The organism is Streptomyces sp. NPDC036984 (assembly GCF_055607665.1).
Genome location: NZ_JBVJRL010000009.1, coordinates 201370 through 259040 on the forward strand (window position 1 = coordinate 201370; position 57671 = coordinate 259040).

General features: G+C 71.4%; 41 protein-coding genes and 4 pseudogenes. 17 read left to right on the top strand and 28 right to left on the bottom strand.

All coding sequences use genetic code 11. The features are described from left to right. Positions 1-223: 223 nt before the first annotated feature. Both ACZ7DL_RS19155 and ACZ7DL_RS19160 read right to left on the bottom strand, forming a co-directional pair. The gene (locus ACZ7DL_RS19155) at positions 224-1318 is read right to left on the bottom strand and encodes an LLM class flavin-dependent oxidoreductase (RefSeq protein ID WP_470775337.1); all 1095 of its coding nucleotides are present in this window, start codon (positions 1316-1318) and stop codon (positions 224-226) included. Further along, positions 1318-1830: an SRPBCC family protein gene (locus tag ACZ7DL_RS19160; protein ID WP_470775338.1), complete on the bottom strand. Its 513-nt coding sequence runs from the start codon at positions 1828-1830 to the stop codon at positions 1318-1320. Before ACZ7DL_RS19160 ends, ACZ7DL_RS19155 begins: the two co-directional genes overlap by 1 nt. Positions 1831-1948: 118 nt before the next feature. Between ACZ7DL_RS19160 and ACZ7DL_RS19165 the strand changes: the two genes are divergently transcribed. Further along, the gene (locus ACZ7DL_RS19165; protein ID WP_470775339.1) at positions 1949-2467 is read left to right on the top strand and encodes a winged helix-turn-helix transcriptional regulator; all 519 of its coding nucleotides are present in this window, start codon (positions 1949-1951) and stop codon (positions 2465-2467) included. Here the strand turns inward: ACZ7DL_RS19165 and ACZ7DL_RS19170 are convergent. Both ACZ7DL_RS19170 and ACZ7DL_RS19175 read right to left on the bottom strand, forming a co-directional pair. Beyond that, positions 2455-6498, bottom strand: a complete 4044-nt coding sequence (locus ACZ7DL_RS19170) for a CHAT domain-containing protein (RefSeq protein WP_470775340.1) — start codon at positions 6496-6498, stop codon at positions 2455-2457. The genes ACZ7DL_RS19165 and ACZ7DL_RS19170 overlap by 13 nt on opposite strands. Beyond that, positions 6495-6935, bottom strand: coding sequence for a hypothetical protein (locus ACZ7DL_RS19175; RefSeq protein ID WP_470775341.1), 441 nt, complete (start codon positions 6933-6935; stop codon positions 6495-6497). The genes ACZ7DL_RS19170 and ACZ7DL_RS19175 overlap by 4 nt, the downstream gene beginning before the upstream one ends. A gap of 155 nt (positions 6936-7090) precedes the next feature. Between ACZ7DL_RS19175 and ACZ7DL_RS19180 the strand changes: the two genes are divergently transcribed. Continuing rightward, positions 7091-7267, top strand: coding sequence for a hypothetical protein (locus ACZ7DL_RS19180; RefSeq protein ID WP_470775342.1), 177 nt, complete (start codon positions 7091-7093; stop codon positions 7265-7267). A 96-nt stretch (positions 7268-7363) separates the two neighbouring features. Here the strand turns inward: ACZ7DL_RS19180 and ACZ7DL_RS19185 are convergent, their stop codons facing one another. Further along, the gene (locus tag ACZ7DL_RS19185) at positions 7364-8227 is read right to left on the bottom strand and encodes an alpha/beta fold hydrolase (RefSeq protein ID WP_470775343.1); all 864 of its coding nucleotides are present in this window, start codon (positions 8225-8227) and stop codon (positions 7364-7366) included. A gap of 470 nt (positions 8228-8697) precedes the next feature. Here ACZ7DL_RS19185 and ACZ7DL_RS19190 point away from each other — a divergent pair. Both ACZ7DL_RS19190 and ACZ7DL_RS19195 read left to right on the top strand, forming a co-directional pair. Next, a pseudogene (locus ACZ7DL_RS19190) lies at positions 8698-9228 on the top strand (B3/B4 domain-containing protein); the annotation flags it as partial. Between the two features lie 167 nt (positions 9229-9395). After that, positions 9396-9731, top strand: a complete 336-nt coding sequence (locus ACZ7DL_RS19195) for a hypothetical protein (protein ID WP_470775344.1) — start codon at positions 9396-9398, stop codon at positions 9729-9731. 18 nt (positions 9732-9749) lie between these two features. On the opposite strand, the gene ACZ7DL_RS19200 is transcribed toward ACZ7DL_RS19195, so the two are convergent. The 6 genes from ACZ7DL_RS19200 to ACZ7DL_RS19225 all read right to left on the bottom strand — a co-directional run bounded on the left by ACZ7DL_RS19200 (position 9750) and on the right by ACZ7DL_RS19225 (position 19411). Continuing rightward, a complete protein-coding gene (locus ACZ7DL_RS19200; protein WP_470775345.1) occupies positions 9750-10280 on the bottom strand; it encodes a DUF6174 domain-containing protein in 531 nt (176 codons plus the stop codon). Positions 10281-10372: 92 nt separating this feature from the next. Continuing rightward, positions 10373-11398 (bottom strand): 2,3-diaminopropionate biosynthesis protein SbnA, encoded by a 1026-nt coding sequence (gene sbnA / locus ACZ7DL_RS19205; RefSeq protein WP_470775346.1) that lies wholly within the window; start codon positions 11396-11398, stop codon positions 10373-10375. 37 nt (positions 11399-11435) lie between these two features. Continuing rightward, a complete protein-coding gene (gene sbnB, locus ACZ7DL_RS19210; RefSeq protein ID WP_470775347.1) occupies positions 11436-12506 on the bottom strand; it encodes a 2,3-diaminopropionate biosynthesis protein SbnB in 1071 nt (356 codons plus the stop codon). Further along, complete coding sequence (locus ACZ7DL_RS19215) at positions 12503-13507, bottom strand: TauD/TfdA family dioxygenase (RefSeq protein ID WP_470775348.1); 1005 nt, start codon at positions 13505-13507, stop codon at positions 12503-12505. Before ACZ7DL_RS19215 ends, sbnB begins: the two co-directional genes overlap by 4 nt. A gap of 41 nt (positions 13508-13548) precedes the next feature. Further along, complete coding sequence (locus ACZ7DL_RS19220) at positions 13549-16803, bottom strand: non-ribosomal peptide synthetase (RefSeq protein WP_470775349.1); 3255 nt, start codon at positions 16801-16803, stop codon at positions 13549-13551. Positions 16804-16816: 13 nt separating this feature from the next. Next, entirely contained in the window at positions 16817-19411 is a 2595-nt protein-coding gene (locus ACZ7DL_RS19225) for a Pls/PosA family non-ribosomal peptide synthetase (protein WP_470775350.1), read from the bottom strand. A 710-nt stretch (positions 19412-20121) separates the two neighbouring features. On the opposite strand from ACZ7DL_RS19225, the pseudogene ACZ7DL_RS19230 reads away from it, so the two are divergent. The 4 genes and pseudogenes from ACZ7DL_RS19230 to ACZ7DL_RS19245 all read left to right on the top strand — a co-directional run. Beyond that, positions 20122-20370: pseudogene (locus tag ACZ7DL_RS19230) on the top strand (protein kinase domain-containing protein); the annotation flags it as partial. Between the two features lie 457 nt (positions 20371-20827). Next, positions 20828-20872, top strand: a pseudogene (locus ACZ7DL_RS19235) (hypothetical protein); the annotation flags it as partial. A gap of 56 nt (positions 20873-20928) precedes the next feature. Further along, positions 20929-21342 (top strand): outer membrane protein assembly factor BamB family protein, encoded by a 414-nt coding sequence (locus tag ACZ7DL_RS19240; protein ID WP_470775398.1) that lies wholly within the window; start codon positions 20929-20931, stop codon positions 21340-21342. Positions 21343-21395: 53 nt separating this feature from the next. Continuing rightward, a complete protein-coding gene (locus tag ACZ7DL_RS19245) occupies positions 21396-22763 on the top strand; it encodes an alkaline phosphatase PhoX (RefSeq protein ID WP_470775351.1) in 1368 nt (455 codons plus the stop codon). An 84-nt stretch (positions 22764-22847) separates the two neighbouring features. Here the strand turns inward: ACZ7DL_RS19245 and ACZ7DL_RS19250 are convergent, their stop codons facing one another. From ACZ7DL_RS19250 to snpA, 3 genes are all read right to left on the bottom strand, one after another. Continuing rightward, positions 22848-27176, bottom strand: coding sequence for an nSTAND1 domain-containing NTPase (locus tag ACZ7DL_RS19250; protein ID WP_470775352.1), 4329 nt, complete (start codon positions 27174-27176; stop codon positions 22848-22850). Next, positions 27163-27594: a CU044_2847 family protein gene (locus ACZ7DL_RS19255; protein WP_470775353.1), complete on the bottom strand. Its 432-nt coding sequence runs from the start codon at positions 27592-27594 to the stop codon at positions 27163-27165. The genes ACZ7DL_RS19250 and ACZ7DL_RS19255 overlap by 14 nt, the downstream gene beginning before the upstream one ends. A gap of 211 nt (positions 27595-27805) precedes the next feature. Then, positions 27806-28492, bottom strand: a complete 687-nt coding sequence (gene snpA / locus ACZ7DL_RS19260) for a snapalysin (protein ID WP_470775354.1) — start codon at positions 28490-28492, stop codon at positions 27806-27808. 181 nt (positions 28493-28673) lie between these two features. Between snpA and ACZ7DL_RS19265 the strand changes: the two genes are divergently transcribed. Continuing rightward, positions 28674-29684, top strand: coding sequence for a LysR family transcriptional regulator (locus tag ACZ7DL_RS19265; protein WP_470775355.1), 1011 nt, complete (start codon positions 28674-28676; stop codon positions 29682-29684). On the opposite strand, the gene ACZ7DL_RS19270 is transcribed toward ACZ7DL_RS19265, so the two are convergent. From ACZ7DL_RS19270 to ACZ7DL_RS19285, 4 genes are all read right to left on the bottom strand, one after another. Beyond that, on the bottom strand, positions 29685-33890 hold the full coding sequence (locus tag ACZ7DL_RS19270) for an SAV_2336 N-terminal domain-related protein (RefSeq protein ID WP_470775356.1): 4206 nt from the start codon (positions 33888-33890) through the stop codon (positions 29685-29687). After that, complete coding sequence (locus tag ACZ7DL_RS19275; protein ID WP_470775357.1) at positions 33883-34824, bottom strand: AAA family ATPase; 942 nt, start codon at positions 34822-34824, stop codon at positions 33883-33885. Before ACZ7DL_RS19275 ends, ACZ7DL_RS19270 begins: the two co-directional genes overlap by 8 nt. Then, complete coding sequence (locus ACZ7DL_RS19280; protein ID WP_470775358.1) at positions 34821-36317, bottom strand: vWA-MoxR associated conflict system protein; 1497 nt, start codon at positions 36315-36317, stop codon at positions 34821-34823. Before ACZ7DL_RS19280 ends, ACZ7DL_RS19275 begins: the two co-directional genes overlap by 4 nt. A 360-nt stretch (positions 36318-36677) precedes the next feature. Beyond that, entirely contained in the window at positions 36678-37274 is a 597-nt protein-coding gene (locus ACZ7DL_RS19285; protein WP_470775359.1) for a TetR/AcrR family transcriptional regulator, read from the bottom strand. A gap of 71 nt (positions 37275-37345) precedes the next feature. On the opposite strand from ACZ7DL_RS19285, the gene ACZ7DL_RS19290 reads away from it, so the two are divergent. Further along, positions 37346-38965 (top strand): FAD-binding oxidoreductase, encoded by a 1620-nt coding sequence (locus tag ACZ7DL_RS19290; RefSeq protein ID WP_470775360.1) that lies wholly within the window; start codon positions 37346-37348, stop codon positions 38963-38965. 229 nt (positions 38966-39194) lie between these two features. Here ACZ7DL_RS19290 and ACZ7DL_RS19295 read toward each other — a convergent pair whose 3' ends face one another. Both ACZ7DL_RS19295 and ACZ7DL_RS19300 read right to left on the bottom strand, forming a co-directional pair. Beyond that, positions 39195-39941, bottom strand: coding sequence for a lanthionine synthetase LanC family protein (locus ACZ7DL_RS19295; protein ID WP_470775361.1), 747 nt, complete (start codon positions 39939-39941; stop codon positions 39195-39197). Between the two features lie 398 nt (positions 39942-40339). Next, entirely contained in the window at positions 40340-41101 is a 762-nt protein-coding gene (locus tag ACZ7DL_RS19300; protein ID WP_470775362.1) for a TetR/AcrR family transcriptional regulator, read from the bottom strand. A 127-nt stretch (positions 41102-41228) separates the two neighbouring features. Here ACZ7DL_RS19300 and ACZ7DL_RS19305 point away from each other — a divergent pair, with 127 nt between their 5' ends. The 3 genes from ACZ7DL_RS19305 to ACZ7DL_RS19315 all read left to right on the top strand — a co-directional run bounded on the left by ACZ7DL_RS19305 (position 41229) and on the right by ACZ7DL_RS19315 (position 44468). After that, positions 41229-42452: a saccharopine dehydrogenase family protein gene (locus ACZ7DL_RS19305; protein WP_470775363.1), complete on the top strand. Its 1224-nt coding sequence runs from the start codon at positions 41229-41231 to the stop codon at positions 42450-42452. A gap of 16 nt (positions 42453-42468) precedes the next feature. Continuing rightward, positions 42469-42747, top strand: coding sequence for a hypothetical protein (locus tag ACZ7DL_RS19310; RefSeq protein ID WP_470775364.1), 279 nt, complete (start codon positions 42469-42471; stop codon positions 42745-42747). An 89-nt stretch (positions 42748-42836) separates the two neighbouring features. Beyond that, positions 42837-44468, top strand: coding sequence for a phosphodiester glycosidase family protein (locus ACZ7DL_RS19315; protein WP_470775365.1), 1632 nt, complete (start codon positions 42837-42839; stop codon positions 44466-44468). Between the two features lie 749 nt (positions 44469-45217). Here ACZ7DL_RS19315 and ACZ7DL_RS19320 read toward each other — a convergent pair. The 3 genes and pseudogenes from ACZ7DL_RS19320 to ACZ7DL_RS19330 all read right to left on the bottom strand — a co-directional run bounded on the left by ACZ7DL_RS19320 (position 45218) and on the right by ACZ7DL_RS19330 (position 47800). Beyond that, positions 45218-46189 carry a GNAT family N-acetyltransferase gene (locus ACZ7DL_RS19320; protein ID WP_470775366.1) on the bottom strand — a complete coding sequence of 324 codons (972 nt, stop codon included), beginning with the start codon at positions 46187-46189 and terminating at the stop codon, positions 45218-45220. A 243-nt stretch (positions 46190-46432) separates the two neighbouring features. Continuing rightward, positions 46433-46900 (bottom strand): annotated as a pseudogene (locus ACZ7DL_RS19325) (IS5 family transposase); the annotation flags it as partial. A gap of 180 nt (positions 46901-47080) precedes the next feature. Then, positions 47081-47800: a DinB family protein gene (locus tag ACZ7DL_RS19330; RefSeq protein ID WP_470775367.1), complete on the bottom strand. Its 720-nt coding sequence runs from the start codon at positions 47798-47800 to the stop codon at positions 47081-47083. Between the two features lie 163 nt (positions 47801-47963). Between ACZ7DL_RS19330 and ACZ7DL_RS19335 the strand changes: the two genes are divergently transcribed. Beyond that, on the top strand, positions 47964-48455 hold the full coding sequence (locus ACZ7DL_RS19335) for a cupin domain-containing protein (RefSeq protein ID WP_470775368.1): 492 nt from the start codon (positions 47964-47966) through the stop codon (positions 48453-48455). A 507-nt stretch (positions 48456-48962) separates the two neighbouring features. Here ACZ7DL_RS19335 and ACZ7DL_RS19340 read toward each other — a convergent pair. From ACZ7DL_RS19340 to ACZ7DL_RS19350, 3 genes are all read right to left on the bottom strand, one after another. Beyond that, positions 48963-49727 (bottom strand): SDR family oxidoreductase, encoded by a 765-nt coding sequence (locus ACZ7DL_RS19340; protein ID WP_470775369.1) that lies wholly within the window; start codon positions 49725-49727, stop codon positions 48963-48965. Positions 49728-49855: 128 nt separating this feature from the next. Continuing rightward, entirely contained in the window at positions 49856-51154 is a 1299-nt protein-coding gene (locus tag ACZ7DL_RS19345) for an MFS transporter (protein WP_470775370.1), read from the bottom strand. Beyond that, on the bottom strand, positions 51151-51741 hold the full coding sequence (locus ACZ7DL_RS19350; protein WP_470775371.1) for a helix-turn-helix domain-containing protein: 591 nt from the start codon (positions 51739-51741) through the stop codon (positions 51151-51153). The genes ACZ7DL_RS19345 and ACZ7DL_RS19350 overlap by 4 nt, the downstream gene beginning before the upstream one ends. A 31-nt stretch (positions 51742-51772) precedes the next feature. Here ACZ7DL_RS19350 and ACZ7DL_RS19355 point away from each other — a divergent pair, with 31 nt between their 5' ends. Further along, a complete protein-coding gene (locus tag ACZ7DL_RS19355; RefSeq protein ID WP_470775372.1) occupies positions 51773-52261 on the top strand; it encodes a GNAT family N-acetyltransferase in 489 nt (162 codons plus the stop codon). A 189-nt stretch (positions 52262-52450) separates the two neighbouring features. After that, complete coding sequence (locus ACZ7DL_RS19360) at positions 52451-53701, top strand: cytochrome P450 family protein (protein ID WP_470775373.1); 1251 nt, start codon at positions 52451-52453, stop codon at positions 53699-53701. On the opposite strand, the gene ACZ7DL_RS19365 is transcribed toward ACZ7DL_RS19360, so the two are convergent. Continuing rightward, positions 53682-54860, bottom strand: a complete 1179-nt coding sequence (locus ACZ7DL_RS19365) for an anhydro-N-acetylmuramic acid kinase (protein WP_470775374.1) — start codon at positions 54858-54860, stop codon at positions 53682-53684. The genes ACZ7DL_RS19360 and ACZ7DL_RS19365 overlap by 20 nt on opposite strands. Before the next feature lie 185 nt (positions 54861-55045). Then, positions 55046-56617, bottom strand: coding sequence for a sodium:solute symporter (locus ACZ7DL_RS19370; protein WP_470775375.1), 1572 nt, complete (start codon positions 56615-56617; stop codon positions 55046-55048). 196 nt (positions 56618-56813) lie between these two features. On the opposite strand from ACZ7DL_RS19370, the gene ACZ7DL_RS19375 reads away from it, so the two are divergent. Then, entirely contained in the window at positions 56814-57668 is an 855-nt protein-coding gene (locus ACZ7DL_RS19375; RefSeq protein WP_470775376.1) for an alpha/beta hydrolase, read from the top strand. Positions 57669-57671 lie beyond the last annotated feature (3 nt).

The following is a 57671-nucleotide window of genomic DNA, read 5'->3' on the forward strand; positions in this document are numbered from 1 at the left end:
GGAGGGCAACCCGGTCCGGCTGATCCTGCGCCCGTGAGCGCACGGAGGAGAGACCACGCAGGCCTCACGTCGCCCGAGGCCTGCCGCGACGCGGACCGGCCGGTGTGCCCTCGGCCGCCGATGAGGGGGGACATGAGGAACGTCCGGAAGGTGCCGACGCCGTCGCGGCGTCCGGTTGGTCACCGCTTCCCCGGTGCCGACACCGTGGCGGCGGTCCCGCCGGTCACCGCTTTCTCGGCTCCTCCTCATCCGGGGCCGGTCCGGGGGCACCTCGGCGGCCGGTGACCGACCGGATCAGGTCGATGCCGCGGCCGAGATTGTCGATACGGGCCTTGAGTGTGTCGCCGGCCGGGTACAGGCGCACGGTGTCCACGCCCGCGTCCTGCCACACCCCGAGCCGTTCGCGGACCATGTCCTCGGTGCCGATGAGGGTAGTGGCCAGCACCATGTCGTCGGTGACCAGCGCGGCGGCGCCGTCGCGGTCACCCGCCTGCCAGCGTTCCCGCACCTGGGCGGCGACCTCCGCCCACCCCTGCCGGCTGTAGGCGTTGTTGTAGAAGTTGGTGGAGCCCGATCCCATGCCGCCGAGAGAGAAGGCGAGTTCTTTCTTGCGGCTGCCGACGATGCCGGCGAGGTCGCCTTCGTCGGCGACGATGTTGATCTCGCCTCCCTGGCAGACGTCGAGCTGTGCCCGGGTGCGGCCCGCGCGGGCGAGCCCCGTGTCGAGGTGGGTGAAGTAGGCGGCGGCTCCTTCGGGGACGAAGCTCGTGCCGAGCCAGCCGTCGGCGATCTCGCCGGTGAGCTCCAGCATCTTCGGGGAGAGGGCGGCGAGATACACGGGAACGGGCACCGCGGCGAGACTCAGGCGCATGGGGCGGCCTTCGCCGTCGGGCAGCGGGATGGTGAACTGGCGGCCCTGGTAGGCGATCTTCTCCCCGGTGAAGGCGCTGCGGACGATCTCGACCGTCTCCCGCATCCGGGTCAGCGGGCGGGTGAACGGGATGCCGTGCAGGCCCTCGATCACCTGAGGACCGGACGCGCCGAGCCCGAGCAGGAAGCGGCCCTCGGACAGCTGCGCGAGGGTCATCGCGGTCTGGGCGAGCGTCACGGGGGAGCGGGTGGCGAGCTGGATGACACCGGAGCCCAGGAGCATCCGGTCGGTGCGTGCGGCGAGATACCCCAGCGGCGAGGGAGCGTCGCTGCCCCAGGCCTCGGCGACCCAGCAGACGTCCAGCCCCAGTCTCTCGGCTTCGAGGACGAAGTCGACGGTCTCGCGCCAGGTGCCGCCCGAGGCCTCGATGGTGGTCGCGGTGCGCATCACTTCTCCCGTTCCGCGAGATCCTTGAGGGCGGCGAGGTTGGCCTTCATCCCGGTCTCGAACTCGCGGAGCCTGACGAAGACGATCTTCTGTTCCTTCTCGGGCATGGCCTCGATGGCATGGGTCAGCCCGGACGGAGCCGGCCCCATCTGCGCCCACTGCTCCAGGCCGGTCCCCGAACCCTCCCGGGTCAGCGTGAAGCGCCACACGCCGGCGGGATGGTCAGGATCGCCCACCGCCCAGCTGAAGCACCACGGGGCCCGGCACTCCACGACCGTACTGGTCGTCTCCCAGCTGCCCAGGTCGGGGTGGGTGCTGCGCCCGATGAAGCGCACGCCTCGCCGCGGGGCGGTCGCTCCGTCGAGCCACTCCACCTCCCGCAGCTCCGAACTCAGGCGCGGCATCAGGTGGATGTCGCTCACCAGCGCCCACACACGATCCACCGGCGCGTCGATGTAGGTGCTCACGGACACCGTCGGGGTGTCCGCGTAGACCTGTCCCGTCCATTCCATGGCGCGTGACTCCTCCTCGCGTATGACCTGCATAGTTGCGTATTAAGACTCACCCTCGCAAGGGTCGGGCCGGTCATTTGCCTGCTGAGTTTCAAAGAGAGACTCGTATCATCGGGTCATGAGGCGCACGACGTTCGCGAACTGGCCCTGCTCGGTGGCCAGGAGCATGGATCTGCTCGGAGACCGGTGGACCCCCCTGGTGCTGCGGGAGGCGTTCTACGGCATCCGCAGGTTCGACGACTTCCAGCAGGAACTCGGCATCGCCCGCAACACCCTCACCGAACGCCTGCGCCGACTGGTCGACGCGGGACTGCTGGAGAAACGCGTCTACGAGACCCAGCCGGTCCGGCACGAGTACCTGCTCACCGAGTCGGGCCGCGACTTCTACCCCGTGATCCTCGCCATCGGTGCCTGGGGCGACCGCTGGCTCGCCGACGAGGCGGGCGTACCGGTCACCACCCGCCATGACACGTGCGGCCACGACACTCGCGCCGAGGTCGTCTGCTCCCACTGCAAGGAGCCCCTCGCCTGGGAGGACGTCACCCCGCGGCCGGGCCCGGGATACCCGCCGAAACTGCTCGACCGCCCGGACGTCCGGCGGAGATTCCACCTCGACGCCGACCGTCAGGCTCCGTAGTGCACGTACGAGGACCACACGTCGGGGCGGCCGGGAACGCGGGCGCGTGCGCGGTGGATCGCCTCATGGAGTGCCCGGGCCGGTCCGTTCGCCGGGGTGAGGGCCCGGTAGAAGTCCTGGGCGACGTACGGGGCCTGCGTGTCGTAGATCGGCCACAAGGTGGCGACGACGTTGCGGTAGCCGGCCAGGAGGAACGCGGAGGCGATGGTGATCGCTTCGTCCGGCAGGGCGTAGCCGCCCTGCGCCGTGCTGCATGCTGACAGGAACGCCACATCGGCGTCGAGGTCGAGCCTGCTGACGTCGGTCACCCGCAGCTCCGAGCCGTCGTGCAGGATCAGACGGCTGGACGACGGGCTGTAGGGGTCGCTCATCCCATGGCAGGCGAAGTGCACCTGACGCGCCTCGGCCAACTGTCCGAGCACGAGCGGCGCGGCCGCGTCGGCGCCCGCGAGGAAGACACCCTCGGGGAAACGCGCCCGCAAGTACTCGGTCTCCGCCTCCACCCCGGCCAGGGGCGGCCAGTCGGCCGCGTCGGGTACGGCCACGCTCAGGAAGGAGCCGGTCGGAGCAGGCCGTGGCCGTCGTACATGGACGAGAGCCCGGAGCGTCGGAGTGAACGACGAGACCACGCGGTCGAGGACCGTGTCGGTGGAGGTGTGGTGCCCTGCTGCCGCCAGGGGCAGGAAGGTGAACAGCCCGGTCGGGCACCACCACAGGCGAGGCGCCTCGGCCGGGCTGCGCGGCCTGTCCAGCCCCAGGGCGTGCAGGACGGGCTGGGCGACCGTGTCCCACATCCGCTCCAGCAGCTCGGACACGGCACGGGCCGCACTCGGCTGCGTGCCGGCCTCCGGCTGTATGTGCAGCAGCCGGTCGACGGCTCGGCCGACGTCGTCTTCCGAGAGGGGGAGCCTGATCGCCTCGACGTCGCCCTCCGCGACGATGACCGCGTGGGTGCCTGACTCGTGGGTGGTGACGATGACGACGGGCCCGCCGTCGGTGGCGTCCGCGAGTGCCTGGTGGGGCAGCGGCGCCAGCATCTCCGCGACTGCGGGGAGTGAGCCGAGCTCCTTGCGCAGCGCCTGCCAGCGCGCGGCGCGCCGGTGGCGCTGCACCAGCGTCTCCGGGCCGATGGCCGACGACTCCTCCCGCAGCTGCTGCCACTGGGCCGCCAGATGAGGAGCGTGCTCCTGTACGGCCGACAGCGGGCCGCGCAGATCGAGCACCTGGGAGATCAGGGTCGCCCGGCCTGCTTCCAGCAGGCGCACCGCCCGCAGCGCGTCGCCGAGCTCCAGCGCGCACGACGCGGCCGCGATCGCGATCCCCGTCGTGTCCGGCAGGATGGACTCCTGGGCCTCGCGCATCAGGCGCGGGCCGATGGCCAGGGGCAGCTGTTCGATCGCCAGGGCGTAGGCGTCCGTCGCCGCCTCCCATTCGCCGCGGTCCGCGTGGAGCTCTCCGCTGCTGCGCGCGGCGGTCAGCCGCTGGAGCGGGGCCGCGTCCGGCAGGCGGGCCGCCTCGGTGAAGGCATCGATCGCCGCCCGCAGGTCTGCACGCCTACCCCTGGCCCGGTGCCGCTGGAGGTACAGACGCCCCAGCTGGAACAGGCGTCGGGAACGCTTCACGTCGTCGGTCTTCCGGTCCGCGGCGAGGTCCCGGAAGATCCGGACGGCTTCGTCGAGGTCCTTCGGGTCGCCGTCGAGCGAGGCGCGAATTTCGAGGCCCAGCCCCAGATCGAAGAGGTAGCTGCTGTGTGCGTCCGCGCCCCGCCGCGCCGCTTCTACGAGCCGACGGGAGATGCCCAGAGCCTCTTCCAGGTGGCGCCGGTTGCCCGTCCTGCGCGCGTGGTCCTGAAGTGCGCTGCTCAGAGCCGTCTGGGCGGAGCGCCATGGGGAGGTGCCGGAGGGGAAGAGCCCGACGGCTTCCCGTCCGAACCGGATGGCCTCCGTGAGCGCGGTCGGGCCGCGGAAGCCGGCGGCGGCGTCCAGCAGCACGCACAGGCTCTGCGCCACCTGCGCACGCTTGTGGTCGAACCCGTCGAGGAGGGTGTGCGCGCGCCGCAGAGCCCGGATCGCCTGGTCGAGGGCGACGGGGTCACTGGACCTCTCGTACAGCCGTAGGAAGGGTTCCGACTGAGCGATCAGGTACTCCGTCAGATGGAGGTGGTGGTCCTCGGTGCCGGCCTGGAGCCGGGAGGCGGCGTCGATGGTCTCGTCCAGCAGTTCGGGGCGCGGGTTAAGGCCGTAGAGGAAGATGAGCGCATCGGTGAGGGCGACGAGGAGTTCGCCGTGTTCGGCCGACGTGGGTTCGGCCTCCTGGAGGAGAGCGCGCATGGTGGCGACGAGCTTCGCCAGCTCCTGCGGGGATGCCGCCTCGGCCGAGATCGCCTCCTTCCACGTGCCGACCAGCGTGCGCAGGATCTGGGCCTTGCGGAAGCGGTCCGGAGTGACGGCCTCGCTCGCGGTCCTCAGTGTGCTCACGCACTCCTGGAGGTACGCCCGCCGGCCGGTGCCGGCGTAGTGGTCCTGAAGGACGCGCGCGTGGACGGAGAGGACGCCCGGGTAGTCCGGATCGGCCGGGTCCACGGCAGCGATGGCGCGGCGCGACAGTTCCAGCGTCTCGCGGAAGGCCCTGGTGTCGCCGGTGCGGCGGACGCTCTCCCGTAACGCGCCGATGAGGACGCCCAGACGCTGGTGGTACTCGGCATGTCCCTCGGGCGTCGCCTCGAAGGCGGCCCGGGCCATCCGCAGGGCCTCGTCCACGAGGCTGCCGTCCTCGGTCAGGGTGTGGAGCGACAGGACAGCGGCGGCCACGTTCGCGCAGTACATCGCGTAGTGGGCGTGCTGGGGCGCGGTCAGCGCCACGGCACGCCGCCCGGCCTCGATCGCCCGGTTCAGGCCGGACACGTCCGTCGTCGGCAGATACCGAAGGCGCAGCGCCTCACAGAGGTTGGAGTGGGCCATCCCCGGGTCGGGGTCACCGGGATTCTGCCGTTCCGCGGCGCGGGAGTGCCACTCGATCGCCTCGTTGATGTCGTCGGTGCGGGCGGTCAGCTTGTAGCGCAGCGTGAGGGCGGTGGCGTGGTTGCCCGCCCTGGCCGGCCAGTTGGGATCCCCGGCAGGCGTGTGCTCCACCGCCTTGCGGCCGAACTCGACGGCCTCGTCGATGCGGTCGATGGCCGGCGCGATCTCGAAGGCGACCCGCAGGGCCACCGCCAGCCGGGACAGGAAACGGGGCTCGGTCCGGCCGCCCAGCCCCGAGAACAGGACAGCGGTGCGGCTGAGTGTCACCGCCTCCTCGGCGCTGCCGAGATCGCCGTACGCCTCCGCCTGCACGCGCAGGCAGTCCGACAGCTGGTCGGCCAGGTCCGGCCAGAGCGCGGTGGGGCTGTGGGCGACCGCCAGGCGCGCCGCTTCGATCGCCTGGTCCAGCTGCTCCCGGTCCCGCGTGTGCAGATACCGCATGAGGTGGTGGACGGACAGCGCCGAGTACGCGTAGACGAGTTGCGCGAACCACTCCTCCTTTTCCGGCAGTTCGGGGTCGGCGTCGGCTGTCGCGCCTTCGAGCAGTTCGACGGCGAGGAACAGCGTCTCGGTGTCGCCGGACCGATGGTGGTCCGCGAGCTTTTCCGCACCGAGCGCGAAAGCCTGGTCGGGGGAGGCCGCGATGAAGGCCGGCAGGGTCTCCGCCGGCACGAGCGCGGGGTCGTACTGGTAGGCCAGGGACAGGACGAACATCGCGTGTGCCCGCAGCGAGCCCTCCTCCTCCTCGCGCAGCACGTCGGCTCGGAGGTACTGCACCCACCCGTACGCGGTGATCGCCTCGATGTCCAGACTGTCGGCGTCGACCTGGCCGGCGGCCACCACCCGGTCCAGCGCCATGGCGCCGGCCAGGACGGTCAGCGCGCGATGGGTCTCCTCCGAGAGCAGGGCCCGGACGAACTGCGTCACGGCCGCCGGTTCCGGCTCCTGGGACAGCCGCCGGTACGCGTCGACCAGCTGTGTGGCCCGGCCCAGGGCGTCCCCTCGCCTCACTGTGCGGCGCCCGCTTGCGGAGGATCGTCCGCCGCCGCCTCGATGCCCGCCGTGGGTGGCCCGTCCACCCTCTCGATCACCCACGCCTGCCGCCCGTAGTCCTTCCTGATCAGCAGCCAGGCGTCGGCGGCGGTGGGAAGCCGGAGCCCGAGAATGGCCGCCGCCTCACGACCCGTCAGATCGGCGGGCAGCTGGAAGACCACGCGCCGCGTGGTGTCGACCAACGCGATCTGGCCCTCGTTCATCAGCTGTTCCTCGGCGGCCTCGGCCCGCTGCCCCGGGAGGATTCTGCGCACCCATGCGTAGAGGTCCTCACCCGCTTTCGCCGCCATCCCCTGGAGCACGGGCAGGAGTACGGAACCTGCCAGGAACGTCAGGAGGAGTGCCCCGACGGAACGCGTGGGCTCACCCGGCGGCGCGGGGGATTCCTGTGTCATTGCGCCATGTTGCCCGCTTGGGGCACCGAGGCGGAAGTCCCGGACGGCTCCGGCTGCGACGATCGACCCGGCGCACAGGTGCGCGCGGTCCGGGCGTGTCCTGAGCACCCCCGAGGGGGCCGGGGTGACGAGGCGTTCGTCTTCTGCATCGGGCCATGCCCGACCGCCCGGCGTGGACCAGGCCGTGGCTCGCCGTGCTGAAGCCGCTGCCGCCGGCGAGCAACCACCCGATGCGGCCGCCGGCGGGATCACCGGCAGTGATCAACGGGATCGTCCACCGGCTCGGCACCGGCGTGCAGAGGCGTGGGCTGCCCGAACGCTTCGGGCCGTGAAGACGGTCCACAAGCGGCATTTGCTGTGGTCGGCCGACGGCGCCCGGGAGAACCTCCGCGCTGCCCCCGTCGCTGCTCTCCATCATCTGGTTCCGATCACGATTCGGCAGGCGAGAGCGCAGCGATTTCACCCAGGACTCGGGCCGCTGGTGCCGGGTCGACCAGCCACTTCAGGTGGCTGCTGGTGAGCGTACGGACGTCGTAGGGGTTCTCCGGCGTCAGCGCGTCGCCCTCGCGGATCATCCGGTCCTGCATGGCGAGCGGCACGCTGGTGTCTTCGGTCAGCCGGACGTACGTCTTGGGGATCCGCCCCCAGGTGTCGGCCTGCGCCCGGTCTTCGGGTGTGCCGACGTCGAGGTTCTCGTCGGGCTGGAAGGTGTTGAGGAAAACCATGAACTCCTCGTCCGTCCCGTCGGCGAGGAAAGCCGCCTTGAAGGCCGCGAGGACGCCGGGGTCGGCGGTGCGAAAGTTGGAGCGCAGCAGCCCGAGCTCTGCAGGGTTCCCGACCATCGCCGATGCCAGCCCTGTGGCGTCGACCGTGGCCATCTCGGGCTCGGCGTAGTAGGCGCTGACGTCGAGGTTGACGGGGCACCAGGCGGAGACGTAGACGATGCGGTCGATCAGGTCGGGCCGCTGGTTGGCCGCGACGGTGGCCGTCATGCCGCCGCGGCTGTGGGAGACGAGGATGACGGGCCCGTTCCGCTTGGCCCGCTCCAGTATCCCGACGAGGTGCGCGGCGTTGTCGGCGAGTGTGACGCCCTTGATGGCCCCGGGCGCGGTGGCGAGCCCTTCGAGGTCCTGCGGCGCCTGGTAGGCGTGCGGGTACGTCGCGGCGAACCCGTGCCCCGGAAGGTCGACGGCGACGGAGCGGTGCCCGAGGAGGCCGAGTTCGGCTTGGAGCGGTGCGAAGGAGAAGGAGTTGGCGAAAGCTCCGTGAACCAGTACGAACGTCGGTTGCATCTATCTGCTCACTTTCTGACCTCCGCGGCGTCGGTGGCACGCGCGTCGCCCGTTCCGATGCCGCGAACCACCTCGCGGCCGAGGAGCGAGTCGTCGTCCTGCGGCGCACCGCCCCCGCCGCAGAGAACGTCTTCGTGCATGGCAAGCGCCAGCGGCCAGGCGCGGAGTCACGAGGGCGGCCTACGAACGGCTGCCCCGCTGTTCGATGGTTCACAGTACTCAGTGAAAGATCACCGCACTACTCGGACGAACTCTTCGCTTGTGCACGTCGCCACCCGCCCCCGCACGACGTCGACTTCGGCTTCGGCTTCGGTGGACGGGCCTTCTCGTCACCGTTGTTGTGCGGGGAGCGTTTCCATCAGGTCCCCGTTCGTGGGAAGTCCGGTGCGAGATCGGTGGAACCCGGGCGACGGCGATCGGGAAGCTCGACTGCACCCTCTGCCGCCGAAGATCGAAGAGACGCCCCCTGACCGCCCGCTCCGGCATGGCACACCGCCTACCGTGCCTTCGGCACGAACCCGCGCCGCATCCGCCCCAGCGTGGACGCCCTCGGCCGCCGCCTCGCCAAGCAGGGCACCCTGCCGCGGATCAACCCGGCCGTCGACTCCTACAACGCCGTCTCCGTCCACCACGGCCTGCCCGCGGGCGCCTTCGGCCTCGACCAGGTCACCGGCGACGTCGCCATCCGCCACGCCGACGGCAGCGAGGAGTTCACCCCGCTCGGCGAACCCGGCAGCGTCGAGCACCCCAAGCCGGGCGAGATCATCTACGCCGACACCACCGGCGTCCTGACCCGCCACTGGAACCACAGCGACGCCCACCGCACCCGCGTCACCGAGGACTCCGCCCACGTCGCCTTCATCCTCGAGACCGTCCACGCGACCCGCGACGGCCACCTCGTCAAGCTGGCGGCGGACGAGCTGCAGGGTCTGATCGTCCCGCACGCCGAGCAGACGGCGGTGTACCACCTCGGCCCCGCTCATCCCCACGCGAGCATCTGACCCGAAGCCGTCCGCGCGGCCCGTCCCCTGCGGCCCGTCGGCCGCGTTTCGGGCGGGGACAGCTCCGGTGTTGCGGCGCAGCCGGAGGCCAGGTGCCGCCGGGCCGAGTCTCTGAGACTGCTCAAGTCGCTTGGCGGCGGGTGGACATGACGGTCATAGTGATCAACATGAAAACGATCACAGGACTGACCAGGAAAACCGACTCCGTACTGCTCATCCGGGACGCGGACCTGGTCACAGCGGCACTGCGGCAGGCGCTGGCCGAGGCTTCGCCCGAGGAACGCCCGGGCCTCGAACGCGCCGCCGCGCTCGTGGAGTCCACGGCCGCCGCCACCGAATCCCAGGTGCGAGCCGACTGGGTCCGTTCCCGCCTGGCCACCGTCGGCTTCACCGGGGACATCTCCTCGATCGAGGCGCTGAAGGCATTACGCCAGGCGGAGCCGAAACTCAGCCTGCTGGCGGCTGTTCAGCTGCAGAAGGACGCGGTGACCCACCCGGAGTGATGGCTCCGAGCCGGCCCTTCACCAGCGGTCCGCCGGCGCCGGCGCAACGGCCCGGCCGGCGCCGGCCGGGCGGTAGGCGCTGACGACGTAGAGAGCCTCGTCGTCGACGGCGTTCCTGCTCCAGTCCAGTGAGATCCGCACGGGATGCCCGTCGGCCGCGTACGTCGCCTCCGCGGTCTCCGCGTGGTCACCGCGGGCCTGCTCCAGCTTCTTCAACAGGTCGCCGATGGTGGGCATCTGGGCGCGCAGCTCCCGTGCCTGCCGCCGGCTGTCCTCGTCCAGCCCGACCACCTTCGTCACCTTGCCCTTGCGGACCTCGATCCGGAAGGCGCCCGCCAGGACCTGTGAGGTCGACGTCAGCGTGTAGGAGTAGGAGGCGGGTTCCTTCCAGGCCGCTGCGGACCGCACCGCGGTGTTCTTGGGCCGCACCCCCTCCGCGGTCCGGGCGGAAGGTGAACTCTGGCTGCCGCACGCGGTGGTGAGGCACAGCACGGTGCCCGTCAGTGCGACGGCGGACAGGACACGAGCACGGGAGAGTCCGGCAATCATGGTGGCCCCTTCGAGTAGGTCACCACTGTGACGCCGGTGGATGCGAAAACGTTCGTCGTGCCGGCCGACGAGGCCCCGCCGGCTCCGGGCGGCTACTGTCTGCGGCGGCGGCCCGGCGCCCGGGTCGTGGAGTTCTCGTCCCAGCGCGCGGTGTTCAGCTCGCCGGAGTCGAGCAGCTGGTCGCCGTACAGGTCCAGCAGCCAGTTGGTCTGGTAGATGGTGTCGAGGTAGCGCTCCCCGAGATCGGGTGCGATGGCGACCGCGGTGAGGTGCCGTGTGCCATGCCGTGCCAGCCAGTCCGTCGCGGCGCTGACCACCGTCCCCGTGGAGCCGCCGAACAGGTAGCCCCGTCGGGCCATGCGGTGACAGGTGCGGATGGTGTCCGCCTCCTCCACCCGGATCACCTCGTCCACGTACGACTCGTCGAGCAGCGGGGGACGCATGCTCATGCCCAGGCCGGGAATCATCCGGCGGCCCGGTTCGCCGCCGAAGGCCACCGAGCCCACACTGTCCACGGCGACGATCCGCACCGGCCGGTGCCACTTGCGGAAGTAGCGCGCGCAGCCCATCAGGGTCCCGGCGGTGCCCGTCCCGATGAACAGCACGTCCAGCCGCGGGAAGTGAGCGGCGATCTCCGGCGCGGTCGTACGGTAGTGCGCCCGCCAGTTGCCCGCGTTGGTGTACTGGCTGAGCCACACGTACCGGTCGTCGGACGCGCACAGCTCGCGGACGTACTCTATGCGCGTGCCCAGGAAACCGCCGTTGGAGTCCAGGTCGGCCACGACGTGCACCTGGCTGCCGAGGGCCTCCATCAGCAGCCTGGTCGACAGGTTGCACCGGGAGTCCGTCACGCACAGGAACGGGTAACCCTTGCTCGCGGCGATCATGCTGAGCGCGACGCCCAGATTGCCGGACGAGGACTCGACGAGGATGGAATCCGGCCTCAGGTTTCCCTCCCGCTCGGCGCTCTCCACCATCTCCTTCGCGGCCTTCAGCTTGATGGAGCCGGCGAAGTTGAAGCCCTCGCACTTGAGGAAGAGGCGACATCCGAAGATCGCCTCCAGATCGACGAAGAGGCTTCCTTCGTTGAAGTCGTGAGGAGCGGAGATGACGGGCACGGCAGGCCTCCTGATGCCAGGGCCGAGGGCTACGGCCTCAGCCGTACCGGCGCAGGTCGTGGAAGAAGTCGTCTATGAGGCGGAGTTCGCCCGCCCGGGCCACCTGGTCGTAGACGTACGCGCCGACGGCCAGGTCGAGGACGCCGAGGCCGAAGGGCGAGAAGATCACCGGGCGGTCGTGGGGTGCGGCGGCCCGTCCGAGCATCACGTCGTTGAGGGTTCCGTTGAGGAAGTCACGGTTGCCGGTGTGCTGCTCCACCAGGTGGGGCGAGGTGTCCGCCTGGAGGCAGTGCTCGACGTCGTCGACGAAGTTGGCCGAGGCGAGCAGGACCTCGGGGGCGAGATCGCGCAGCGAGAGGTGCAGCACCAGCGGGTTGTGGGCGAACCAGCCGGGGGCCGTGACGTGCGGCCGGCCCGCGACGGTGGCGAAGACCACGAGGTCGCTGGAGCCGACCAGGTCCTCGGCGCTGTCGTGGACGGTGATCCGTCCGGTGGCGCCGGAGCGCCGCAGGTAGCCGCAGAAGCCCGCGGCGCTGTCGGCGGACAGGTCGTGCACGCCGATCGTGTCGAAGGCCCAGCCGGTGCCGGCCAGGAAGGTGTGCACATAACGGGCGATCAGGCCCGTGCCGAAGAACCCGACACGGCTGGGGCGCACTCGGCCGCGGCTGAGCCGGTCGGCCGCCAGCGCCGCGGACGCCGCGGTCCTCGTCGCGCTGATGACGGAGCTCTCCAGGCAGGCGAAGGGGTAGCCCGTCTCGTGGTCGTTGAGGATCAGCACCGCGGAGGCCCGGGGCAGCCCGGCTCGCACGTTGTCCGGAAAGCTGGAGATCCACTTCACGCCGTCCACCCGCGTCGAGCCGCCCAGCGAGGCGGGCAGCGCGATGATCCGCGCCGTCGGGCGGTCGGGGAAGCGCAGGAAGTACGACGGTGGGTTGACCGAGTCCCCGGCACCGTGCAGCCGGTAGGCGGCCTCGACCACCTCCACGAGCTCCTTCTCGCGCCCGCCGAGCGTCTCCCGCACCTGCTTGCCGGAGATCACCGCGAAGGTGGGCTCCGGCGCCGGGTGGGGCATGGACGGCTGCGGGGCGGTGGACACCATGTGGTTCATCGCCGGCTCGCCTCCCGGGCCGGGCCGCCGTCGGCCGGCCGCTGCGGCTCCGCCATGCCGACCAGCACCCGCCGCTCCCCGGTGAAGGGCTCTCTGCTGTGCGCGGTGCGGATGTTGTCCACGAGCATCAGGTCACCGGCCCGCCAGGGCTCGCGCCGGGTGTGCTCCTCGTAGGTGGCGTTGATGAGCTGGACGACGTCCTCGCCGATCGGGCTGCCGTCGCCGTAGCGCGTGTTGAACGGCAGGCCGTCCTGGCCGTACTCGTCCACCAGGTACTCGCGCACCTCCGGGGCCAGCGTCCACTCGTTGAGGAAGGCGATCTGGTTGAACCAGCAGCGCCGGCCCGTGACCGGATGCCGTACGACGGCGCCGCGGCGCTGCTCGGTGCGCAGGGAGCCGTCGGCGTGCCAGGTGAACTCGATGGCGTGGCCACGGCAGTACTCCTCGATCGCGGCGCGGTCGTCGGTGCCGAACGACTCGGCCAGGGACGCCCCGATCTCGTCGTTGTAGGCGCGGCTCAGCAGCCAGCCGTCGCGCTCGAACCGTTCCGTCACCTCGGCGGGCAGGGCCTTGAGGACCTGCTCGGCGTCGGCCACCGCCGTCGCCCCTGCCTGCTCGGGCTCGGTCAGACACGCGAACAGCATCAGGCCGGGCACCTCCAGCCGATAACTCAGCTCGTGGTGCATGCACATCGGCTGGTTGTCCGGCCAGGGTGTCGACGCATACAGCCCCGGGCCGAGGGCCTCACGGGGAGCGAACGCCTCCCGCTCCGTCACGAGCGCACCGGCCAGCCCCGCGAAGACGGCGCCGACCTGGTCCGCGTCCTTCAGGCCGAGGCCGCGGACGAGCAGCGCCCCGTGCTCGGTGACCTGCGCACGCAGCGCCTCCCGGTACACGGCGGCCCAGCGCGCGGGGTCATCCGGTGGATCGACGCGCAGGATCGCCGGTCTGTCCGGCCGCAGCTCGACATCGAGCGGTGCTGCCAGGGATGAGGACGGCATCTCGGTTTCCTTTCGCTCGCCCGTCTGGTGGTGTACGGGCCTCAGGTGGAGGCCAGGGGGACGGCCGTACTCAGGACGGCCCGCGCTGCCTCGGCCGGGCGGGTGCGGAGGAAGTAGTGGCCCCCGTCGGCCAGCTCGTGCAGATCGACGTGCTCGGCCAGGAGCAGCCAGTCGCGGTGGTGGCCGGCGTAGCCGGCCGTGTGCGGGTCGTCCGCGGCGACGACCACCGAGACCGGCGCGGACAGCTTCACCGGCGGCGGGGCTTCCAGGACCGCCCGGAAATACCGATGGGCGGACACACAGTCGTGGCGGTAGGCGGCGCCGATGTGCTCGGCGTGCGGTTCGTCGAGTTCGGCGAGCTCGGTGTAGCCGCTGTCCGCGGTCAGCTGTGCGGCGATCTCCGCGTCGCTTCGGCTCGTCAGTTCATCGATGGCCGCATCCCGGTCGGCGGCGGTGCCGAGCAGTTGCGCGCCGAGGAACACCCGGGTCACCCGCACGCCCCGCTCCTGCAGCGTCCGGGCCGTCTCCACGGCCGGTGCGGCGCCCGACGAGTGGCCCCACAGCATGACCCGCGTCAGGCCGCGCGCGGTGATCTCGTCGGCGACCTGCGCGGCCACGTCCGCGATCGACGCGAACGGCTCGCGGTGGGCGGCGAGATCGTGGCCGGGCAGGTCCACCGCGAGGACCGCCAGGCCGGTGCCCGCCAGCGCGCTCGCCATCGGCCGGTAGTTGACCGCGTTGCCGCCCGCGTAGGGGAAGCACACCAGGGCGCACTCCGGGGCCCCGCCCGCTTCCGACAGGGGCTGGAGCAGCTCCGGTCGCTGCCGGGTGGCGCCGTCGAGGAGGGCGGCGAGATCGGCGAGCACCGGATGCCGGGTGATGTCCTTCAGGGACACCGCGCGGTCGAGCGCGATGCTGAGCTTGACGGCCGACAGTGAGGTGCCGCCGGAGTCGAAGAAGTGGTCCGTCCGGCCGATCCGGTGCTCGGGCACGCCCAGCAGCTCGGCCCAGAGTGCCGCCAGACGTCGCTCGGCCGGGCTGAGCGCGTCCGGTTCCGTTCCGTCCGGTTCGGCGGCCCGCGCCGTCTGTTCGGCCAGCGCGGTCAGGGCCTTCCGGTCGACCTTGCCGTTGGCGGTGAGCGGAAGGCTGTCCTGCCAGTGGAAGGCCGACGGGACCATGTAGGGGGGCAGCGCCGCCGCGAGCGCCTCACGCAGCACGTCCGGCTCATGACGCCTGCCGGTGTGGAAGGCGATCAGATGCGTGTTCCCGCCGCCCCGCTCCACGACGACCACCGCACCGTCCCGTACCCCGTCCACCCGCAGCAGGGTGTTCTCGATCTCACCGATCTCGATCCGGAAGCCGCGGATCTTGACCTGGTTGTCCCGGCGGCCGAGGAACTCCAGTTTGCCGCCCGGGTGCCAACGGCCCCAGTCACCGCCCAGGTAGAGCCGCTCACCGGGCCGGTACGGGTCCGTCCGGTACGCCTCACGGGTCCGCTCGGGATCGTTGACGTATCCCCGGCCCACGCAGACACCGGAGAACGCGATCAGCCCCGGGGCCCCCAGCGGCACCAGCGACAGATGCTCGTCCACGACGTAGACGTGCACGTTGTTGACCGCACGTCCCAGCAGGACACGGTCGGGCACGCCGTCCAGGAGCTCGTGGTTGGTGTCGTCCGAGGTCTCCGTCAGCCCATAGGCGTTGAGCAGCTTGATCCCCGGCTGGACGGCGAACCAGCGCTGCACCAGCTCCCGTTTCAACGCCTCACCCGTCACCGACACACACCGCAGATCCGGCAGGGCGCGGGGGTGCTGTTCCAGGTACGAGACCACCACCTCCAGATAGGAGGGCACGACCTGGGCCACGGCGACCCGGCCGCGTGCCAGCGTGTCGAGGAACCGCTCCACGTCCACGACCACGTCCTGGCCGACCAGCAGGGTGCGCCCGCCGACGAGCAGCGCGGACACCAGCTGCCAGAGCGAGATGTCGAAGCACTGCGGGGCCGTCTGCGCCACCACGGATCCCTCGCCGATCCCCAGGTCGTCGATCTTGGCGTGGAGGTGGTTGAGCATGCCCGCGTGCTCGCACATCGCCCCCTTCGGCTCACCGGTTGAGCCGGAGGTGAAGTAGATGTAGGCGAGCTGGCCGGCGTCGACCCGCACGCCGAGGTCACCGTCGGCATGCGGCTCCGCGTACGCCGTCTCGACCAGCAGCTTCCCGGCTCCCGCCACGGTGGCCAGCGCCTCGTCCAGGGTCTCGGTGCTGCCGGACTCGGTGAGGACCAGCCGGCACCCGGCCCGGGCCAGCGTCGCCGCGATACGGCCGGCCGGAAAGTGCGGTTCGATCGGCAGGTAGGCGCCGCCCGCCTTGAACACGGCCAGCGTCGCCGCCAGCCAGTCGAGGTTGCGTTCGGTGACGACGGCGACCACGTCCTCCCGGCCCACCCCGCGCGCCAGCAGCGCCCGGGCCAACCGGTTGGCGCGCGCGTTGAGCTCTCCGTACGTCCACTCGCGCGCCCCGTGCACCGCGGCCACCGCCTGCGGATGCGCCCGTACCCGCTCTTCGAAGAGTTCGTGTGCGCGTGCGTCCGGCAGCGGCCGACGGGGTCCCGCCAGCCCGTCCAGCTGCTCGCGCGTCTCCTCGGCCGACAGCAGACTCCGCTGCGTGTGGTCGGTGTCCAGGCCGGCCGCCATCAGACCGAGCGCCTTCAGGTGGTAGCCGCCGATACGGGCCGCGCTCTCGGCGTCCAGCACGTCCGTGCGGTACCGCAGGCGCAGCACCAGCCGCCCGCCCCGCTCGCCCCAGCGCACATGCAGGACGCCGTCGTCGGCGTGGTCCTCCTCGACACCCATGGGCCCGAACACGACCTCGTACGACGGTTCGGTCATCCCCAGTTCCCGGGCCAGCTTCGCCACCGGGAACTCGCGGTGGGCCAGCACCTCCGCCTCGGTGCGCTCGGCGGCCGACACCAGTGCCCGCCAGGAGCCCGGCGCCACGGTCAGGCGGCACGGCAGCGGCTCGCCTCGCACTCCGGCGGTGTAGCCCGTCACCACCTCCGGCTCGCCGGACAGCGCGGCCAGCACCTTGGCATGCGCCGCCAGCAGCAGCGCGCTGACCGGCAGATGGGACCGCCGCACCAGCCCGCGTACCGAGGCCGCCACGTCGTCCGGGACCACCGCCTCCTGTTCGAGCGCACCCGGAACGGGCTCCCGAGCCCACCGCGGCACCACCGTGCCACCGCCTGCGGTCAGCACACGGCTCCAGAACTCCCGGTCCGCTTCCACGCGCGTTCCCATCGAATGGCCTTCCTCAACTCGTGGCGGCCGCAGTGGCGTCGGTCGCTTCCCTGCCCCGGCCCGTGCCGCCGGACCGGCTCCCGCTCTCGGGCATGTCCACGGCCGGATTGCCACCCCAGTGGGCGTTCGTGGGGACTTCCTCGCCCTTCATGAGGAAGGAGTCGGCTGCCAGCATCGAGCCGTCGCCCATGGTCACGCCGTAGTGCACATGGGCGGCGACGCCCAGCGTGCAGCCGGCGCCGAGCGTGATCCGGTCGGACTTGAAGGTGCCGTCCTCCTGCGAGTGGCACTGGATCTTGCTTCCGGCGTTGAGGGTGCACTCGTCGCCGATGGTGGCGAGGGTCCGTTCGGTCACGAAACAACCGTCGTCGAACACCCTCTTGCCCATGCGTACTCCCAGCATCCGCCAGGCGAGGCTTTTGAAAGGGGTGCCGTTGTAGACGTTCAGGTACTGGGTCGGAACCTTCCACAGGCGTTCGTGCAACCAGAAGGTCCGGTCGTAGATGGAGCACAGCTGGGGACGCAGCCCGCGGAACGACGTCATGAAGCGCTCCACCAGGATGTAGTACGCGGTGGAGAACACGAGCGTCAGTGCCAGAAAGACGCCGATGACCACGTGGCCGACCAGGCCGTACAGGTCCACGGAGACGAGTGCGAGCAGCGTGAGCACGAAGACGTGCAGCCAGCGCACGAACAGCATGCACGCCATCGAGAGCAGGTTGTAACGGTTCTTCGCGGCGAGGTGGCGGCGCAGTTCCGCGCCTTTACGGAGATGGTCGAAGCGTGCGTCCCGGTCCACCGAGCGCGGAATCTCGAAGCACGGCGAACCGAGGAGCCCCACACCCTCACGGACCTCACCGTCGAGCGGCACCATCACCTTGGTCGCGAGGAGGCAGTTGTCTCCTGTCCGGCCGCCCACTGGATAGGCGATGTTGTTGCCCAGGAAGTTGCGCGGCCCGATCGACACATGCGACAGCCGGAAAGACGTACTGGAATAGTCGGCATTGATCAGCGAGAGGCCGTCGGCCACCATCGTTCCGCTGCCGACCGTGACCAGGAAAGGCGTCTCGTGCTGCATTTCGGTGCCGAAGTTCGAGCCGGTCTGCTCGACCCGCGACAAGTCGTAGCCGAGAGCGCGGAGATAATGCACGATGTACGAGCTGTCTCCGAACAGCCAGGCGAAGAACTTGACGTTCGTCATGCGGGCCGTCAGCCGGTGCAGCGTGTAGTGGAGCCCGTACAGCGGATAGACCCGGTCGGCCCGGACGATCAGGCGCACCAGACGCGGCACGGCGTACAGGGCGACGCCGCCCACGACGACGAAGCCGAAGAACAGGGCGAGCGAGACGGCCAGCGCGTCGGGTATCAGTTCCGGCCGGGTCAGCACGGCCGTCTGCGGATCGAGCCGCTTGCCGATCGCCGGCACCTCGGTGAACAGCATGTACATCCCGCCGACGGCGAGCGGGAGGTAGAGGCAGACCAGCTGGACAAGGGTGACGAGGCCGAACCAGGCCCGGCGCGCGGTGCCGCACCTGGCCGGCGCGACCCGGAGGTAGTCGATCCGCGTGGGTTCCGCCGGGGATCCGTGCCAGTGCTCACCGTCCGGGACGGCCTGGCCGCGGTGGAGGGCGGAGGAATGGCCCAGCTGTGCGCCGTCGCCCATCGAGGTGTCGATGTCCAGGACGGTCTTCTCGCCGATGAACACGTCCCGGCCGAGCGTGACCCGGCCCGTCTGGATGCGGCCCGCGCAGGCCCGGTAGCCCAGGAGGAACGCCTCTTTGCGGACCACCGTGCCGGCGCCGATGGACAGCAGGTCGGTGCAGACCGGGACGGTGCGGGTCAGGATCGTGACTCCCTTGCCGATCCGTGCGCCGAGGGCCCTCAGGTACAGCACATACAGCGGAGTTCCGACGAGGAACACCATCGGATTCGCGTGGAGCAGCACCTTGACGAGCCAGAAACGCAAGTACGCCAGGCCCCAGACGGGGAATTCGCCAGGTTTCCACCGGCCGACCAGAAGCCATTTCGCGAGCACCGGGAATGCGCACAGAGCGACGAACCCGAGGCCCCCGAACAGAAGCGACCGCAGATAGATGTCGACCAGGCCGGAACCGCCGGCGACCCACTCGTAACCTCCGGCCGTGAGGAACCCGGAGGCGAGGGAGTATGCCAGGAAGATCAGCAGCTGGAATGTTCCGCACAGCAGCTGGTTCCGCCGGCTCGCGGGTGTCACCGCGGCCGGGGAGCCGATGGGCTCCTGCACCGTCGGGGAGCCGGCCGGATCGGCGGGAGGGGCAGCGGGAGCGGCCTGCGCGAGTGCCGTCGTCAGGCTGCGGATCGTGGGATGCCGGTAGATGTCCCGCATCGAGGGGGACGGCAGGTCCGGTGCTTTCCTCAGCCGTGCGCAGAACTGGGCCATCACCAGGGAGTTGGTGCCGAGATCGGTGAAGAAGTGACTGTCGACCGGAACGTGTTCGGCGCCGGTGACCTCGGCCAGTGCTTCCGCGAGTTTCCGCTCGGTCTCCGTCCCGGCCGGCCCGGTTTCGCTCGTGGTGACGGCAGGTTCGTCCGGCCCGGATGTGGGGACCTCGGAGGACTGCTCCACCATTCGATCTCCTGATGACGTGTGGATCGCCCACGGCCGACCCGCTCATGACTGATCAAGAACCGCCGGTTTCAGTGTGGACAGGCGGACAAGAGGCTGCCACTTTCAAATCGATCTCCACACGCCTGAGAAGTGCGCGAAGGGCCGATTTCCCCTGGATTCCGCGCCGGGCCGTGGTCCGCCACGGTTCACCCCATCGGGGGCCCTCGCACGCGGGCCGGGGCCCTCCGCGGCCCCTCTCGATGCACGCGGGTGCGTGTCGGGCGGCGGCCGGCCGCGCGGTCTCGGTCACCGTCTCGCGCGCTCGGAGTCCCGGTGCGGCGGACCGGGGATCCGCCCACTGGCCCAGCCGGGTGAAGGGACCTCCGGTTCGTTCCGAGCCGACCGCCGATTCCGTCCTGGCGTCGGTGCGCCGGGGGCCGGTGTGGGATCGTCGGGGTCGCCCCGCAGGGGCGGGTGCGATGCGGCGCGTGCGGCTGGGCACGCGTCCGGACGGGGGTGCGGATGGCTTCGCGGGTGGTGGGCGGCCGATACGACGAGCTGGTCGCCTTTGTCGGCCGGGGAGGTCTGGGGGAGGTCTGGGAGGGCCGTGACCATGTGATCGAGCGCCGAGTCGCGGTCAAGCTGCTGCCGCACGACCGGCGGGACGACCCGGCGCGGAGCTGTTCTTCCGCGAGGCCCGAACCGCCGGCGCGCTGAACCACGCGGGCGTGGTGACGATCTTCGACCTGGGTCGGGACCCCGACGACGGCACCCTCTACCTCGTGATGGAGTTCCTCACCGGGCGGGACCCGGACACGGTGCTCCGCGAGGACGGCGTACCGCAGGTGCCCACTGCCGTGGACTGGGCGGTACAGACCGCCGCGGCGCTCCGGGCCGCCCATCTGGCCGGGGTGGTCCACCGGGACCTGAAACCGGCGAACCTCATGCTCACCCAGGACGAGCGGATCAAGATCCTGGACTTCGGCATCGCCCGGTACATGGCGTCCACGCACAAGTCCAGCAAGATCATCGGCACGCTCCGCGAGCTCTCCACCGCAACCGTGGCGCCCGGCGCCGGACCGGGCCCGGCCGGAGCGGACACGAAGACCGTCACCGCCCCGCTCACCGTCGCCGGTCCCAGGGACGGGCAGCGGGGCCGCCGCCGGTCCCGGCGCGGACACGGTGACCGGCGCCCGTCCCGGCCGGACGCCGGTGCGCGTGCCGGAACCGGCCCCCGGCACGGCGACGCCGGCGGGGCGCATCAGCCGCCGCACAGCGCTGTGGCTCGGCGTCGGCGCCGCCGCCGGCATCGCCGCCGCGGGCTTCACTCTGTTCGAGGGCGACGGCACCGGCGACGGCAAGGGCGGCAGCCCCCGCCCCGACCGGCGGCTCCGATGGCGCTACCCCACCAAAGCCGCGGTCACCTCGTCGCCGACGGTGGCCGGCGGGGTGGTGTGTTTCGGCAGCAGCAAGAGGGTGTACGCGGTGGACGCGGCCACCGGTGACAAGCGTTGGCCTTCGACACCGGCGACCGCGTCATGTCGTCGCCGACGCAGGCCGGCAAGGCCGTGTACGTGGGCTGCGCCGACAAGAGGGTGTACGCCCTGGACGCGGCGACCGGGAACAAGCGTTGGGCCTACGACACCGGGGGCAGGGTCGAAGGGGCACCGATGGTGGCCGGCGGAGTCGCGTACATCGGCAGCTTCGATCATCACGTCTACGCCGTGGACGCGGCCACCGGCGGCAGGAGATGGGCCTACGCAACAGGGGGGACGGGTCCAGTCGTCGCCTGCGGTGGCCGATGGAGTCGTGTACGTGGGCAGTCAGGACCACAACCTGTACGCCCTGGCGGCTGTCGTCGACGGCAACGCGCCATAGCTTCCGCTCCCGGGACACCCGCGGCGTCGGTGACACGTGCTCCGCGCGTGGTTCCCGTGGCCCCCACCAGGTGATAGACACAGCAAGGTCACAGTTCCTGTCCGCCAGCAGGAAGGCTTGGTGCCGTATGTCTGCAACACGTCGTCAGGTTCTGGCCAGGGCAAGCGCGTTGGGGGCGGGTATCGCCTTCAGCGGGGCCCTTTCCGAGCTCTTCGCGGGCACCGCCGCCGCGCAGGGCCTGGGCCACACCGGCTATGGCCCCCTCGTCTCCGACCCGAACGGCCTGCTCGACCTGCCGAAAGGTTTCCGCTACCGCGTGCTCTCCCGCGAGGGCGACCAGCTCCGCTCGGGAGAGGGCCCGGTACCCTCCAACCACGACGGCATGGCCGCCTTCGCCGGCAGAGCGGGCCGCACGCACCTCGTCCGCAACCACGAGAACCGTGTCACCGCGAAGATCCCCGTCCCGACCGTCAGCGGCCTCACCTACGACCCGGCGGGCAAGGGCGGCTGTACGGCCCTGACGCTCGACGCCGACAACCGCGTGCTGTCCGAGCGGGTCGCCATCGCCGGTACCGCCGTCAACTGCGCCGGCGGCCGCACCCCCTGGGGTACCTGGCTGACCTGCGAGGAGACCGAGGACAAGGCGGGCACCAACGGCTACACCCGGGACCACGGCTTCATCTTCGAGGTCCACCCCAGCGACCCGCACCGCACCGGCGCGGTCCCGCTGACCGCGATGGGCCGCTTCCAGCACGAGGCGATCGCGATCGACCCGCGCCACGGCATCGTCTACGAGACGGAGGACGCCTTCGAGAAGCCCTTCGGCCTCTTCTACCGCTTCCTGCCCGACAAGCCGCTGGGCGGCGTCGGTTCGCTGCGCGCGGGCGGCCGGCTCCAGGCCATGCGGGTGCCCGGCGTACGGGACCTGTCGACGATCCAGGAGACCGGCGCCCGCTTCGACGGCGTCGAGTGGGTGGACGTACCGGACCCGCTGGCCGCCTCCACGCCCACCCGGTTCCAGGACTACGGTCCCGGAGGCATCACCCACGCGCAGAAGCTGGAGGGCTGCTACTGGGGCGGCGGCTGTGTCTACTTCGTGTCGTCCTTCGCCCGCAGCGCGGACGGCTCCGCGGCCGACCACTACGGCCAGATCTGGCGCTACGACCCGGCGCGCCACCGGCTGTCCCTGGTCGTCGTGTTCGGCCCGGACACCGATGTCCAGCTGCCCGGCGAGTCCCCGGACAACATCTGCCTCGCTCCCAGCGGTGGCCTGATGGTGTGCGAGGACGGCAACGGCGCCCAGCACGTCTTCGGTGTGACCCGCCGGGGCGAGGTGTACGCGATGGCCCGGGGCCGGCAGAACATCGGGACGGAGCAGGCCCCCGAGTGGGGCGAGTTCGCCGGCGTCACGTTCTCACCCGACGGCGCGACGATGTACGTCAACTGCTACACACCCGGCACCACGTTCGCGGTGACCGGCCCGTGGCGCAGGTAGGCGCCGGGCGGCCGTGACCCAGCCGGGAAGAGGCTTCGGACACGCGCACCCCGGCCGTTCGGACACACGTACACCGGCCGTCCGTCACGCCGTGCACGGGCGGCCGGTGTGCGCGCCGGCCGGCAGCAGCTTGCGTTCCGCCGCCGTGTACGGGCGGTCCGCCGCCTGGCAGAGACGGCGCCGCCAGGTGTCCAGGGCGATGTCGACGCTCTGGAGCTGACCGTTGGTGGCGAGCCGCAGGCGGGTGCCGGAGACGACCGCGGCGAGCGGGTACGGGCCCGCCGTGGCCGGGCCCTCGCCGAGCGCGCTGCCGTCCGAGACGTCATGGAGCCGTAGGCCCCGGTCGTAGTTCAGCGAGACGAAGGTCCGGTCGCCGGTGATCTCGAGCAGCTCCGTCCCGGACGGGTAGGGCACCACGCCCCCGGTCCGGCGGCCGGTCGTCACGTCCCAGAAGCGAACCTTGCTGTCGCTGTGCCCCACGGCCATCAGGTTGCCCTCCGGACTGAACACTACGGTGGGTTGGCGCGTGTCCAGGTCCCCGGCCACGCCGGCCGGCGAGGTCCAGCCGGCGACCCGGGTGTTCTTCACGAGATCCCAGACCATCAGCCGTCCGAGGCGGTGACCGGAGCTGCTGATGATCAGCGCCTGGTCGGGGTGGCCCGGGCGGGGGACGACCTGGCCGGGGGCGGTCCAGGGCATCCGGGTGCCGGACTCGGGCGGCGACACGCGCAGCGGAGCCGAGACGACGGTACCCGTCACGGGATCGACCCGGAGTACGTCGTTGGAGGTCAGCAGCACGGCCAGTTCGCCGTTGCCCAGTTGGGCCACGGACTCGATGCGGGAGCTTCGGGCTGTCGTGGGAAGGCGCCGGGCGAGATCGACCTCGCGGTGGCTGTGGAAGTCGTCGGCCGCGTACAACAGGAGCGTGAGACTGTCGGCATCCCATACGGCCACCGTCTCCCGCTCCTTCGAACTCACCCAGAGCGGCACCCACTCGCGGTTCGCCGCGTCACCCGGCAGTTGCGCACTGCTGGTCGGGGCTCCTGTGCGGCTCAGGTACAACCGGCCCTCGTACTCGGTCGCGAACCGGTCGCGGTGCGGATCGAGCGCCACAGGCTGGTCCCCGGCGGCGTCGAACGGCAACGGCTGCACATCCCTGCCGAGACGCAGCCGTACCAAGCCGCCACCGAAAGCCGCCACCGCCACGGGGCGCCCGCTGGACGCAGGCGGCCAGATGGCCACTTTCACGTACTCGTCGGACGTGCCGTCGCTGGGTACCACCGCCGTCCAGGTGTCACCGCCGAGAACGTCCACGGCGGACAGGACCCCGTACTCCGGGCCGTCGCTGCTGGGCTCGGCCGAGCGGACGTACGTGCTGAAGCGGCGTGTGGCGTCGAGACCGGAGAAGCGTGACGGAGTCACCCGAGCCGCTGTGCCGCCGTCCACGCGCACGTACCTCGCGTCCGAGCCGCGGTCGGCCTTGGTCACGGAGAGCACCTTGTCCCGGGCCATGAAGGCGTTGTGCTCGTCCACCTCCGTGACCAGCCGCCGTTGCTCCTTCCCCGACCGCAGCGAGAAGACGCCGACCGAGGTCAGGTAGCCACGGGACCCGGCATGGCGGATCCACTGAAGGGTCACCCGGTCGGCCTTGTCCGCGAAGGCGGCGCCGTCCACCACCCGGCCGGCGACGGTCCGCCCCGCTCCGGGGACCGGCTCTCCGGAGGGCACGCTCCAGACGTCGAGTGCGGCACGCTGATCCATGCCGCCGCCGTCGCGCCCGACTCCGTAGGAGTGCAGGCGCAGCAGGCGGGAGGAGTCGTCGGAGAAGTCCACCGAGGGGGAGTAGACGTCGTCCGACTCCGGTCGTGCGCCGGGGAGCAGCCGCGGCTCGGGGTTCTTCCCGATCTCCCAGAGCCGGACCGAACCGTCCACCGACGCGGTGGCGTACCAGCGCCCGTCGTCGCTCAGCGCGTCCCGGGAGACCTGCCCGGGTACGCCTTCGAGGCGGTGGACCCGGGGATGGTCGGAGGCGGCGTCCAGGACGACGGAGACCGTCCGCTTGCCCTTGTCGGGCCTGGTGGTCACCGCGAGCACGTCGGTCTCCGACGCGGCGGTCACCCGTTCCACGCTCCCCGGCCACAGTCCGGCGTTCACCCGTTCCGCGTCCCGCAGGCGCAGGTACTGCCGGAACAGCTGGGCGCCGGCCTTGTCCGTGGGGGACGTCGCCCACGCACCCATCGCCATCTGCACGGCGAGCCCGAAGTCGGTCGGCGACCGCTCCTGCGAGAGGCCGGCCAACTGCTCGGAGGCCGCCGCGCGCAGCTGCGTCGCTATCCGGTCGCGGCTGTGGCTCGCGTCCCAGGCCAGCCAGCCGGCCATCAGAGTGAGGACGGTGACGGCGGCCGTGAACCCGCGGAGGACGTACGCGCCCCGGCGTGCGTGGCGTCGACCCGCGGTCAGGTAGGCCCGCTGGAGCGGAGTGATGTCCCTGTCACGTTCCTGTTCCCAGCGATCCACGGCCCACAGCAGTTTCACGGGGACCGGCGCGAACGGGGGGCGGCCGGCCGCGTCCCAGGCGGCGGCCTCCCCCGCGACCTGGGACTGCCAGGCGCGGAACTCCATGCCCTCGCGCAGACAGGTGCGCAACCACTCCCACTCGCGCAGCAGGGCCTCGTGGGCCATGCGCAGGGACTCGCCGAGCGCGTCGCCCGGCAGCGGCCGCCACACGAGCAGCTTCTGTCGCGCCATGCGGCGGGCCAACCGCCGCTGATCCTCGTCCAGTTCGCTCAACGGCACGGCTTCCGGCAGAAACCGGCCGAGTCCGTCGGGGCGGGCCAGGCGCTGGAACAGGCGGCGCGCGGTCTGCTCGTCGGCGACGCCTTCCGCGACGGCTGCTTCGAGGGTGCGTTGCGCGTGGTGGGCCAACGCGCCGGACAGGCCGCCCAGTTCCTGGTAGGCGGCCAGGGTGAGGCGTCCCCCGGAGCGCCGGCGCCACAGCTCGGCCAGTGTGAATTCCAGCAGCGGCAGGGCGTTGCTCTCGCCGCGGGTGTCCTGGGCGTCCCGGGCGTCGCGCAGCAGCAGTTCCTTCAGACCGTCCTGGAGACCGGCACAGGGGATCGGGGCGAGCCGTGCGGAGATGACCTCGCTCAGCGCCTCGTCGGTGAGCGGGTCCAGGGACACGACGGCCCGGGCCCGCTCGGCGGCCGGCAGCACGGCGGACAGCACGTCCAGCGTGGCGTGCCGGGCGGACAGGACGGCCCGAAGTCCCCGGTCCGGCGCACTGCCGGCGGTCAGCTCGCGCCACCACGTCACCACCTGGCGGGCGGCGGACGGTGCGGCGGCGGCGTACTCCTCGAACTGGTCGAGGATCAGCACTCCCATCCGGTCCTGGAAAGCGGTCCGCAGTTCCTCCCGTAGATGGGCGAGCGCGACCTCGTCCCCGGCCAGTGCCTCCCGTACGGCTGCCAGCCGGGCGCCGGTGTGCTCCCCGGGTACGGCCGCCTGCCACAGGGCGAGCAGTGCCTCGCCGAGCGTCGTGGCCGGGCCGTCCGCCTCCTGCGGTGTGCGCACCACGGTGACGGCGTGGGCCGTGCGCAGCCGCGGTAGCAGACCGGCGTGCAGCAGTGACGACTTGCCCGTGCCCGACTGCCCGGTCAGCAGGGTCAGCGGCCGCTCGCGCACCGCCACCGTGAGAGCGGCCGTCTCCTTGGCACGTCCCAGGAAGAGGTGCGCGTCGCTCTCCTCGAACCGCAACAGGCCCTTGAACGGGCCGGGATCGTCGGGGACGTCCGGTGCCTGCGCGGCCAGCCGCGGGCCGGGGATCAGATAGGCCGTGCCGGCGAGGCCGTCCCGGCCACGCGTGGCCAGCATGCCGACCACCCGGCGGGCTTCGACGTCCCAGACCGGGCTGCCGCTGAACCCCGGCTCGATCGCGACGCTGCCCTGACCGGCGTCCAGCTGGATGAGGCCCGCCCCCTGGCCGCCGCGCAGGGTGCCGTGCGCGTTCACGCCCGCATCGGTGCTCTCGGGGAAGCCGTAGAGGCGGGCCTCACGGCCGTAGAGCGGGGCGTCGGGGCCGGCCAGGGGAAGCGGCGCGGTGCCGGGGACCGCGCGGGCGAGCCGGAGGACCGCGATGTCGTCGGCGAGTGACCAGACGACGACCGTCGCGGTCACCCGCTCCCGGGGTCCGCCGGGCACCAGCGGGAAGTCGACCCGGAGCGGTTCGTCCGGGCGGCGAGGATCGGCCGCGTCGCCGTCGGCCACCACGTGCGCACACGTGCACACCAGGTCGGGGGTCAGCAGGAATCCGGCGCCCAGCAGCTCTTCCCGCGGATCGAAGAGGCGGGCGAGTCCCTGCTCGAACTCGGCGCCTCCCGACGGGACGGCGGGCGGCTGGGCCTCAGTCGCCGTCAACGCCGGGCTCCGCGTCCGGGACCGGCTCCTCGTCCGCGTCCGCGGCCGGCTCGTCGTCCGCGTCCGGCCGGCCGCTGCCGCCCGCCTGGCGCTCCCACTCCAGGGCCACCTTGAAGTGCGCCTCCGTGCCGGCGCGGGCCAGGACGACGCCTGCCTCCGCGCTGAGCTTCACCCCGAACTCGAGTGAGACACGGTCGGGAGCCTGCGGCATCTCCCGCAGCGAGGCCAGGACGTCCTGGACGGCCGGGCGGACCCGGTCGACGGCCTGGCGCAGGGTGTCCGCCGCGGTCACCGGGCCGTCCGCGCCGCGCCGCCGCCGCACGGGCTCGTACGGGTCACCGGCCGGCGGCGCGGGACCGTCGACCTCCACGCGCAGGACCGAGCCGTCGCTCGCCAGGAACTCCCGTATCTCTGCCATGAGTTCGCCGAACCGTCGCTTCCCCTCAGAGCCGCCCGCGATGCAGGTGGCCAGCCTAATGGGGCGCCGGTGGGTCTGTCTCGGTGTGGGCCCGCCCTGCTCGGTCGGCCCCGTCGGCACGGCAGCGGTGCGGACCGCGGGTCGGTGCCGCGGTCCGCACCCTGGTGACGGGCTGGGCGGTGGGGGAGCGCAGTCCGTCGCGTCCAGCGGGTCAGCCCGTCTTGGCCGCCTGCGCGAGGGCCTTGGCGAGGCCGTTGGCCCACAGCTGGTTGACCCGGGCGCGCTCGGTGGAGTTCGGGTACCGGTTGGTGCAGGACGGGCCGGGGCCGCCGCCCGACATCAGCTCGCTGCACGGGCCGCTGTAGTGGTCGGGCAGACCCAGCACGTGACCGGTCTCGTGGGCGGCGACCCGTATGGAGTCGTACTGCTGGTTCTGCGCGTAGTCCAGGAAGATGTACCCGCGGCCGTGGCCGTTGGTGGAGGCGTAGGACCCGCGCGGGTCGCTGCCCTCGTAGTAGGCGAAGTCGCCACTGCCCGAGGTCGCCTGGAGCTTGACGTTCGACACGGAGCTGTTCCAGATGGAGGCGGCGCTCGTTATCTGGGAGCGGAAGCTCGGGGCCTGCGAGGCGTTGTAGTAGACGGTCACCACCTTCAGCGACGGCTGGGCGGCCTGCCTCTCGGCGACCGACTTCAGCACGGCGTCGAAGAACGCCTTGGTGTCGGCTTTCTCGGCCGCGCCCACATAGCCGACGGCGGTGGGGGCGGGTGCTTCGGCGGTCTTCCGGGCGCTCGCCGGGGTCGCGGTGCCCAGCGCTGCCGAGGCCAGACCGAGGCCCAGCGCCAGGGTCAGAAGTCTTCTTGAGGTCTTCGACCCGGTGCCGGTACGGAACGACGCCATGGGGGGCTCCTTCTCGTCCTGTGGGGTTGAACGATCGGTTGCCAGTGAGTCTCGGACAGACCAACGCGACGGGGGATGATGGCAATCGGGGATAGCGCGAGGCTATCGGCGCACAACTCGTCCCCATTCGTTGGAACTTGAACATCTGGTGTCGCAACCCATGCCGTCCTACGCTCCCCCCATGGAGTTGGAGGTGAGGCACCTGCGCGTTCTCTGTGCCATCGCCGACACCGGCAGCCTGCACAAAGCGGCACGCCAACTGGGCCTGGCACAGCCCTCGCTGAGCACTCAGCTGCGGCGCATCGAGCGCGCCCTCGGTGCTCAGCTCTTCGTACGCGACCGGACCGGGTGCCGGCCCACCCCGCTGGGGCTGGCGGTGCTGAGCCGCGCCCGGCCGCTGGTGGCGGAGTTCGCCGCCATCGTCACCGAGACCAGGGCGGCGGCAGCCCGGGCCGCCGGCGGGTTCCAGCTGCGCATCGGCGCCACGGCGAGCCGGGCCATCCCGGGCTGGCTGCGCCTGCTGAGGGCACGGGTACCGCGCATCGAACCGACGCTTCAGATGAACGTGTCCGCCAACGCCCTGCTCGACATGGTCGCCACCGGCCGTCTCGACATGGCCTTCGTACATGAGGTCGAGGGCAGTCCGCTGCGCATTCCGCCCAGCCTGCGCCTGCGCGTGCTCATCGAGCGCGAACCGCAGTTCGTCACGCTCGCCGCGGACCATCCGGCGGCTTCACGTCCGCAGGTACGCCTCGCCGACCTGGCCGGCGACCGCTGGATGGTCGACTCCACTGTCGACGGCGAGTGGGACGCCCTGTCCCGGGTGCTGCGCGCCGCGGGCCTGGATTCCGAGATACTGCACGGCGACTACCTCACCGCCTACTCGCTGGCCGCCACCGGCGAGGTGGTCACGGTCAGCCAGCCGACCGCCCATCCCCGACCCGACCTCGCGATCCGCCCCCTCGAAGGCGACCCGATCGGGGTACGCCTGCTGCTGGCGGCCCGCACCGAGGCGGAACTGGACGATGCCTATCCGGAGTTGGAGGAGGCCTATTGGGCGGTGGCCCGCGACGCGCCGGCCTACCGCGAGTGGCTGAAGCGTGCGCGGTCATCCGGAGAGGTCCCGTATGTGGTGCGCCGACCGGACAAGCGTGCGCATGCCTCTCCGGGAGCGGCCATGGCGCCTCGGTGATCAACCCTTGCGCTTGGCGTTCCACTGCCTCGGGGCGAACGTCGCCCCTGTCTCCGGGCCGGGCAATCGGTCGTGACCGGGGCCCAGTTGCTCCTCCACGCTCTCTGTTTCCGGAATGCGTCCTGCTTCTCGGAGCATGCGGGTGAGGTTTGTGCGGGCGGTGAGGGTGTCGGGGTGGTCGTGGCCCAGGAGGCGTGCCAGGTCCGCCAGTACGCGTTCGGTGAGGGCGATCGCCTCGTCGGTCCGTCCTGCTTCCCGGAGGGTGACGGCGAGGTTGGCCCGGGCGGTGAGGGTGTCGGGGTGGTCCGGTCCCAGCAGGCGTACTCGGTCCGCCAGTACGCGTTCGGTGAGGGCGATCGCCTCTTGGATCCGGCCGACCTCCAGGTAGGTGACGGCGAGGTTGGCCCGGGCGGTGGGGGTGTCGGGGTGGTCCGGTCCCAGCAGGCGTTCCCGGTCGGCGAGTACCCGCTCGGCGAGGTCTATCGCCTCTTGGATCCGGCCGACCTCCAGGTAGGAGATGGCGAGGTTGGCCCGGGCGGTGGGGGTGTCGGGGTGGTCCGGTCCCAGCACGCGTTCCCGGTCGGTGACGACTCGTTCTTCCACGGTGATGGCCTCAGGGACGCGGCCTGCCTGGAAGTAGGAGGCGGCGAGGTTGGCTCGGGCGGTGAGGGTGTCGGGATGATTCGGCCCCAGCAGGCGTTCCCGGTCCACAACCACCTGTTCCTCCAACGTGATGGCCTCGGCGACGCGGCCTGCTTGGAAGTAGGAAGCGGCGAGGTGCGCCAGGACGGCAAGAGTGTCGGGATGCTCGTACCCGAGGGATCGCGTTGCCTGGTCGGTGATTTGCTGCCAGTAGTCGATCGCCGCACGGACCAGCCCGGCGTCGAGAAGGCTCGAACCTGCGCGAAAGAGAACCGGGTGGCCGCCGCGCTCCGGATCCCAGAGATGCCCTTCGGAGTAAGCGGAGAGTTTGTCGGTGTTCGACCGGAGAAGAGAGACCAGCTCGGTGTCGAACGTCTCCCGACGCGGCCAGAGTTCCAGCAAGGCGTCGGCGGCGGCGGCGACGACGGTGGGCAGTTCCTGCGGGGTGGTCCTCTCTCTCACTGCGCGTGCGGTGAGACGGTGGATGCGTACGTACCCCGCAGGACCGCTGGTGTCGTCCACCAGGCTGTAACGGTGAAGGAGACGCAGAGCGGACGAGGCCGCCCCGGCCGGGAGGTTCCGCTGGTAAGTGCTCAGGTACGCATGGATGGCGTTGGTGCCCCACACATCCCGGGGCTGGCCGGCGGGATCAAGGACCGAAGCAATGCGGATCGCCGGCCAGGCGAGTCCTGCGGGGCTCTCGTCCTGAGCGGCGTCCAGGGACAGAAGCAGAGCCTCCATCACCTGGTAGCCGTAGGTGTCGGAAGCAATGAGCCCCAGCCGGGATCCGTTGTCCCTGAACCTCTCCAGGTAGGTGCCGCAGGACACACCCGAGTTGATCATGTAGGCGGCTGCATGGCTGAGGGCGAGAGGGAGACCGGACAACTGCCTCACCAGTGCGGACGTCCGGGAGTCGAGCAGGTGTGCCATTCCCGCCGCGGTGAAGCGCTCGCGCAGGTATGCCTCGGCTTCCTCGGATGTGAACACATCGACGGCAACGAGAGACCGTCCTCCCGCACTCAGAGCCGCGTCACGACGGCGGGTGGTGATCAGAACTCGGTGACGTCGCGACGGCGAGGTGGGCAGCCACGAGTGGAGGTCGGTCGGGCGCTCCATGACATCGTCGAGGACGACCAGCCAAGAACGGCTCGTTGTGGCGAGCCAGTTCAAGAAAAGCCGCGCATTCTCCTCGATGTCGCCGCCGTGCGCGATCCCGATCCGGTCCGCGGCTGACGCGTAGGCCGCCGTGATGTGCTCGACCGTGCCCGCGTCCACCCACACCACCAGGTCGGTTCCTTCCTGGAGGGCCTGGTGCGCGCAGGCGGCGGCCAGTTGGGTCTTGCCGACACCGCCGCTCCCGGAGAGAACCTGGGACAGCACCGGTGTGCCGTCACCGGCCCAGATGCGCTCGATACGGTCACGCATCTCTTGGCGGGGCTGTTGGGCGGAGGCGAGCGAAGGGATGACGCCGACGACAACGGGCCAGTTCGGGGTGGGCGCGGCGGACATGTGACCAGTCACCGCGAGGGACATGTGACCCGTCGCCGCGACGGACCTGTGACCTGTCACCGCGACGCTGCCGGGGTCGGCGACGACGTCACCGGCCCCCTGAGGCGTCAGGCCCTGCAAGCGCGCGATCAGGCTGCCGGAAGGCGGCTCAGCAGATGTGCCGGCAAGGAGGTCTTTCAGCCGCCGCTGGGCAGCCACCTCTGCTTTGCAACGGTCGCATGTGGCCAGGTGGGCCAGGACGCGTTCACGCACCCTGTCGTCCAACTCGCCGTCGACCAGCGCCGCCAGCCGGTCGCCGACATGCTGCTCGGTGTCACTCGGCTGGTCCGACGACGTATGAGCCGTGACGGGCGGCGCGGGTGGTGGACGGAAGAATTCCTGAAGCCGGCGCAGCAGTGTGCGGCGGCCACGCTCGGTGTCGGCGCCTGGCCGGGATTCCGACGACTGACCGGTGGCGGGCGGGTCGGTCGTCACCGTCGGCTCCGAGCTCGGGGCCGGCACGGGCACGGCCGCGGGGGCGCCGTCCACGGCCGGAGCCGGTACGGCGTTGACGCCCAGCATCCTCAGCGCGGCAGCACTGGCTTCCGCGAACGGCTGAAGGTCGGCGGACAGCTCACCCGGGCCGTGATCGCTGTGCAGGACCGCCTTGATGCCGTGCGGCGAGTAGGGATGTTCGGCGACGTGCGCGCTCATCGCCCGGTGGACGAGCCGGGCGTCGCGACGCGTCAGTTCCTGGTGCAGGCGTTCCCGGGCGGCGGGGGCGAAGGCCAGAAGGGGCGCGCGCCCTGCTTGCCGCGAGACGGTGAGCAGTCCGCTGCTGAGGACTTCGGCGAGGTCCGAAGGGCGGGTGTCCGGCAGTGCCCGTTCTCGCAGGACCTCGAGCATGGGGACGGTGAAGCTGTTGAGCGCCGATGCGAGGACGGTCAGGCGTACGGCAGCGGCCGGGGCCGTCCGCACGAAGGCGTCGGCCATCGCCCCGGGGTCCGGCGGGTCGTGGTCGTGCCGGCTGCGGGGAGGACGGCCCTCGGCGGGTATCAGGACTGCCTCACACCCCTGGGGATCCGCCCGCATCACCACGCGCGCCCAGGTGCGCAGGGCGTGCGGGGTGGGCGTCAGCGTGGGCAGAAGCTGCCCCCGTCCGTGCTGTGCGGCCCAGGTGCGGTCGGTGGGGCGCAGGGCGGCGGTGGGGGCGGCGGGAGAGGGGGCGAACGCCTGGGAGGGCGGGTAGTTGAGCGCCGACCGGTGCCACAGGCGTCTGGGCAGAGGGTTGACCAGGGCGAGGGGGGCGGCTCGTCCCCAGGCCCGGAGCATGCGCCAGGGGGCGTCCTGGCGCCATCCGGGGGCCGCGCAGTCCGTGAGCATGAGGATCAGCCGTCTGCCCCTGGGGCTGCCGCTGTGCTGCGCCGCCCGGTGCAGGGGAACCGCGTGTCCCTTGTGGTCGTGGAGGGTGGGTCCTCCGTCCAGCCAGGTGAGGCTCCAGGTGTGGACGGCACGGAAAGCTCCGAGCTCCTGCATCAGATGGCTGAGCGCCTGGACCAGGTCCTCCCAGAGCGTCATGGTCAGTGACGCGTCCACGACGAGGACGACCTCGAACCATCGTTCGGGAGCCGGCGTGAACACCGGCAGCAGGAGGCCGCTGCGGGCGTAGTGATCGATGGTCGCGTCGATGTCGAGCCGGGTGCGCAGGCCGCGAGACCAGGGCCTGCGGAAGGGACGGAGCGCACGACCGATGGCCAGGGCTTCGGGGAGCGGAGAGGGAGGCGCGAGCGACAGCGGTATGCCCCGCACGACGGTGGCGCCGTCGTCCGAGCGCCGGGCGGACACGGGTGCGCCTGCGGTGGGCGGTGGCGTCGGTCCGTTCGAGGCGGGGGCCTGCCGGTCGGGGGCGGGGACATGCCTGGTCGGCTCGGGGGGCCGAGGGGCGGACGTCTCCTGGGAGACGGTGTGCGCGGCGCGGGCGGCGGCCAGCCAGGCGGCATCGGCGAGCAGCGGCGCGTCCACGTCCTCGACGTGGGCGTGCACAGCGGCGAGGAGGCGCGCCAAGGCGTCAGTCACGGGCGAGTTCTCGCAGCAGGAGGGTGCGCAACTGGTCGGCCTGGGTGCCGCCGGGCCCGTCCGAGGCGGTCAGCAGCGCCACCGCGTTGAGGAGTTGATCCACGGCCAGGTGCTCGCCCTGGGTGATGCGAGCGGCGAACTGAGCGATCAGCTCGGCGGCCCCGGAATCGACCGGCCGCTTCAGGTGGGCGCTCACGATGTCGGTGAGCGCGTCGGGGGTGAGCCGGGGCATGGTGAAGCGGATGCAGCGCCTCAGGAACGCGGGCGGAAAGTCCCGGTCGCCGTTGCTGGTGAGGACGATGAAGGGGAACTCCGTACACTTCACCAGGCCGTGCGTGATCTCGTGCGTGTCCCGGCTTCCCCAGGTGCGCACCCTGACCTTCGGCTCGCGGTAGCGCATGAGTTCCGGGATCTCGTACTCGCCGCTCTCCAGTACTTCCAGAAGATCGCTGGGCAGGTCGATGTCGCTCTTGTCGATCTCGTCGATGAGCAGCGCGCGGGGGCGGCCGGTGGGCAGGAGGGCGGTGCCGAGCGGCCCGAGCTGAAGGAACGGGGCGATGTCGTCCTGCTGCGGCCGTTCGGTGTCGCCGCGCGGCTGCCCGAGGTTCTGGGCGTGGATGCGGCCCAGGGCGTCGTAGCGGTAGAGCGCCTCGGCCAGGGTGCTGCGCGAGGTGATGTGCCAGCGCAGGACATCACCGAGGCCCATCTCGTGCGCCACCTGGTCGATGACGCTGGACTTCCCGGAACCGGCCGGGCCGGTGACGAGGAGCGGGCGGCGCAGGTGCAGGGCGGCGTTGACCGCGTCCGTCATGCCGGCGGGCGGACGGTACTGCACGTGCTGGGACTTGCGCGGGAAGGTTCGCCACGGTGGCGGCGGGGCGAGCTCCGCCTCGCGACGCACGCCGTCGCCTCGGTAGTAGGGCATCCAGTTCACGGTGTCTCCTTGGGCGCTGCCACGGTGCGGCGGTTCATCAGCCGGCAGAAGTTCAGCCAGGTCTCGTCGTGGGAGACCGCGTGCAGGTCGCACAGGCACGTGTCGGAGGTGTGCTCGGTCTCGTGCTTGCGGTAGGCATCGGCGAAGTCCTGCGGCTGGCGGTGCCAGTAGGTACGGACGCGAGCACGGAAGGTGTCGTCCAGGCCCGGGGCGCCGGGGCGGGGCCAGACGACGATGGGGGCGTAGGGCAGCAGGAGGGCCAGTGCGCGGTCGAGCACGGAGGTCGCGCCGAAGCCGATGGCCGCTCCCATCCGCCCTGTGGCCAGCTGCCGCTTCAGGCTCACTTCCGCTTCCGGCCGGAAGACGCCGCTGTCGAGCCAGGTGACCGGTTCGGCGCACTGGGACATCTCCTGGAGGGCCTTGCGCGCCGCATCGTTGATCTCCGCGATGTCCGAGGCGTCCGGCACCGAGGGATCAGGGCTCAGCCGACCGCTCCAGCGCATCAGCAGGGAGTGCCGGGCGCCCAGCGTGAACATCCCGATCGGCTGGTCCTCCAGAGCCCACGTACCGCTCATGAGGTCGGTGAGCAGGCTCACCGGCGCCGCGACATCGACGTGCACCAGCGTCTCGTCCGCCCGCAGATGTTCGCGCGCCCACGCCAGCGCGCGCTTGATCGCCTCCATGACACCGGCCGGGTCGTGTGCGAGGGAGACCGGATCGCCCGTCCGTATCGCCCCGCCCTCGCGCAGGAGCCAGTACTCCGCCTCTCCCCGGGACCCCCTGCGTGCGTCGGCGAGGCTGATCACGAGCCGCAGGCCGGGCGCCGGGCAGCTGAACTCGTTCAGGGCGTCGTTGAGATGGACGAGCAGACCCCGCGCGCCGGCCCAGTCCGTGAGCCGGGCATCCGTGCGGTCGGTCCCGGTGAGGGAGGCGAAGGCGGCGACGACTCGGGCCAGGACCGCGCCGGGGGCCGCGGCGAGAGGCTGGGCCTCGAAGACGGCGTACTCCAGCATCCCCCGGAGCGGCTCGGCATCCAGCGGACGGGACGGCAGACCGGCGAGGCGGGCCACGGTGCTCAGCCGGTCACTGGTCAGCGCAGTGGGAAACACGTCCGCAAGGAATTCAGCCGTGACGGCACACTCCATCAACCCCGCGACCGCACAGGCCATACGGCCCGATGCCTCGTCCGGCTGCTTCGCGGCGGCGAGTTCCCGCTGCCAGGCGACGAGTTGGGCGAACGAGACGGCAGCGGGGACGGTCGTGCCGGGTCGCCAGGTGGCCACGGCCTCGCGTATCTCGGTGTCGCCGATCGCGCCGACGACATGGTCCCGGCTCATGGCGCGCAGCACGTCCGGAGCCGGCACCGAGGTGCCTTCCCGGTCCACCTGCATCACTATCTGCTGTCCGATGTACGTCACGCTGCTGCCGGCGCCCACGGCATTGCCGTGCATGTCGCCGCCGGCGCCGATGGCTCCGGGACCTCGCGCAGTCACGCGCAGGCTCTGGCCGGGCACGGCCACGTCAGCCACGGCCGCGGCCCGGCCGTCCCGACAGCCGGGTCCCGGTGAGCCCCCATCGACTTCGCCACGGCCGAACCGGCGCCACCATGAGGTGAGCGTCAACGCTCGCTGTCCTCCCCGAGCGCGTGGCCGGCGATGCCTGCACCCGCACTCACCGCCGCGTCGCCGTGCGCGGTGACCTCGCACAACCCTGCGACCGGCCGAGCCGGCAACCGCCGCGTACGTCTGGACATTCCACGCCCTCATCCCCCGAATGCGCTCTTTCCAGCAGGACGTTAGCGCCACTTCCCCGTCAAGGAGAGACAACCACGGAAAACACGGGGCGGCAGCGGGTCAGCCGGCGCCCAGCGCCGTGAGGAGGCGGGCGCAGCGGGCCGTCATGTCGGCCGCGCTCTGCTCCGGATGGTCCGACCACCAGCGCATGACCGCGGACACGGCGTACTGCCAGACGCCGTTGAGGAGTTCATGGTCGAGCGGGTCCTCGTGCCCGGCGCGGGTGAGGAGCCCGGCGGCACCCGCCGCGCCCATGGCGGCGAGGCGTCCGCGGTAGTGGTGCACGGTGTCGCGCAGCTCACCGACCGGCGGCAGGGCCGGGTCGTAGAGGACGGACCAGGCATGCCGGCACTGCTCGACCGCGGTGAAGATCGCGCGGAGGGTGTCCAGCGCGTGGCCGGTCGAGCCGCTGCGGGACCGGGCGGCGGCCACGGAGTCCACGAGCAGGCGGCCGACCTGGTGGACGCAGGCGAGGTACAGGCCGTCCTTGGAGTCGAAGTAGCTGTAGACCAGCGGTTTGGAGATGCCCGCGCGCTGTGCGACGGCGGCGACGGACACGCCCGCGTAGCCGTGGCTGCCGAACTCCTCCACCGCTACGTCGATGATCTGCCGCTCCCGGTTCGCACGGGAGACGCCCTTGGTACCGGCCTTGCCCATGGCGCCACCATAGCCCACGATATGACCCGACGGTAATTTACCCGTGGGTCACTTCAAGGGAGTGCTGCGTCATGACGAGGTCGTGGTGGGGATGGGGCACTGTCGAGGAGGCGGTGCGCGGCGCCGAACTCCAGGCGCTGCTGGCACGCGTGCGAGCACTGACACCGGCTGAACCGACCGCACACGAGCCGCCCGACATCGCCTCGCTCGACCTGCCCGCGCCCCGGGTGAGCGCGCCCGCCTCGCTCGCCGCCCTGTGCTCAGCCGAACCGGCCGACCGGGCCGCGCACGCGCACGGCAAGGCGTTCCGGGACGTGGTGCGCAATCTGCACGGGCAGCTGCGGCACATACCGGACCTCGTCGCCCGGCCCCGCGACGAGCGTGACGTGACCGACCTTCTCGACTGGTGCACCGGCAAGGACATCGCCGTCGTCCCGTTCGGCGGAGGCAGCTCGGTGGTCGGCGGTGTGGAGCCGCGGTGCGACGGCCACCCCGCCGTGGTCACCGTGGATCTGGGGCATCTGGACCGGGTCCTGGAGATCGACCGGACCAGCCGGGCCGCGCGCATCCAGGCCGGCGTGTTCGGCCCGCAACTGGAACGCCAACTGCGACCACACGGCCTGACCCTGCGTCACTTCCCGCAGTCCTTCGAGTTCTCCACGCTCGGCGGCTGGCTCGCCACGCGCGCGGGCGGCCACTACGCGACGCTGTACACCCACATCGACGACCTGGTCGAGTCGATGCGGGTGGTCACGCCGAGGGGCGTCAGCGCGTCGCGACGGTTGCCGGCCTCCGGCGCGGGGCCCTCACCGGACCGGCTCTTCCTGGGCAGCGAGGGGACACTGGGCGTCATCACGGAGGCGTGGATGCGCCTCCAGGAACGCCCCCGTTGGCGCGCCAAGGCGTCGGTGCGGTTCGATGCCTACGCGGCGGCGGCGGCCGCCACCCGGGCGATCGCGCAGAGCGGGCTGAACCCGGCGAACTGCCGCCTCCTGGACGCGGCCGAGTCGCTGATCAACGCGGGCGTGAGCGTGGGCGGCGGCGTCCTCGTCCTCGCCTTCGAGTCCGCCGACCATCCGGTGGGCCGCAGCCTGGAACGGGCCGTGGAGCTCTGCCGCGACCACGGCGGGAAGCCGTCCCCCGAGACCCGCGGGGAATCCGACGGGCACGCCGGCGGCGAGGCCGGTGCGGAGACGGCCGGCGGATCCGCCGTGGACACGTGGCGCTCGGCGTTCCTGCGGATGCCCTACCAGCGTGACGCACTGGCCCGCCACGCGGTGATCGCCGAGACGTTCGAGACGGCTTGCACCTGGGACACCTTCGACGCGCTCCACCAGGCCGTCACCGAGGCGGCCCGACAGGCCGTCCGCGAGGCCACCGGAGCAGAGGGGGTGGTCACCTGCCGGTTCACCCACGTCTACCCGGACGGGCCGGCGCCCTACTTCGGCGTGTACGCACCCGGCCGCTGGGGCAGCATGGTGGCGCAGTGGGACCACGTCAAGGCCGCGGTGTCCGAGGCGATCGAGGCGTACGGCGGCACGATCACCCACCACCACGCGGTCGGGCGCGACCACCGCCCCTGGTACGACCGCCAGCGCCCCGACCCCTTCGCCGCAGCGCTGTCAGCCGCCAAGACCGCCCTGGACCCGGCCGGCATCCTCAACCCCGGAGTACTTCTTCCGGCGCGGTGATCTGCCCCAGGCCACGGACTCGGCACCGGTTGCGCTCCGATGAACCCCGAAGTTGCGGTGAGGGGCGCCGACGAGCGGCGGAGACGTACTCGAAGGGGCCGACCTGCCGCACATGTCCGGTGACGAAGCCTGCCTGCCCGGATGACTCCGCCGTGCAGGACGTCACAGCGATCTGCGGGGCTCTCCCGTCGACCACTCCTCCGGTTCCGCCGGATCGCCCGGACACGTCCTAATCGAGGAGCAGCGGATCGGGCAGGGAAGCCGACCGGTGCATGCACAGGAGGCTGTGGACGACTCCCGCGAGACCCGACATCAGGCTGGGGGAGAACGCCTCGCGGGCCAGGCCGCCGACCGGGCCGCGTTGTTCCAGCCCGGTGAGGATCTCACCGTCGAGGTCGTCGGGGTCGCCGAAGCCCACGGACGTGAGGAACCGCCAGAGACCGAGGTCGCCGTGGCACAGCGTGTGCCTCCAGCCGAAACCCTCGGCGGCACACGCGCGAGCGGCCCGCCGGGCCATGCCGAGGTGGGCGGGATCACCCGTGCGCCGATGCAGATCGAGCATGCCGATGCCGACCCCGGCGCTGCCGTGGCACCAGCTGGTGAAGAAGTCCTCCTCGGCGCCGACGCGGGCGTCGAGCCAGTTGCCCTGGCCGGGCTGCCACAGGGATTCCTGGAAGGCGAAGGCCTGCTCGGAAAGCTGGTGCCAGGTGCGCCGCTCGGCCGCGGACCCCGCCTCGCCCAGTGTGAGCCGGGCCAGCGCCCAGCCGATGCCGGTGGCGCCGTGCGCGAAGCCGCCGATGCCCTCCGGGTTGAGCCGGGTCGTCCAGCGGGCCCCACGGGAGTCGACGGTGGCCAGCCGGACCAGCCGACGGCCGATGTGCGCGGCGGCCCCCAGCCAGCGGTCCTGTCCGGCCGCCGCGGCCAGGCGGAGCAGCGGGACGATGCCACCGGCCGCGCCGATTCGCTCACCCTCCACCCTCCCTGTTCCTTGGCCCGGCACGCCCGTTCGGGCGCGTGCCCCGAGAAAACGCGGGGAACAGCGCGAGCAGCCCTGGCGCGCCACAGTCGGGTGGGGCCACTGCTGCCGGTGGGAGGGAACGACGCGGTCCGCTCGGCGCCGCGTCGGGTACCTGGCACACCGGGAGACGACCGTGTCCTCGCACGGGGCCGAGCCTCCGCGGGGAGGCTGAGCACGGTGGCGGCTCGACGGACATGACGGACCGGCGCGTTCCACTCGTCCGCGCGGGGGCTGCCGGGCGCCCGGCCCGCATGTCCGACGAGTCGGTCGGACACCTGCATGAGCCGCGCTCGTGTGCCGGCGGGGATGGCCTGAAGCACGCGCCGCACGGAGGGACGGGTAGGCGCCGGCGTCGCTCATCCTCCGGTGGCCCGCCCCTTCGGCCGAGCGGACCGGCCGCGGGCCGTTGTCGCGGACCGCGCGGCGGCCAGTCGTGCGGCGGCGTCGTCCAGCAGGGTGTCCAGGACGACCGGGTAGGCGCTGTGGGGCATGCGGGCGGCCAGGAGGGGGGCGGTCGCCGCGATGTGGGGGTAGGACTCGGCGGGGAGCCGGGCGTACGTGGACGTCCACATCTCCTCGTCCCTCGTGCGGGCCTCCTTCGTCAGGGCGAGGGCTCCGGCGTCGAGGGCGGCGAAGGCCAGAGTCAGGTCGATGAAGGCGTGGTAGAGGCGGACGGCGGTGATGTTCGGGAAGCCGGCTGTGCGCAGGATGCCGAGGATCGTCTCGTCGACCGCGATCTCACGGGGCCGGCCGGTGACCCGGCTCGCGGTCAGGGCGGCGGCGTGCGGGTCGGCGAGATACGACGAGTGGATGGCGAGCCCGAGGGCGCGCAGATCGGTCCGCCACTCGCCGGCCGCGGACCAGCTGTCCAGGGCCCGGCCCATCAGCTCCTCGCCGATGGCCCGGATCAGATCGTCCATGCCGGCGAAGTAGCGGTAGAGGCTGCTGGGATCGGCGCCGAGGGCGGTGCCCAGCCGGCGCGCGGTGAGACCCGTACCGCCGTGCTCCCGCAGCACCCGCAGTGCGGTGTCCACGATGAGCCGCTCGGAGAGCACAGTGCCCTGCCGAGTCGGCCGTCGTCTGCGCCGGGCCGCCTCGGGCACCACTTCCTTGGCCATGCCAACCACTCCATCCCGTCACCGTGACGGCAGCCCTTATGCCAACGCCGTTGACTCTACAGGGGGCCATCCCGTTGCATCGGGGCCCTGCGCAGGGCATAGGCCCTCCAAGAGAGAGGTGTGTGACATGCGAGTACTGCTCGTGGGTGCGGGCGGCGTCGGAACCGCCGTCACCCGGATCGCGGCCCGCCGCGGCTTCCTGACCCACATGGTCGTGGCCGACTACGACCTCACCCGGGCCGAGACGGCTGTAGCCGCGCTGAAGGAGCACGGGGGCCGGTTCAGCGCACGGCGGCTGGACGCCTCCGACGAGGACGGCGTGCGCCGGATGCTCACCGAGGAGCGCTGCGACGTGTTGCTGAACGCGACCGACCCGCGCTTCGTGATGCCCCTGTTCCGCGCGGCCCTCGCGGCGGGCACGCACTACCTGGACATGGCGATGTCCCTGTCCGCCCCGCACGCCGAGCGCCCGCATGAGGAGTGCGGCGTCAAGCTCGGCGACGGCCAGTTCGAGCTGGCCGGCAGCTGGGCCGACGCGGGCCGCCTGGCTCTGGTCGGCATGGGGGTGGAGCCCGGCCTGTCGGACGTCTTCGCCCGGTACGCCGCGGACGAACTCTTCGACGAGATCGAGGAGATCGGCGTCCGTGACGGTGCCGACCTGACCGTGGAGGGGTACGACTTCGCCCCCTCCTTCAGTATCTGGACCACCATCGAGGAGTGCCTGAATCCTCCCGTGGTCTACGAGAAGGACCGCGGCTGGTTCACCACCGCGCCGTTCAGTGAGCCGGAGGTCTTCGACTTTCCCGAGGGCATCGGTCCGGTGGAGTGCGTGAACGTCGAGCACGAGGAGGTACTGCTGATCCCGCGCTGGGTGGACGCCCGCCGGGTGACCTTCAAGTACGGCCTGGGTGACGACTTCATCGCCAAGCTGAAAACGCTGCACGAGCTGGGCCTGGACTCCACCGCGAAGGTCACCGTCCCGGGCGAGGAGGGGTCGGTGCGGGTGTCCCCGCGCGACGTGCTCGCCGCCTGTCTGCCCGACCCGGCCACCCTGGGCGAGCGTATGACCGGCAAGACCTGTGCGGGCACCTGGGTGAAGGGCACGAAGGACGGTGCACCGCGCGAGGTGTACCTCTACCACGTGGTCGACAACCAGTGGTCCATGCGCGAGTACGGCTCCCAGGCCGTCGTCTGGCAGACCGCCGTCAACCCGGTCGTCGCCCTCGAACTCCTCTCCACCGGCGCCTGGTCGGGCCGGGGCGTCCTCGGCCCGGAGGCCCTGCCGCCCCGCCCCTTCCTCGACCTGCTCACCGAGTACGGCTCTCCGTGGGGCATGCGCGAGCAGAGCTGACGACGGGGCCGGCGCCGTGACGGCGGACGTCGCCAAGGAGCGAGAGTTCCGCGAGAAGACCGTGAAGGCGGCCGAGCGCCTCACGATCATCTCTCTCTCGGCCGGCCTCGCCATCATCGCAACCTCCGCGGTCCTGATCACGGCCGCCTCGTGGCGTGGTGACCCGGCCGCACTGGCCGGAACGCCCCGGACCCCGAGTCACGAGGTGCTCGTTTTGGGGGGCCGCTGTCGAGTTCACATGACCGTCGTGGTTACTTTGGCTCGCATGGCGGTGGCCGTCACTTACGGCTGGTGAAGTGGGCCACCGGTGGTCAAGGTGTGCGTGGGACGGCTGAACGATATGTCAGGCTCGTCGTCCCCGGATCATTCGTGAGGTGGATGTGCATGGGTAACACCCGCATCCGGGATGCTGCCCGGCGCTCCGCTCGTGTGCGTGCGAGACGCGCGACCGTCGCGGTGCTCGCCATGACGGCCCCCGCCCTTCTGTCCGGTGCGGGGCGGACCGGCTCTGTGCACACCGCGGCGGCCGAGCAGTGGACGACACAGACCCTCGTTCCCGGCGTCACGGTCCGCACCGGCGTCATCCAGCGCCCGGGCGTGCACCATTCCTGGACGGTCACCGTTCAGGCGCCGAGCAGCACCCGGTGGACCGCGAACGACCCGGACGCACCCGCGACCTGGGCCGAGGTCTCCACCCGTGCCTGGGCCGACGACACGGCGCGCAAGCTGACCGGCGCCGGCTTCCAGCCGCGGGTGGAGAGCGTGCAGTGGCCCGACTACGCCGACACCCCGCACGGGCTGATGGGGTACCGGGTCCGTATCGGCCGTTTCGCCACCCAGCAGGAGGCGAAGACGGCGGCGTCGGCGGTCACCGCGGCCGGGTTCCGCACGACCCTGTCCTGGACCGGCTACGACATCCAGGAGCCGGCCGACCAGGAGAACATCCATGTCGCCGTGGTCGACCCGAAGCTCTTCGGTGGAACGGTCGAAGCGACCCACGACGGCAACGTGGCACAGCGTGAGACCACCTCGGCGGTGGCACGCAAGCTGAACTCGCTCGTCGGGGTCAACGGCGGCTTCTTCGTCCTGTCACCGGGCGACGGCGTACCGGGCACCATGTCCGGGATCGGCGCCTACCGGGGCGAGCTGGAGTCGATGGCGGTCGGCTCCCGATCCGCGCTGCTCATCGAGGACGGCGGCCACGACATCCGGATCGCGGACCTGACGAGCACCGCCACGGCCCGGGCGGGCAAGGCCACCTACCCGATCCAGGGGATCAACCGGGTGCCCGGCACGGTCAGGGACTGCGGTCGTCCCGGCAGCACGCCCAGCGAGCTGCCCTGGCAGGACGTGACCTGCCGGCTGGCCGATGACCTCGTCCGGTTCACCCCCGCCTTCCGGGCCGATCTGCCGACCGGCCCCGGAGTACAGGTCGTGCTGAACGCGTCGGGCCGCGTCGTCTCCGTCGGCGCGCGCGGCGGTCACGTACCCACGGGCGGGTACGTGCTGCAAGGCATCGGCCGGGCGGCCGACTGGCTGACGGCGCACGCCAAGACGTACAGCCGCATCAAGGTCGGCGACGTCGTCCGGACCGCCGAAGGCAGGCGTGTCACGCTCGGCGGTGACGACTCCGTCGTCAGTGCGGCCCCGACGCTCGTGACGGACGGCCGCATCGACATCGACGCCGCCGCCGAAGGCGTGGTCGACCCCGAGTACACGTCCTTCGGCTACGCGTGGGCCAACGTCCGCCAGCCGCGCACCCTGGCGGGCATCGACGCGCGGGGCCGGCTGATCCTCGTGACGGTGGACGGACGGCTGAAGAACGGCAGCGAGGGGTTCACTCTCCACGAGGCCGCCGCCTTCATGAAGTCGCTCGGTGCCGTGGAGGCGATGAACCTCGACGGCGGCGGCTCCACGGCGATGGCCGTCCACGGCACACTGGTGAACCAGCCGTCCGACGCCACCGGTGAACGCGCGGTCGGCGACACCGTCCAGGTCCTGCCGGCGCGGCACTGACCGCCGGGCAGGACTTTCGCACCCCTCGGCCGTGAGACCGGGGGATGGGGCCGGCGGTCGCTGTCCCACCTCTCCGCCGCCTCCCGGAGTCATGAATCCTACGAGGCCGACATGCACAAGCAGGCCGACGTGATGTTGCTGCATGCCTCGGTGTGGCACGCGGTGGCGCCTTCGCCGCCGCCTCCGGCATGTACCGCCGCGTTCTTGAGACAGGCACCTCCTGGAGCGGGCGGGCCCGCCGCCCTGGCCGCCGGCCACGGGGCATCCCTCGAAGATCCGGCTTGCTTCGCTGGAACGGCGGTGCCACGCCGCCGACACAGCCGAGGAGCGCGAGGCACTCGTGGACAAGCTGCGCACCGGCTTCCGGCGAGCGGTGGAGCGCGACGCCCGGCCCGCGGTGAAGGACCTCGCCGGTCCTGTCGCCACCGTCGTCGCCCAGACGTGCGGATCAGAGGCCGCCGAGCAGCTGCTGCGGCCGGAACCCGGTGAGGTTCGAGGCCGGGCAGAAACCCGCGTCGGACTCACTGCTCCGCTCGCCGGCCCGCGCGGTGACCGACTTCTTCAACAGCGGTGGAGAGGCTGGGGGTCCTGCCGCCCGGAGGCGTGCGTCGAGACCGTATGCCCGCCTCCGGGACGCCTCCGCAGCCGAACCAGCCGGAGTGCCCTCGTACGGCACCGCACCGCCCGAGGCGAACCCCTTCACGGCCCAGGCAGTTTCGTTTGGATCAGTCGGTCGCGCGGCGGTGGTCTCAGCGCCAGTCGTCGATCACATACGCGTCGGGGTGGCTGTACCCGGGTTCGTTGGGCCTGTGCATGGTCACGCCCTGCAACCAGGTGCGGAAACCTCGGTCGATCATGCGCCGGTAGGCATCCGGGCGGCCCAGGTTCATGCCGGCGTCCAGTTGCCCCAGCCCGCGCTCGGCGGCCAGCCGCTCGCACGCGTCGAGCAGGCGCTCGAACCGGTCGGCGGCCTCCGGACCAGGACGTACGGCGCCGAATTTGACGAAGCACACGTCCGCGCCAGCCTCCGACCCGGCTCCGCAGTGGCAGACGGCCAGGCCATCGAGCTCGGAGCCGGCGCCATGGAGCAGGATGGTGTCACCGAGTCCCTGCGCCTGCGCGGCCACGATCTCGCGTTCCAGGCTCAGGCCCTCGTACACGGCTCCTGTCAGTGGGCGACAGAGACTCAGCGCATCAGGCCGCTCGGCAGCGGGCAGTTCGCCGTAGAGCACTCTGCCGGGGACTGCGGCACCGTCTGTGACCTGCTTCTTCATGATGGCTGTGAGGAATCGGGGCCAGAAGCCGTACCGGCGGTAGAGCTCAAGATGCTTGGGACTGTGCGCGAAGGTGAACAGGCCGAGGTGGCGGTTCCCCCAGGCGTCGAAGCAGTCCATGACCGGCTCCATCAGACGCCTGCCGATGCCCTGGTCCCACAGATCCGGACGTACGGTCAGCGGTCCGAAAAACCCGATGCTGCCCCAGTTGGTGGCGAAGTTCGATCCAACTACTTCGCCCTCGACCGTCGCCGCGAATGCCGCCCGCGGATCGGCCGCCCAGCGCGTACGGACATAGTCGACGGTCCCGAAAGGATCAGGGGCCCCCAGGAAGGTCCCGAAGGCGAGCCCGCAGATCTCATCGGCCCGATCCAGGTCCGCCTCACCCAGCGGGCGGACTGATACCGGGGCCGCGCCACTCTTGCGCTCCGCTGCTGGTGGGGTCATCACTCTCTACCTCCGTCGCCCCTTTCCATCGCACCACGGAGGTGCGCCGCAGGCGAGGCCACAGGAAAGCCACCGCTGCCCGGGACGGGGTGACGGGTGCTGTGCCTCGTGAACATCGACCTCGCCCCCGGGCGGGCGCCTCCCAGAGTGCTGAAGGACCGCTGTCGTGATCCGTGAAGAAAACCACCGGCGGCAGGCGGGCCGCCACGCCGAGCAGGCTCGCGCCTGGGACTTTCGTCTGGATCGACAGGCGGACCAGAGGAAGATGCCGGCAACGTGGAGTCCGGCCAGGTAGATGGTCGCGGTCCTCTCGTAGCGGGTGGCAATGCCGCGCCACTGCTTCAGGCGGTTGATGCACCGCTCGACGGTGTTGCGCTGCTGGTGGACCTCGCGATCGAAGAGCGGCGGCCTGCCGCCCCGGCTGCCCCCTCCGCAGCCTGTTGCTCCGCCGGTCGCCGGAATGGGGATCACCGCCCGGCTACCGCGTTTGCGCAGGTGGGCACGGATCGCGCGAGATGAGTAGGCCTTGTCGGCAAGGACCACGTCTGGCCCGGTGCGTGGACGACCACGCCGATGGGGAACGCGCAGGCGGGCCATGCCGTCGGGGAAGGCGGGCCCGTCGCCGGCCTGGCCGGCGGTGAGAACGAACGCGAGCGGTCGGCACCGGGCATCGGCCGCGAGGTGGATCTTGGTGGTCAGTCCGCCGCGGGATACGGGGCCGTCACGGCCGCCGTGTCGTTGAAGGCGATCGCGTCGATCACCTGGTGGTGATCCCGCCAGCGGCCACCCCGTCTCGGCGTACGGCCCGGGAGTAACGGCTCGATCCGCGCCCACTGCGCGTCTGTCAACGGCACACCCGGACCAACGACCGACTGATCCAAGCGAAACAGCCTAGCCGTGAGGGGTGACGCGGGCCCGCCAGAGGTCGCGGAGGAGCGCGATCTCGGCCATGTGGTGGATGAGTTCGAGGTTGCTTTCCCACAGCACGTCGATGAACGGATCGTCGGGGTCGGAGCCGTACGGGTACTGCGAGAGGCCGATCGTGTCGAGCTGTTCGTCGGTGACGGTGGCGACGCTGTCGCGCCAGCGGTCCATCAGGGCCCAGAACCGGTCGACCGCCACGGCGGCGTGGGGCGTGAAGTCGACCAGCAGTTTCGGATCCTGCCGCCGTTCACCGAAGGTCCATTCCCACCGGCCCGCGAAGCAGACGTGCAGGTGCGCCAGTCGCCACGCGATCGTGGTGACCGGGGCCGCGTCGGGCTCCGGCGGGCCCGTGTGAGCGAGGACTTCCTCGACCCGCTCGACGCTCACGCCCCAGTCCTCGGCGACCTTGTCGACGGTCATGCCGCCGGCGGCCTGCCGGGCGACTTCGGCGTACTCGCTCGCCGGGATGTCCGGGGCACCCTGATCGAGCACCCAGTCGCCGGGCCCGAACGCCCTGGGGGTCGCTGCCTCGCCGCGGCGCCGGATCGACCAGCCGCCGGGTGCCGGCTCCCACAGGTACTCCTCGTCGCCGAGTCCGGTCAGCCGCACCTGGGCCGTCTCCCTGGCGCAGTCGAACTGGTCGAGCAGCAAGCTCAATCGGTCGCTCCGCACGCCTTCTGTCCCCACGCCTGGCTCCCTTCGCGGACCGTACCGTGCCACGCTCAGCCGGAGGCTAGCGTTTCACCCTCGCGGGGCGCGACACATTTCCGGTGGGGGAGACCCCAGTGCCGTTGATCACCCGGAGAGGTAGTCCTGCCCGCCCGGAGCTGCCCTGGGTGACAATCCCCCCATGACCGATGATCAGTCCAGCATTCCCGCCCGTCCGCTGCTGCGTGGCCCCGGGGACGGTGAGCTCATAGACGTCGCCGGTGTCGCGCACTTCTTCCGGCTCACCGGCGAGCACACCGGCGGGCGCTTCGCGTTCGAGGAGTTCCGTCTCACCCCGGGCACCATCGGCGCCAGGCCCCACGTACATGCAGGACACGACGAGTACTTCTACGTCCTGGAGGGCGAGTTGACGCTGCACACCGGGGACGGCGAGGTGACGGCCGGCCCCGGGCATCTGCTGGCCGCGACCCGGGGCACTCCGCACGGCTTCCGCAACGCGGGCTCCGTCCCGGCGCGTGCCCTGTGTCTCTACACCCCGGCCGGCTACGAGAACTACTTCCGCGACGTCCACGCCGCCGTGAGCGCCGGGACGGAAGCGACGGACGAGTTGCTGGCCGAATTCCGCAGCCGTTACCGGACCAGTTCCTACCACGGTCACCATGACCGGGCGTAAGGGCTGCCCGGCACCCCTCTCACGTATCACGTCGGCTCCCTTGGTACACAGAGCCCAACAGGTTGCTGCGCTCCCCGTAATCGACGCCTCGTCGACCAAGGGGTGAGGCATGCCGTTCGCGGGTGAGCCGGCCGGGACCCGTTCGATCGTCGTCCGTGCACGAGCCCGCGGGCAGCTCCATAGCCGTCGCCGTCACGAACAGCGCGCCTGATCGCTGCTCCGGACGATGCCGTGATGCGGCTGGGAATCACGACCACCGGACTGCCTTCCACACGTACCGGGCTGACGGCAGCGATGTCGATTCCCTTCTTCACGCGCGGCAGAGGCAAGGGGCTCCAGGAGTACGGCGCCATGCTCGCCGAGATCGGATCGCGTGGCGCGTCTCGTGCCGTTCTTCGGCGCCTGAGCCGAACCGGGTGCCCGGTTCCGTGGCCTCCCGTTCGACCGACCGCAGCGGCGTGCGGTGCGAGGCTGCCGCAGGGGCCGGCAGCGCCTGGACACGGCAGGTCAGCGGGTGGTGTAACCACCGTTGACGAAGAGGGTCTGCCCGTTGGCCCACCAGCCTTCGGTGAGCAGGTGGCGGACCCACGGCACGATGTCCTCGATCTTGGTGAGGTCACCGTTCATGGCAGAGGACTTGTGGTAGGCGACGGAGTCCTCGTCCTCGGCCGGGTAGAAGAACGACGTGTCCATCGGCCCCGGGGCGATGTTGTTCACGGAGATGTTGCGGCCGAACAGCTCCTTGGACAGGGCGCGGGCGAAGTGCTCGACCGGGGCCTTGCTGCCCGCGTAGCAGGAGTACAGGCCGGTGTAGGCGGCCAGCAGGGAGGTGACGATCGTGATGATCTTCCCGCCGTCCTCGACGCGGCGGGCCGCCTCGCGCATCACGAAGAAGGCCGCCTTGGAGTTGACCGCGAACATCCGGTCGTACTCCTCTTCCGTGATCTCGGTCAGCGGCTTCTTGAGCACCATCCCGGCGGTGTTGATGCTGTAGTCGACCTTGCCGAACCGCTCGACGACCGCGTTGAAGGCACTCTCCACCTCGGCGGGCTTGGTGAGATCGGCCTGGAGGGTGAACGCCTCGCCCGGCCCGGCATTGATCTTGGCCGCCACCTCCTCGGCCTTGTCGCGGGAGGAGTCGCTGTTGTAGTGGACGCCCACCAGCGCACCCTCGGCACCCAGGGTGGTACTGATCAGCCCGCCGAGATTGCGGGAGGCACCACCGACGAAGGCGACCTTGCCGCTGAGCGTCTTGTCCGGAGCGTTGACCATGACAGCCTCCTTGATCATGCGTGCGAAGGGGCACCTACACCGGACCGCCGATCCGGGGCCGGAGGTCTGCATACGCCCGTGACCAAGGAATCACCGGCCGGGCATCCGAGCATCTTGTAACGACCCGATCAGCTCCGGAGCCGTTTGCGGCGGCCGGCGCGTGGTGCTTCTTCGTGGCCGTCGGTGTCACGCGGCACGAGGCCGTGGACTGTGCCATGGGCCGGCTTGCCGCGGGGGCGCCGGGTGTTCGTCCGTTCGAGGGAGGCGGCCAGAAGCAGTGCGGCGAGAGCGGTGAGGGTGGTGCCCTGCCAACCGAGGGTGCCGAGCAGGGGCGCGGCGAGGGCGGTGCCGAGGGCGCCGACCGCGAAGTACAGGACGAGGTAGACGCTGGTGAGGCTGCCGGAGCGGCGCGGGTCCAGGGCGATGACGCGGCTCATGTTGGCGGCTTGGGCGGCGAAGCAGCCGGCGTCGAACAGGGCGAGGCCGACGGCGCTGGCGGGCGGGGTGTCCAGGCCGGTGGCCAGCAGGGCGGTTCCGGCCGCCGCGATCAGCATGCAGGTGCTGATCACCGTGGCCGGCGAGCGCCGGTCGGTGAGGCGTCCGGTGAGCGGGAGGACGGCGAGGCCGAGGACTCCGGCCAGGCTGTAGAGGCCGATGGCAGCCGGATCGAGGGAGTGGGGCGGCCGGGCCAGGGCGAGCGCGAGAGAGATCCACAGGAGGTTGAAGGCGAAGTACCACAGCCCGCCGGCGGCCACCGCGCGTCGCAGTTGCGGCACCTCGCGCAGCAGCGGGAGAGGGAAGGTGCGGGCGGCGCGGTGGTTGTGGCCGGGGCGCGGGCGCTGCCGGGGCAGGCGCGTGGCGGCGGCGATCGCGCCGAGCAGGGAGAGGGCGGCGAAGGCGAGAAGCATCCGCCGCCAGCCGAGCACGTCGGTGAGGGTGCCGCCTGCCAGGCGGCTGAGCAGGATGCCGGCCGACATACCGGCGGCCACGGTGGCGACGCCGGTGCCGCGGCGCTCCGGAGCGGCGTGGCGGCCGGCGATATTGCCGGCCTGGGCCGCGACGCTGGATGCCGCGCCGATGAGCAGGTAGGCGAGCAGGAGCGTCGCGGCACCGCCGGCTGCCGCGGCGAGGACGAGGGCGGCGGCCAGCGCGGTGAGCTGCGCGACGACCGGGCGGTTGGGCTCGAGACGGTCGGTCAGGGGGAGCAGGAGGGCGTATCCGGTCATCGAGCCGACGAGCGCCGCGGTGGGGACGAGGCCGATCACGGACACGGGGACGCCCAGCTCGGCTGCGACCGTGGTCAGCGCGGGCTGGATGGCGTAGTTGTTCGCGAGGGCCGTCCCCGCGATGCAGGCCAGCAGGAACGGGCCGCTGCGGGGGAGCGGAGCCGGCCGGCACGAGCTGCCGCGGGGGAGGGGGCGGGTCACGGCTGTGCGGCGCGGGCGAGGATGACGGCGTAACGGCACTCCGCCTCGCCGGTGTTGGCGAAGACGCGCTCGGTGGGCTCGCCGAGTTCGATGGTGTCGCCCGCGTGGAGTTCGTGGACCGTGTCGCCGTCGTGGAAGGTCAGGTGGCCGTCGAGGACCCAGACGACCTGACGGACGAAGGCGAAGGCTGCCGCCGGATACGGCACTCGGGCGCCGGCGGGCAGACGGATCTCGGCGACCTCGGCGGGGAAGTGCGCGCCGGTGATCTGGCGGCGCCGGTAGCCGGTGCCCGGATCCCGCCACTCGGCCGTGCCGGCCCGGCGACGCACCCCTGCCACCGCCTCCGCGCCGTCCGGCGTCCCTTCGGCCAGGGCGAGCAAGGAGGCGACGCTCAGCTGGAAGGCGGCCGACAGCTTGCCGAGGACGACGGCGGTCGGGCTGCTCTCACCGCGCTCGATCCTGCTGATCATGGCCTGGGACACCCCGGAGGCGTCCGCGAGCTGGGCCAGGGTCCAGCGACGGCGTTCCCGCTCGGTACGGATCCGGGCGGCGATCCGCCCTACCAGAGGATCTACTATATTGGACACGAATCCACTATAGGAGAGGAGGACGGCGGCTGTGACGGTGCGCCCCGCCCGGCCGGGCGACACGGAGGCCATCCGTGCGATCCGCAACCACGTCATCGAGCGGTCGACGGCCCTGTGGACCCAGACCCCGCAGACTCCCGTCGAGGGTGCCGCCTGGCTTGCCGCCCACCTCGTGCGCGGATCGGCGTTCGTGGCCCAGGTGGACGGCGAGGTGGCCGGCTTTGCGGTCTACGGCCCGTGGCGGGAACTGGACGGCTACCGCCACACGGTGGAGGACTCGGTCTACGTCCGCGACGACCGGCACGGGCTCGGCCTCGGCTCCGCGCTGCTCGACACCCTGATCACCTCGGCGCGCGAAGCCGGCCACCACATCATGATCGCCGGCATCGAAGCCGGGAACGCCGCATCGATCCGCCTGCACCAACGGTTCGGATTCGAGCACGCCGGAACAGTGCGAGAGGCCGGAACCAAGTTCGGCCGCCGGCTCGACCTGACGATCATGCGGCTACCCCTCGGCTGAACCACCGAGACCCCCGGTGGAAGGCGCCGTACCGTCGCCGCCGCCCCACCTGCCGTCCCGCCCGGATGCCCGGGGGAGCGGCCGTCGGTGAGCCGAGTAGTCCCCGCTGCGGTATCCGGCAATCCTGGATAGAAGCCCTTAAGTGTCATAAATAGGGCGTCCATGGCCGCCTACCGCCTGGGAGGCACGATGAGTCAGCAGCCAGTCCTCCTCCCGTACGCCGACCCGGCCTTCGTGGCGGATCCCTTCCCGCTCTACCGACGGCTGCGCGAGGACGGCCCGGTCCGGCGCGCAGTGATCGCAGGTGGCCTCCACGCCTGGCTGATCACGCGTTATGAGGACGGGCTCGCCGCCCTGTCCGACCCCAGGCTGAGCAGCGATGTCCGTGATGCCGCGGACCCCCGCGTCATCGAGCAGCTGCCCCAGTTCGAGCGCGAGTCGATGATGAGCAACATGCTGCGTTCCGACCCGCCCGACCACACCCGCCTGCGCCGCCTGGTTGCGCAGGCGTTCACCGCACGCCGGGTCGCCCAGCTGCGGCCTCGCATCCAGGACATCACCGACCGGCTGCTCGACGCGGTGGTGCCGGCCGGCCGGGCCGAACTCGTGACGGACTTCGCGCTGCCCCTGCCGGTCACCGTCATCAGCGAGCTGCTCGGCGTACCGGTGGACGACCGGCACGACTTCCAGCGGTGGACCGACGCCATGCTCCTGCGCGGGGAGAAGATGCCCGACCCGGCCGTGGTCGACGAGGCGTGGCAACGGATGCGCGCGTATGTGACGACGCACCTTCGAGCCAAGCGCACCCGGCCGGGAGACGATCTCCTCAGCGCACTGATCAGCGCCCACGACCAGGAGCAGCGGCTCAACCACGACGAGCTGATCGCCATGACCTTCCTGCTGCTGGTGGCCGGGTACGTCACGACGGTCAACCTCATCGGCGGCGGCATCGCCGCGCTGCTCACCCACCCCGACCAGCTGACCCTCCTACGGGACCACCCGGAGCTGATGCCCGACGCGATCGAGGAGTTCCTCCGCTACGACGGCCCGGTCAGCCCGGGCGTCGCTCGGTTCGCCCGCGAAGACGTCGAGATCGCGGGCGTGGCCGTCCCGCGTGGCGCGACTGTCCTCATCGCGTCCGCGATCGCCGACCGCGATCCGGCACGGTTCCCGGACCCCGACAGGCTTGACATCACCCGGTGCGACAACGGCCACCTGGCCTTCGGGCACGGCATCCACTACTGCCTGGGCGCGCCACTCGCCCGGCTGGAGGGCCAGATCGCCATCGGGACAGTGCTGCGCCGCCTTCCGGACCTGGCCCTCGCCGTACCGCCGGAGCAGCTGAGCTGGCGGCCCGGCGGTCTCCGCGGCCCGACGCAGCTTCCCGTCACCTTCACCGCGGGGCAGCCGGGTGGGCCGGTCACCGCCCCGCCGGAATGATCCTCAGCAGAAGCGGCGGCTGCGCGACGGGTTCGGGCAGTCGCAGGGGCGTCCGACCGGGGGTGATGCTGCCGAGCAGCGTGGCCCGGGAGGCACCGGTGGCAGCGGGGTGAGTGCCGGGAAGACCGTGGACCGTGAGGAATCCCAGGACGGCGAAGGCCAGGGCCTCCTTGGCGTCCGAGGGCAGACCGAGGTCGTCACTGCGGCGCACCGGCACCCCGGGGAGCTCTTCCGTGATCATGCGCATGAGCACCGGGTTGCGGGTGCCGCCACCGGAGACCACGAGTGCGGTGACCCCGTGCGCACGACAGGCATCGGCCACGGTCACGGCGGTCAGCCGGGTCAGCGTGGCCAGTACGTCGTCAGGCGCGGGCGTGGGCACGTCGTCGAGCGCCCGCCGCAGGTAAGGCAGGTGGAAGTGCTCCTTGCCGGTCGTCTTCGGGGCGGCCCTGCGGTAATACGGGTCCTGCAGGAGGAAACGGAGCAGCTCGGGACTGACCCGTCCGGCGGCGGCCCGGCGTCCTTCCTCGTCGTAGGCGGCACCGTCGCCTGTGAAGTGCCGTACGGCCGCGTCGAGCAGGGCGTTGGCGGGGCCGGTGTCGAAGGCCAGCGGCTCGGCGCCGGGCGCGAGGACGGTGACGTTGGCGATGCCGCCGAGGTTCAGCGCCGCGGGGATGCCGGGAAGGGCGCGCAGCAGCAGGCTGTCGGTCATGCCGACCAGCGGGGCGCCCTGGCCGCCGGCCGCCACGTCCCTGCTGCGCAGATCCGATACGACGGGCAGCCCTGTGGCCTCGGCGATCCAGGCCGGCTGGCCGAGCTGCAAGGTGCCGCGAACGATGCCGTCCTCCACCCAGTGGTGCACGGTCTGACCGTGCGAGACCACCAGGTCCGCGGCGCCCGCGCACAACTCCATCAGGGCACGGGCGGCCACGCCGGCGAAAGCCTGTCCGATACCGCTGTCCAGGGCGCAGACGTCCTGTGTGGTCGTGGCGGCCGGCGGCAAGGAGGCGGCGATCAGGCCGCGCAGATCGTCCGCGTACGGTACGGAAAGATGCCCGAGGGGCCGCAGGAACAGGGTGTCCTCGTCCAGGGTGAGCTCCGCGGCGGCTGCTTCGATCGCGTCGTACGAGGTGCCCGACATCAGGCCGATCACCCGCATGGCGCCTCCTGGTGCGCCGCCCGCGCGGCCGACGGGCTGGGCTGAGGCTGGGACATGGTGCCTCCGAAGATTTCGTCGGTGCGAAGAGGACGCCACCGGCGCGGTGCCGCACCCCGTGGGGCGGATGGCGCGGTGCCGTACCCCGCCGGGTGGTGGCGCGGTCCCGGACCCGGCGTGGCGGGCGTTCAGTCCCGGGGAGCGGCCTTCGCGACCCGCCCCCGACCGGGGCCGGGCTCGCCGTCGGCCACCCGGAACTCCGTTGTCTCGGGGGTCCGGTGCCACAAGCTCATCACGCCGCCTACGACGAGCGTGACCACCACGCCGATCGGGACCAGCCACTGCGCGGCGATCGCCGTCGGCACGGTGGCACCGCCCGTGGTGACGTCGATCTTCACCTCGCGCACGATGTACGTCATGAGCGCCACCGTCACCAGGAACGCCACGATGGAGTCGGCTTCGTCGGCGCGTCGGACCAGGCGGCCGAGCAGGAACGCGCCGAGCAGGGCGCCGTAGGTGTAGCCGGCGATGGTCAGGCCGGTGAGGTAGACGTTGCCGGTGCCGGCGCTGAACGCGCAGGCGAAGACAGCCATGAGCGCCGCCCACACCAGGGTCATCACCCGGGCGAGCTTCAGCAGTGACGCCTCGGAGGGCGTCGTACGGAAGAAGCTGTGGACGATGTCGGCGACGGTCGAGTTCGCCATGGAGTTCAGCGCCGAGGACAGCGAGCCCATGGCGGCGCCGAGGATGCCGGCCACGAGCAGTCCGGAAAGCACCACGGGCAGCCCGTGCAGAATGAAATCGGGGTAGAGGTTGTCGGAGCTGTCGAGGCCCAGTTCCTGGAAGCTCTTGCCCTGGTTGTAGGACCACAGCAGCGCGCCGACGAGGGAGAAGGCCGCGAACTGGAGGGTGACGAAGACACCGGAGGCGATCATGGCCTTCTGGGCGTCGCGCAGCGAGCGGGTGGCCAGGACACGCTGGACGATGAGCTGGTCGGAGCCGTGACTGGCCATGGCGAAGATCGCGCCGCCGACGACGGCGGTGGGCAGGGCGAACGGGCTGGTCACGATGTGCGCGAGGCCGAAGTCGGTGTCGAACAGCCGCAACTCGCCCGCGTGCAGGGCGTGCGCGAAGCCCGAGCCGCCGACGTGCGCGGAGAGAACGCCGATGGCGAGGACCGCGCCGCCCAGGTAGAGGCCCATCTGGATGGCGTCGGTCCAGATGACCGCCTTGATGCCGCCGAGATAGGTGTAGACGACGGTGATCACCGTGAGCCCGATGATGATGACGCGGTAGCTCGCGTGCACCCCGAACTCGTCGAGCAGCAGCTTGATGGGGATCGCGGAGGCGAACAGCCGGACGCCTTCGGCGAGGAGACGGGTGAAGACGAAGGTGACGGAGGCCAGCCCCTGGAGTCTGAGCCCGAATCTGGTTCCCAGGTACTGGTAGGCGCTGACGAAGCCGCCGCGCTTGTACAGGGGGATGAGTACGGTGGCCACGACGACCCGGCCGACGACGTAGCCCAGGGCCAGTTCGACGTTGCCGAAACCCTGCCCGCTGTAGGCACCGCCGGGCACGCTGATGACGGTCAGCACACTGGTCTCGGTGGCGACCACAGACAACGAGACGGTCCACCACGGCATGCGGCCCTCGCCGACGAAGTAGCCCTTCGACGTCTTCTGCCGGCCTGCCAGACGCAGTCCGATCACGGCGATCGCCACCAGATAGACGACGATCACCACGAGGTCGAGTCGGCGCACGCTCTCTCCAAGCACTCGCAGGGGGCGACCCGTGGGCGCCTTGACCATGTCCGGGCCATGCGACTCCTTCGGAGGCCATCCTCCTCCAGCAACCGCACGTCCATCCTCACCTCGCCCCGCGCGTGCGCACTTTGCGTCCGACCGAGATCTTTTATCCGGTGTGCGAAGAGCTGCGTGCCCCCTACAGTGAAAGCCGATGACACTCCTACATGCTCATGACTATGGGGGCGACGGCCCACAACTGGTTCTCCTGCACGGTTACGGACGGTCGCTCAGCGACTGGGACGCCGCGGCCGCGCTGCTCACCGCCGGACACCGTGTGCTCGGCGTCGACCTTCCCGGACACGGCCGCTCTCCCCGTATCTCTCCCTGGACCATCCCCACCGTGGTGCGACACATCGCGGACACGCTCGACGCGCATGGCGTGCCGGAGGCCGTCGTGGTGGGCCATTCCCTCGGCGGACTGGTCGCGGTCGAGTACGCGCGGGCCGACCCGGACCGTACCCGTGCCGCAGTGAATCTCGACGGCTTCTGGTGGGGACGCGAGTACCCCGGCGCCGAACGGGTGAGTGAGTGGCTGCTGGCGAAGGCCGGGGCCATCGCGCCACCCGAGTACATCGAGGAGCAGGTCGCCAACTCCTCCCGCCTCGGGATTCCCGCCACCCGTGCGGAGGCCACCGCGCGCGCGGCCGCACGCCCGCTGCCCGACGGCACGTGGCAGACGCTGCCCACGCGGGCCGAGGCGCTGGGGATCGTCGACGAACTCCACAGGCTCGGCGCGCCGGGTGTCGTCCCGTGGCTGGAGGGGATCGACTGCCCGCTGCTGCTGGTCCAGGCCGGCCGACGGCTACCGCCTGCACCTGGCATGGAGTGGTTCGACGAATTCGGTGCCCGGTTCGCGCGAGGGGTCTCCGACCAGCTGGACGGGCTCTCCCGCACCCGGCCGACGGTCAGCGTCAACCGGATCGACGCCACCCACCCCATGAACGTGGAAGCCCCGGAAGCGGTGGCGACACTGGTCGCCGAGTTCGTTCGAGGACTGCCCGACTGAACC

Coding starts and splice junctions, on each gene's coding strand:
- ACZ7DL_RS19290 (WP_470775360.1), top strand. CDS start 37,346: ATGACGAGGTCGTGGTGGGGATGGGGCACTGTCGAGGAGGCGGTGCGC.
- ACZ7DL_RS19245 (WP_470775351.1), top strand. CDS start 21,396: ATGTCTGCAACACGTCGTCAGGTTCTGGCCAGGGCAAGCGCGTTGGGG.
- snpA (WP_470775354.1), bottom strand. CDS start 28,492: ATGGCGTCGTTCCGTACCGGCACCGGGTCGAAGACCTCAAGAAGACTT.
- ACZ7DL_RS19165 (WP_470775339.1), top strand. CDS start 1,949: ATGAGGCGCACGACGTTCGCGAACTGGCCCTGCTCGGTGGCCAGGAGC.
- ACZ7DL_RS19225 (WP_470775350.1), bottom strand. CDS start 19,411: ATGGTGGAGCAGTCCTCCGAGGTCCCCACATCCGGGCCGGACGAACCT.
- ACZ7DL_RS19200 (WP_470775345.1), bottom strand. CDS start 10,280: ATGATTGCCGGACTCTCCCGTGCTCGTGTCCTGTCCGCCGTCGCACTG.
- sbnB (WP_470775347.1), bottom strand. CDS start 12,506: ATGAACCACATGGTGTCCACCGCCCCGCAGCCGTCCATGCCCCACCCG.
- ACZ7DL_RS19305 (WP_470775363.1), top strand. CDS start 41,229: ATGCGAGTACTGCTCGTGGGTGCGGGCGGCGTCGGAACCGCCGTCACC.
- ACZ7DL_RS19220 (WP_470775349.1), bottom strand. CDS start 16,803: ATGGGAACGCGCGTGGAAGCGGACCGGGAGTTCTGGAGCCGTGTGCTG.
- ACZ7DL_RS19155 (WP_470775337.1), bottom strand. CDS start 1,318: ATGCGCACCGCGACCACCATCGAGGCCTCGGGCGGCACCTGGCGCGAG.
- ACZ7DL_RS19315 (WP_470775365.1), top strand. CDS start 42,837: ATGGGTAACACCCGCATCCGGGATGCTGCCCGGCGCTCCGCTCGTGTG.
- ACZ7DL_RS19375 (WP_470775376.1), top strand. CDS start 56,814: ATGACACTCCTACATGCTCATGACTATGGGGGCGACGGCCCACAACTG.
- ACZ7DL_RS19160 (WP_470775338.1), bottom strand. CDS start 1,830: ATGGAATGGACGGGACAGGTCTACGCGGACACCCCGACGGTGTCCGTG.
- ACZ7DL_RS19265 (WP_470775355.1), top strand. CDS start 28,674: ATGGAGTTGGAGGTGAGGCACCTGCGCGTTCTCTGTGCCATCGCCGAC.
- ACZ7DL_RS19185 (WP_470775343.1), bottom strand. CDS start 8,227: ATGCAACCGACGTTCGTACTGGTTCACGGAGCTTTCGCCAACTCCTTC.
- ACZ7DL_RS19300 (WP_470775362.1), bottom strand. CDS start 41,101: ATGGCCAAGGAAGTGGTGCCCGAGGCGGCCCGGCGCAGACGACGGCCG.
- ACZ7DL_RS19335 (WP_470775368.1), top strand. CDS start 47,964: ATGACCGATGATCAGTCCAGCATTCCCGCCCGTCCGCTGCTGCGTGGC.
- ACZ7DL_RS19180 (WP_470775342.1), top strand. CDS start 7,091: ATGCCCGACCGCCCGGCGTGGACCAGGCCGTGGCTCGCCGTGCTGAAG.
- ACZ7DL_RS19360 (WP_470775373.1), top strand. CDS start 52,451: ATGAGTCAGCAGCCAGTCCTCCTCCCGTACGCCGACCCGGCCTTCGTG.
- ACZ7DL_RS19255 (WP_470775353.1), bottom strand. CDS start 27,594: ATGGCAGAGATACGGGAGTTCCTGGCGAGCGACGGCTCGGTCCTGCGC.
- ACZ7DL_RS19320 (WP_470775366.1), bottom strand. CDS start 46,189: ATGACCCCACCAGCAGCGGAGCGCAAGAGTGGCGCGGCCCCGGTATCA.
- ACZ7DL_RS19195 (WP_470775344.1), top strand. CDS start 9,396: ATGAAAACGATCACAGGACTGACCAGGAAAACCGACTCCGTACTGCTC.
- ACZ7DL_RS19175 (WP_470775341.1), bottom strand. CDS start 6,935: ATGACACAGGAATCCCCCGCGCCGCCGGGTGAGCCCACGCGTTCCGTC.
- ACZ7DL_RS19285 (WP_470775359.1), bottom strand. CDS start 37,274: ATGGGCAAGGCCGGTACCAAGGGCGTCTCCCGTGCGAACCGGGAGCGG.
- ACZ7DL_RS19340 (WP_470775369.1), bottom strand. CDS start 49,727: ATGGTCAACGCTCCGGACAAGACGCTCAGCGGCAAGGTCGCCTTCGTC.
- ACZ7DL_RS19215 (WP_470775348.1), bottom strand. CDS start 13,507: ATGCCGTCCTCATCCCTGGCAGCACCGCTCGATGTCGAGCTGCGGCCG.
- ACZ7DL_RS19365 (WP_470775374.1), bottom strand. CDS start 54,860: ATGCGGGTGATCGGCCTGATGTCGGGCACCTCGTACGACGCGATCGAA.
- ACZ7DL_RS19240 (WP_470775398.1), top strand. CDS start 20,929: ATGTCGTCGCCGACGCAGGCCGGCAAGGCCGTGTACGTGGGCTGCGCC.